We start from the raw sequence: 57,671 nt of genomic DNA, 5'->3' as shown, positions 1-57,671 counted from the left end.
TCGTGAATGGGAAAACTGCACCTTTAGCAATGTCTAAAAGTAAAACTGGAAGGCCTATCTTCCAGCCAAGCATACGAGTTACATTCGTTGCACCGATATTCCCGCTTCCTTTTTGCCTGATATCTATTCCTTTAAATTTAGCGGCCAAAAACCCAAAGGGAATAGCGCCTAAAAGAAAAGATGCAGGTAAGAAGAATGTATATAATTCGTTCATTTTCGATCAGATCTCAATTCTAAACGGATCGGGATCCCTTTCAAATTATACTTCTCTGTCAGTTTCTTCTTAATGAATGTTAATAAGTTGGATTTGAAATAATCTATATGGTTAACGAATAAGATGAGATGAAACGGAGAAACAGAAACTTGTGTACAATACAACATCTTAGGGGGTTTGTTTGCGGAGAAGGACCTACCCGCTTCCGCCATCCAAGCCCTGAGAGATTGATTCAATTCCGAAGTAGAGATCTTTTTCTTAGAACGGGCTGCTAAATCGATGGTCATCTCCATCATCTTATGAATACGCTGTTTTTCTTTTGCGCTTAAAGTAATGATCTGTATTTCTTTTAAGAGAGGAAATCTGGAATACAAACGTTCCTGGTAGTTTTTAAAGGATTCGTTATCCTTATCTTCTATTGCGTCCCATTTATTTACGGCGAGTAAGAATGGTTTCCCTTCTTCTTGGAGCATCCCTACGATCTTTTTGTCGAATTCCCCGAAACCTTTAAGCGCATCCAAAAGATGAATGACCACATCGGAATTTTGTATGGTCCTTTTGGTTCTTTGGTAAGAATAAAATTCCAAAGCTTCTGCTTTATCCGATTTTCTTCGGATACCAGCAGTGTCAGTGATACGTATTTTTTTGCCGTCAAAGGTGACGGTAGTATCTACCGAATCTCGAGTTGTTCCAGCTACCTCGCTCACAACAGCTCTATCATATCCGCAAAGTGCATTTAATAAACTGGATTTTCCTGCGTTTGGTTTTCCTACGATAGCAAGACTGAAATCTTCAGTCGAAGTAGTAGATATTTCCTCTTCTTCTGCGGTTTGGACTCTTCTTTTTGCGGTTGGAAGTAAGAATGCGATTTTTTCCAAAAGAAGAGGAAGGTTCCTTCTTCCTATGGCGGATATCGGTAGGATCTCCGACAGACCCATCTTATAAAAAGAATCCAGGTCTTCTTCGTCTTCTGGATGATCCACTTTGTTCACACAGTATAAAACAGGGATCTGAGTTAGTTCAGGATCTTTTCTGAATTTATCGATGAGTCTGGAATCATAAGAAGTGACCTCATGCAGATCTAAAAGAAAAACTACCAGATCCGATTCTGCGACTTGTCTAAAAGCATTTTCGAGAACGGCTTCTTCCAGACTTTCGGGTCTTTCTATATCCAGACCTGGAGTATCTGCCAGGATAAAGTCCAATCCCTTCTCCGGATTTAAAACACGCGCACGAAGAACGTCACGTGTCACACCAGGATAATCCTCTGTGATCGCTAATTTCTTTTTGAGAAGTGCGTTGAATAATGTGGACTTACCAACGTTCTGGCGTCCTACGATACTTATAATCGGAACTCTTTTTTTAGAGGACATTTAGGAGTAATTCTTGGTCTTCATCGCTCTCGCGATTTCCAGTTTTGCGTCGCTTTTTTTCATATCTTCCCGTTTATCGTAGAGTTTTTTAGGTTTTCCTAATGCTAACTCCACCTTAGCCCAACGGTTATCCTTAAAATATACTTTAGTAGCGACGAGCACCAATCCCTTTTCTTTGATCTGTTTATCTAATTTATCTATCTCTTTTCTATTCAGCAGAAGTTTACGTGGGCGAATATCAGGATGATTTGTATATCCCCCGTTCTTGTACGGAGTAATGGAAAAACTATCCAGGTAAACTTCTCCGTTTTTTATCTTAGCAAATGCATCAGTGAGGTTTGCTTTTTTTTCCCGAAGACTTTTGACTTCTGATCCGGACAAAACTATGCCTGCTTCGATGAATGAGATCAACTCGAAGTTAAACTTGGCTTTTTTATTTACCAGAGGTTGAGGGCTATTGTCTTTTTCCTTCTTCGTTGCCATAGTTCCCAGGCGCGAGGTTACCCGCGCTTGCCGTTATCGGGAAGAATGGTGAGTGAGGATCAATCTTCCCAGTTCTGCTCCGATTAAATTCGGCATATTATAAAAGTTTTCGGAAGTGATTTGGATAGAATCCGGAAATAAATGCTCCGCAATATATCTGCGGCCCAGTCCCACACCCAAAAACACGTAATTTTTATTCGAATGTTTTAGGATCTCCGCCTTTAGACGTTTATTGTCCCGGGATTGGATCTCCTGTTCGATCTCCGTTTTACCCCTTTGTCCCCTAAAGTCCGAAATCATAACCAGTATTTTCGTCTGGGCCTCCGGGGAAAAGTAGGATTCTATCTGTTCTAAGAGCTGGTATTCCTCGATCGAATCCCCTTGCCAGTCGGAGCGGAGAGAGTCGAACATCTCCTCTTCCTTCTTGGAGTCGAAGTATTCGTCCATTCGTTTCACTTGGACTAGATCGATCCTATCTTTTCGGTTCATTCTATCCGAATAAGCTGTTACGGAGAAGTTTACGTCATGTTCATCCAGGATATGAGCGCTGGAGAGCATTGCGGATAATGTAGCGACAGAATATTCGAAGTTGAAGATCCTACGGGACTTGGAAACCAGGAAGGCAACTTCCACACCTTTTAGTTTTTCTTCGTCCTTATCGATTGTGGTCTTATCGAATACCTTAGAGTCCCCTTTTCCGGAGAGAAATGAGATATATTTTCGAGTATCAATCCTAGAACCTTCACTTCTATACATCCGGTTGATGTCTATCTCCGGATCAAAAAGTCTTTCCAGATTCAGTTCCACTTCTTCCAAACTGCGTCCAAAAACTTCCTTAAATTCTTTGATGCTAGTTTGGATCGTGTATTCCCAAAGTATTCTACGTTTTGCTAAGAATGCTTTGTATAATTCTTCAGTGCGATAACCCCAGGCTCCACCTCCACCTGCAGGTTCTCCTTGGCCCATGTTTCCTCTGGTTTCTTGTCCGTACCACGCATCGGGACCTTCTTTTCTTTGGCCGCCTGTTTCCGGAGTATTGATCTCCAGGCCTTCTCTTAATTCTCTTCCTGAGTTTTTAAGTTCTGCTTTTCCGGTAAGAGGTTCTCTCTTATGTAGTTCCGGATCCCACCAACGTTTCTTTTCGATTTCGGTGGAAGGAGTCAGAGTTTTTTTTTTCTTATCCTCCAAAGTTTGGAAGAAGTCCGATACAATTTCGATCCCTGATAAGGAGAATTCTAAAATTCTCTCCAACTCTTTTCTTTCTCCAGGATCTGAAACCTGGTTAGAGTAAGCGATCTTTCCGCCTCTAAAAGCAATCTCACGCAAGCCATCTTTTCCAAGAGACTCATCTGCATAACGAAGAATATGATCCTTCCATTGTAGAAGATTAGAAAGTCCGAATATATAAGGCATCAAATTCGCAGAACCGATCGTTCTCTTTTTAGAAAGATCTTTGATCTTGATATGGAACTCCGCCATTTTGGAAACAAGGTCTCCTTCAGGCAGATAGAAGTTTAAGATCTCTTTTAGTGTTGCATTATCTTCTAGTTCCGGAAATAGAACTGAGGTAAATCTGTTACGGAACGCTCTAGAAATCGTAGGAGTAGACTTAGTCTTTCTGAATAATTTGAGTGCGAAGATACGAGAATCTTCTTTTAAAGAAAGTGGTTTATCTTCAGAACTTTCAGGAGGAAGAACAAGCGCTCTTGCGTCGTCCGTAAGCATATTCAGCTTTTCTACTAGTTCCGCGCCTGCTGCTTCCAGGTTTGTGATCAGGATATTTCCACCTTCTCTGATACCTTTAGTAAGAGGGCCATCTACCCAACCTACTTGGGAACCTGCGATCGGCTTTAAAGCACCAATAATATCAGCAGTATGAATCCCTTTACAAAGATGAACTGCTTCCAAAGGGACTCCGCTAATTTCAGTAAATAAAGGTAGAATGAGCTGAGGATCCTGTTCTTCAGAATATTCTATCAGTACGTTTTCTTTGAATTGAACAGCAGAGTAAACCTTCTCCGCAAACTCTCTTAATTTCAAAGGCATCGGAACGGAAGACAAGATTTCTTTTGCGGTATTTTCGTTGGTTACATGGATTTCCTTATCGTTACAAAACAAGGAACCCTTATGCACTTCGAATTTAGGCTCAGGAAGGTTCGGCTTGCTCTTAAGCCCAGTTTCTTTGAGTAGAAGTTCTATTTGGGAATTACGATCTTCTTCTTTACGGAATGGTTCTACGTAAAAATTCCAAAGTTCTCTGAATCTAAGCTCTGGCTGATCCGCTTTTAAAGCAAGGATACGATTGCAAAGTTTTTTAAGATTTCGGATATTGAAGTGATATTTTTCTAAATCACCTTTTCCTAAATTACCAGAAACCACTTTGGTCTCGGTCTCTAAGGAAATGCGGATACAGGATTTGAGAATATCCGTATTCATATTCGGATATAATTTTCCTAAGATGAACAGGATCTCATCAGGAGTATGAGGATCTATAAATACTGTAGAATAGTATCTGGTAATATCAAAAGGAAGTGGTTTACGTCCTTCAAATCCTTCCGAAGGGTTTTGTGTTCCTATAAAATTGAAACCTTCCGCACCATGGATACGTGTTCCATCACCTTCGATCAACTCCAGATAATTGGATTCGTAAACTGTGGAAAAACGTTTGATGATATGAGGCGGGCAAAGGTTCATCTCATCCGCCACAAAACTTGCGCCACTTCTGACCGCAGAAGTTAACGGGCCATCTCCCCAAGCGAAACCTTTTCCATCCAAAAGTAAACGATAAGAGCCGATCAGATCTTCGGGAAGAGTATCTTCGTTAAAACTAAATCTTGCAGTTGGATGATTTCTCTTGAAGTTGATATAATAGATAAGTGCGTTTTTACCGACCCCGGCATCTCCAACAAGAAGCACAGGGCGAGATTCCAGAAGCGGATACAGAATGTTTTGCAAATTCCGGATTGTGGAATCGGTCTCCACCAGATCGGAACCTAAAGAGCCGGAGTTATTTCCTAATTTAGACTTAGGTACTTTGATGCCGGCGATTGAAATTGTATCCATGTCCCCAAGATCCGGAAAGTGGAATTCCGAGGCAATCTCATTTCGTTATTTCTGAGAACGATTGGTTGGACACTCCAACTGATTCCACGAATCCAGTTTGACGAACAAACAGGTCCTGCATTAGCGTATTTATATGAGCCAGAGTACCCTTGATTATGTACTAGCGCAAAGAATCCAAGGTTTGGATTCCTCAGCCATCCGAAAAGCATTCGAACTTGCCGGGACATTAAAAGACCCGATCAATCTTTCCATTGGACAACCTCATTTTCCTTGTCCTCCTAATATTGTAGAAGCTGGAGTCAAAGCTCTTCGCGACGGAAAAACTGCTTATACCTTAACAGCAGGAATTCCGGAACTGAAAGAAGCTCTCTCCCAAAAATACAAACAAGAAAACGGGATCGATTATGCAAGTCCGGAGCGTCTTTTAGTTACTTCAGGTATCAGCTCCGCGTTTTTATTACTTTTCAATTCTCTTTTGAATGAAGGAGATGAGTGCCTTGTAGTAACTCCTCATTTCTTGATGTATCCAGCTTATATAAAAATTTACGGCGGGAAAATGCATACGGTTTCCGAAGATTTCCAGCCCGAAGATCTGAATACATTCAAAGATAAGAAGTTGAAGATCATTATCTTCTCTACTCCTTCCAATCCTACAGGAACTGTTTTAACTAAAAAACAACTCACTGCTCTTGCAGAGCTCGCGGAAAAAACGGGAGCTTATTTGATCTCCGACGAGATCTACGAGAAATTCGATTACGATAAATCTTTTCTCTCCGTGGGATCTTTTTATGAAAGAGCAATTACTCTTTCCGGGTTTTCAAAAACCTATAGTATGACCGGGCTTAGATTAGCATCCATAGTTGCACCCGCTCCTATTATAAAAACATTAACAACCTTGCAACAATACACTTTGGTTTGTGCGCCTTCTGTGACCCAATGGATGGGAATAGAAGCTCTTAAAACGGATATGCAACCTTATATTGATGACTATAAGGAAAAAAGGGATTTTGTTTACGAAAATCTAAAGGATCATTATCAGCTAAAAAAGAGCGGTGGCGCATTCTACTTCTTCTTAAAAATTAAGGAGAAGGACGATGACTTCATCGTAAAAGCTGTAAAAGAAAAAGGTCTGATCTTAGTGCCTGGTTATATATTCGTAGATTCCAAAGAATATATCCGTATCAGTTTCGCTTCCGAATGGGAGAATCTGAAACGAGGCATAACAGCACTAAAAGAACTGGCGTCTTAAGAGAAAATTTTGGCGGAGCTATATTCCGAATTTCCGAGTTTACTCTTCTTTATATGGATTGGAGGCGTTTTAGTCTCCTTTTCTATGGGAAGTTTTTATTCTACCCTAGCTTATAGGATCCTCAGATTCTATTATGGAAAAGAAAGAAAGATCGGTTCCAAACTTTTTAGACTTAAAAAAATCTTAATAGAACCTTCTGCCTGCGAATCTTGCGGAACACAAATTAAAGGTGCAGCGATCATTCCTGTATTCGGATATTGGATCTCTAAAAAGGAATGTAGTAACTGCAAGGCTCCAATCAATCCTCTATACTCTTTATGTGAGGCAGTATTCGGATTATTGTTTGTAGTCTCCTTTCTTCTTACCGGAAAATTATTAGGTAGTTTTGCATTCGTTGCCTTGTGCGGACATTTATTAGTAGCAGCAAGCACTGACTTCAAAAAGTTTTCCTTAGATTACGAAAATTTGCCATTCATTCTTCTGTTTGGAGCCTTGGCAAATTATCTATTATTCGATTCTGTTCCTGGCAAAGCGGAATTGATCGTGTACGTCTCCTTCTCCGCAGTATTTTTCTTAGTTTATTTTATATTTCCAACAAGTATGGGATTTGCAGATGCAATATTCGCTCCCGCATTTGCATTCTTGAGCTTACATCCTTGGTGGATCTTTTTCCTAAATTCTTCTTATGGGATCGCGATCATCATCACTATCCTGAAAAGAAAAAAGGGAGAAAGTCTCAGACAAGTCCCTATCCCGATGGGAGTGTATTTTTCGATCGGGCTGGCATTGACATTTATAGCTAGAATGCTCTCAAATTCAGGTTTACTTCCGAACTGGGCGGATCTCATTCTATAAGAAATATGGAAAATAAGATCTCCGATATCCGTAACGAATACAGCAAAACTTCTCTGGACGAAAAAGATATCGGAGATTCTCCCATTGATTTTTTCAAAATTTGGTTCGATCAAGCGGTTCATTCAGAAGTTAGAGAACCAACTGCGATGACTTTGGCAACTGTTCGGAAAGATGGAATGCCGGACGCAAGGATCGTCTTACTAAAAGGAATCGAAAAAGAAGGATTCCAATTTTATACAAATTATACGAGCGCTAAGGGAAAAGAATTAGAATCGAACCCGAATGCTTGCTTAGTATTTTTCTGGGCAGAATTAGAAAGACAGGTCCGTATCAGAGGAAAGATCTCCAAAGTCTCCAGAGAAAATTCGGAAGAATATTTTCATTCCAGACCGTTCGCAAGTCAAATAGGTGCGCTTGCTTCTTCTCAAAGTGATCCTGTCGCTGATCGATCTATTTTAGACAAACATTATGAAGAACTGAAATTAAAGTACGAAGGCAAAACTGTTCCTCTACCGGAAAACTGGGGAGGATACATACTAGAAGCTTTTGAAATAGAATTTTGGCAGGGACGAAGAAGCCGCTTACATGATCGGATCTTATTCCGAAAAGAAAGCGGCTCTTGGGCAAAAACCAGACTACAACCTTAGTTCAGTCCGAGTAAATGCCCCATTCTCATTTTTTTAGTGAATAGATAGTGGTGGTTATTCCCTGTAGGTTTGATCTCTATAGGAATTCGATCCGTAACTTCCAGACCGTAACCTTCCAAACCTACGATCTTACGAGGGTTATTCGTAAGTAGTTTCATCTTACCTACACCTATATCTTTTAGGATCTGAGCACCCACTCCGTATTCGCGAAGGTCAGGAGCAAATCCCAACTTCTCATTAGCTTCTACAGTATCCATACCTTGGTCCTGCATATTATAAGCCTTGAGTTTATTGATGAGGCCTATCCCTCTACCTTCTTGTCTCATATAGAGAAGAATTCCCTTCCCTTCTTGAGCGATCATAGAAAGTGCAGAATGGAGCTGAGGTCCACAATCGCAACGGCCGCTTCCGAAAATATCCCCGGTAAAACACTCGGAATGTACGCGGACCATTATAGGTTCATTCTTATCAATTTTACCTTTTACTAATGCGACATGGACTTTATCATCTATAATAGTAGAATAAGCTCTGACGGAAAAATCTCCATATTCAGTAGGAAGAGTTGTCTCTACTTCCAAATGGATAAGATTTTCTTTTTTCCTTCTATAACGGATCAGATCTTCGATGGTGTAAATATTAAGCCCGTGTTTCTCTGCAAATTTTTCCAGATCAGGAAGACGGGACATTGTTCCATCATCATTCATGATCTCACAGATTACGGAAGCTGGATAAAGCCCTGCTAGTTTAGAAAGATCTACAGATGCTTCCGTATGACCCGCTCTTCTGAGAACTCCGCCTGAAACCGCTTGTAGTGGAAATAAATGACCAGGTTTCATCAGATCGCCTGGAGTGGTTTTAGGATCTATCAGTACTTGGATTGTAGTCGCTCTGTCTTGAGCAGAAATCCCGGTAGTCGTTCCGTTTTTTGCGTCTACGGAAACCGTAAAAGCCGTCCCATGTTTGTCGCCCAAACTCAGGTCGTCCACCATTCTGTTCAGACCGAGTTGTCTGAGTCTGTCTCCCTCCATAGGAAAACAAATTAGGCCCCTTCCGTAGGTGGCCATAAAATTCACCTTTTCTTTATCGGTGAATTGGGCGGCACAAACAAGATCCCCCTCGTTTTCCCGGTCTTCGGAATCCACGAGAATGATCATCTTCCCCGCTTTTATATCTTCGATTGCCTGTTCAATGGAGCCGATCATGATTCCACCTCATTTCTTGGACTGTTTTTTTTCCATGATAAATCCTAGCCAACTCGGAAAAGTGAGACTGATAGTTGGTAATTCGAACCAAGGATACCGCTTGGGGAATAAAAAGAAATTTCGCACAGAGGTCACAGAGAACACTGAGGGGGATAAGTTCCGATATATTGGAGTTCCTATATACAATCTCTCCGTGAACTCCGTGTTCTCCGTGCGAAAACCCTTAGCTATTATATTTACCCAGTTGCTCTAAATATCTCGCGATTAGGTCCACTTCCAAGTTCACCTTGGCCCCGACCTTCCATGCTTCGGAGGCATTGGTGACAATAAGAGTTTCCGGGATCAAAACTAATTCAAATTCGCCAGGTTTGGAATCCACTATCGTTAGCGAAATTCCGTCCACAGTTACACTACCCCGGACCGCAAAATATTTGGTAAAAGAAGGATCATGTGAAATTACGAACCTTCTCACTTTCCCTGAATCTTTTTCTTCGGAAACTAGAATGGTACCTGTTAGATCCACATGGCCTGTCACAAAATGGCCGCCCATTCTAGTATGAGGTTGGACCGATCTTTCTAAATTGATCTTTGTTCCGACTTGGAAACTTCCGAAATTGGTAAGCTCTAAAGTTTTGTAAGAAGAATAAAATTCGAATTTGTTTCCGTTCTCTTGGAAAGAAGTCACTGTATGGCAAGCACCGTTGACCGAAATAGAATCCCCGTTTTTTAGATCGGGATCTTTCCAAACGGTGGTTACTTTGAAAATTTTACCGTCTCCCGTGTCTTGGACGGATTCAATTTTTCCTGTAGTCTCTATCAGTCCTGTAAACATCTTCCCAGCTCCCAAAGATCAGAACCAAGTTCTGCCTTCCATTCCATGGAAAATTTTCCCTTCCATTCAGGCAAGATCCCTTTTGAAAAAGAAACGGTATTCGATCTGACCTGTAAGATCGAATCATCTTCGGAAAGTATTGGAGAAAATAGTTTGTATAGTAGATTTCCACCTTCTACGAGTGCGGTGTTGATCTCCCAAGAATGTAAAACTCCTAAAATTCTGGAGATATCGGAGAAAGAAACCTTCTCCAGTGAGAATTTAGAAAGGTTTTCTAATATACTTAGGAAACTTGGATCGTAAGATTTTTTCTCATCTAAGAAGAAGGCAGCATTCTTCATTCCAATCCTATCATTGATCTGATTTTGTTTTTCCAGAAAGTTTTTGCTGATAGAATTTTGATCAGGTAAGAAAAAAACTCTAAGTGGCTGGTAATCCTTCTCTTTCTCTTTATGGATCCGAAACAATTCCTGATCGGAAGAATATTCCAAAACCGCAGATACAAGTCCAGAAAATCCTTTGTAGGAACTCCTACTAGGATTAACGTTTGTACCCTCAGATCCGAGTAAAATTCGCGGATTGATTTTTGGCAAAGAAGAAGGTACTCTAAAATCTAAGCCTGGATCATCAACTCGCACTGTATTCGGCCCAACTAAGATCGCATCCACTTTGGCTCGTAACATAGAAAGAAATACGTCAGACTCGGAAGAAGATATTTTCTCTCTGAGACCTTCTCCCGAGCTGAAATAACCTTCTTTACTGAGGGAAGTTTTGAGTAAAAAAGCAGGTCTTCTTTTTTCTATCCTGGACTTAAATCCAAACAGAAACCGAGAAGAGATTTCGGCTAACTCAGGATTTTCAAAAACTTGGACTCCTGTCTCAGCGAGCTTACTTAAACCGGAATGAGCAGAAACTAAAGGATTCGGGTCCTTCCACCCATATTCCAAACGAACCGGTCTTTCTTTTAAAAATAGATCAATACAAGGAGGAGTTTTGCCATAATGAGAACAAGGCTCTAAGGTTACATACGCGTTATGGTCGGGAAGTTTTCCGGTTGGGAACTTTTCTCGAAGCAAACGATATGCTTCTCTTTCTGCGTGATTTTTTCCGGACTTTTGTGTGGAAGCGGAGGTTAAAATTTCACCGGTGTTTGCGTCTTCTAAAACGCAGGCCACCGGAGGATTCGGACTAGAATATCCGGTGGAGACAAAGGAATAGCGAGTCAATTCCTCCCGAATAGTATCCGGGAGGGAGGAACTCAAGAGCGTTTCCACCTCTTACTCAGAGTATCGTAGATGTCTACGAGAGGTGCAGCAATGAATACTGAGGAGAATGTTCCAAGGATAATCCCGAAGGTAAGAACATAAGCGAAGTCGTACAACTCCACTGCTCCACCGATGATGATCGCAACCACGGAAATCAAAGTTGCTACTGAAGTATTGAACGTTCTGGCAAGAGTTTGATTGATGGAAATATTGATAATTTGGGAAAAAGCGTCTCTCAAATTACCCGCATTTTCACGGATCCTGTCGAATACCACGATCGTATCGTTGATGGAATATCCGAGTAATGTCAAAAGAGCCGCAATGATAGGAACACTCGGTTTAATTTGGAAAAATCCGATAAACGCGATTGTGATAACTAAGTCATGAATGAGCGCTAAGATCGCACCTAATGCGAACTTGAATTGGAATCGGAAGCTCAAATATATCATGATAAAGAAAAGAGTTAAACTTAAAAGAGAGATCCCTGTAGAAGTTAACTCAGCTCCCACTACTGAACCTACTTGGTTCGCAGAGAGAATTTTCTTTTTTTCTAATTTAAAGTCTTCTTGTAAAAGTCCGATCAGAGCATCAATCGCAGAAGCTTGTTTAGCTTCGATACTATCTTTTCCTTTTTTTTGCAGATATAATTCTTTGATCTGATCTACAGAACCGAGGCCTATATCGATTTGGTAATCGTTTTTATCCTTATCCATTAGGACCAAAACAGCTTCCAAATTTTTAGAGGAGAAATACTCCTCCAAATTTTTACGTTCTACATTCTTAGGGAATTCGACTACGGCTCTTAAACCTCCGTCAAAATCCAAAGAAGTAGCAAACCCACCGTATTTCCCGAATGTAACTCCAAAACCGATCGCGATCAGTATAAGAGAGAAAGAAATGGATACGTATTTATATTTTATAAAATCAAACATTTTTGGACTCCAGTTTTTTGAATCCGATACGAAGTTTACGAACTCCGAATTTGTTTACCAATAGATCCATGATCATTCTGCTCAAGAACAAGGAGGTAAACAGGGAAGTGATGATACCCCAACAAAGAGTAATCGCAAATCCTTTGATTGGTCCGTTTCCAAGTTTGATCATCAAGATACCCGAGATCAACGTGGTAACGTTACTATCCATAATCGTCCAGAAAGCATTCTCAAAACCTTGGGCAACAGCAGCAGAAACATGTTTTCCTGCTGCGAGTTCTTCCTTGATCCTTTCGTAAATAATTACGTTAGCATCCACCGCCATACCGACTGTTAGGATGATCCCGGCAAAACCGGGTAAGGTCAAAGTAAATCCCATCAAGGAAAGAAGTGCCATAAGCACGATCACATTCACAAGAAGTGCGATATCCGCAACCAAGCCAGACAATCTATAGATGACCAACATGAATACGATCACGAGTGCAAATCCTAAAAGGACCGCTTTTAATCCCACTTCGATGGATTCGATCCCTAAAGTAGGACCGATAAATCTCATTTCTAAAACGTTCAATGGAATAGGAAGTGCACCCTCACTGATCACATTTGCGAGATCTGTAGCTTCTTTTTGCCCGAACTCTCCGTCTATCTGAGCGTTACCGCCAGCAATAGGGCTACGAATGACCGGATCGGAAATAACTTTGTCTCCCCAAACGATTGCAAGTTGTCTTCCCACGTTTTTGGAAGTGATATCAAAAAATTTCTCCGCACCTTGAGAAGTTAAGGAGAAGGAAACGTAATAGGTAAGTCTATTTTGGTCGTAACTCTCACGAGCGTTTCTCATGTCCTTTCCGTCTAGAGAAATAGCTCTTTCCAGAACCACGAATTCTCTAGGAAGTAGAGATGCCTTAGGGTTATTTGCTCTGGACCATTTTACGTACAATTTATATTTTTCAGGGATATTGTACTTCTTCTCCATCGCTTCCAGGAATTTATCCTGTTCGTCTTTTCCCAGTTTCTGTTTTACGATATTCTGGAATCGTACGATCTCCGTTTCTTCCCTCTTACCTTGGTTCATGAGTTTCATTTCTTCCAACTCAATTGCGTCGTGGTAAATTCCTCTGGAGTTCGCATTGGAATCAGAAGGTTCTCTTAATCTGTATTCCACAGTTTCAGTGTTACGGATAATATCTAAGATCTGAGAAGAGTTGCTAACACCCGGTAAAGAAACCTCAATAGAATCTTGGTCCTTCTGGATACGCACCTGAGGCTCCGTCAGGTTTTGATTGGTCAAACGGTTATCAATAATGAGCTTCGCTTTTTCCAACTCTGCCAGTTTTCTGCCAGGAGTTAATTCGAAATAACTTTCGATCTCTTTGAGTTTGTCCTGAGCTTCCTTTCTTTCTTTTTCGGAAAGAGCGACATCTGCTTTTTTCTTAGTAAGTTCTTCGATCTCTTTCGTATAAGAATCTTTTAATTTAGAAGTATAATCGTCGAAATCACCTTTCAGAACGACTCTCATTCCACCTTGTAAGTCCAACCCTAAACGGATCGCAAGAGGTCTTCCTCCGAAGATATATTCTTCTACCAAAGTAGGTCTAAGTTTGTTCTTAGGTTCTAAGATCAGTTCCTGGTTTTCTTGAGAAAGTTGGTTGATCTTTGCGGAAGTGATAAATCTTCCTTTGACTAGATAATAATCCTGCTCAGGAAAAACACTAGGATCAGGTTCAATCTGCCAGTCGCCTTTCGGATTATAATCGGTTTTCCATCTTTCCGCAAAATTGGAAAGTAAGTCTTTGCGGGTCTCTTCCGGTAATTGGTTAAATTCTTTTCTTACTGCAAGTTCCAATTCCCTTTCGGCGAAGTTTGGGTAAAGAAGCGTCAGTGAAGACGCTACAACCAATATTGGAACAAAAATCCATTGGACAGATTTCAAATTCGGACTCCTAGTCTCTTCTCACTTTGTTGATGGTCACAGGGGAACGCCGAGTGACGCGTGCGCCTTTGGCTCTGAATTGGTATAAAGCAAAAGCAAGTATGATTGCGATGATGATGATCGCCTTTTTATGTTCAGAGAAAAATCCGGCAATGGCTCCCTGCTCTTTTTGTTCCGCAGCCTTTCTTTTCTCTTCTTCTTTTTTCTTATCGTCCCCGAGTTTTAGGATCTCTCCTAACTTCTCACGAATAGAAATATCTTCTTTAGGTAAAGAAGAAGCGCTAGCATCATAACCCGGTAGATTTCTCGGACTTAAATTCGTTTCTTCGTTTAACCAGTAAGGCTTTTGGATCTCTGCCGATACTTCCGGATTAGAAACTTCTTTGTTTAGATTTCTCTCAGTAGTTTCATTCGGCCCGTTAGGATCGCCTGAATTTTTCCCTTGAGTAGGATCCTCCGGTGCGATTTCAGGATCTACTTTTTTCTTAGGCTCGGATTCTTTTTGCTCGGTCTCTTTGGACTCGACTAACTTCTTCTTTTTGCCTGCATTTTTCTTTACTTTTTTCTTTCTAGAAGCTTTTGCAAGAGGTGTCTTTTTGGAAGAAGTGGTTGTCTTCTTTGGTTCTGAAACCTTATCCAAAAAATCGATTTCTTCTCCGTCCTGTCCGAAAATCGGAAGGGCCAAAGAGATGGAAAGAAGGAGGCATAGGATCTTATTCATGAGTCGCACCGGTTATACTGATACTATCGGAAAGACGGAATTACGCCTCTTTCTCTTTTTCCTTCTTTCTTAAAATCGTGCTAGAATTGAAGGTAACGTTGGTGTCCTTAGCGATGGCCAAAACCACAGATTCGTTATTGTCCTTAAATTCTACTACCTTGCCATGGATCCCGGAAGAAGTGATGACCACGTCGCCTTTTTGAAGGCTTTCTATCATTGTCTTTCTTTTCTTTTCCTCATTTCTCTGAGGACGGATCACGATAAAATACAGAATGATAAATAGGATCGGGATGAATAATAGAGTATTAAATCCACCTTGCTGCCCTGCCGGTTCCGCTTGGGCTAATATTAATAAATTCTGAAAATTGCTAAACATGATGAAACCTGTGTTTCCCTTTTTGGTCCTTTTTGAGACCAGTATTTTCCTTTATTATCCCTTGGTAATTAAATTTTGAAAGAAGGCGCCTGTTTTTCCGGAAGCCAACTGTTCTAATGCGGTTTTGTACCCATCTAGGATAGAAGGAGCTTTTCCCAAGGTAAAAAGCCCGGCTCCCGCATTTAAGGCAACTGCGTGAGTGCCCGCGATCTTCTCCCCTGCAAGGATCTTTCTAGCCAAGGACTCTGCTTGGTCCGGCCCACTGGTGAATACTTCTGCAGGATTCAGATCTTTTACACCCAGATCTTTAGGATCGAAGTCTCTTCTGGAGATGACACCATCTTCCAATAGAGTATAATCCGTTTTTTCAAAAATGGAGAATTCGTCCAAGCCGTCTCTAGAATGACATACTAGGGCCCTTCTCAAACCCAAACCTTGTAAAACCCGTATAAAAGTTTCAGTCAATTCAGGTTCGTACACTCCGATGATCTGATACTGAGGAGAGAATGGATTACTCAAAGGTCCGATCATATTGAATAAGGTCCTAAATCCTAATTCTTTACGAACCGGTCCCGCAAACTTCATAGATGGATGCCACATAGGAGCGAATAAGAAAGCAAACCCATTATCAAGCAGATGGGATTCCACTTCTTCTTGGGTCTTTTCCGTATTATATCCTAATCTTCCGAGGATATCGCTGGAACCGGTATGGGAAGAAACGGAACGGTTTCCATGTTTCGCAACCTTGATACCAAGAGAAGAAAGTACGATCGCAGAAAGTGTGGAGATGTTTACTGTACCTTTTCCGTCTCCGCCGGTCCCGCAGGTATCCAACATATCGAAAGGAAAAGCTGTTTTAGGTTTGAGCGCGTTACGTCGAAGAGCCAAGCAGAAACCCAATAGTTCGTCTACTGTTTCTCCCTTTGCTCTCATTGCGGTCAAAAAAGAAGAAAGTAGGATCTCAGATACTTCTCCTCTCATTACGGAGTTGATAGAGGCTTCCGCTTCCGAAACTGTAAGATTCTTTTTTTCTAAAACTTTAATGATAGCTTGTCTAATTTCCATTTTTACCGAATGCCCTCCGTATAGAGCTGTAACGGATCACTTCCCTGTTCGAGATCAAATAGCGTATTCCGGAAAGTACAGTGATCAGAGTGGTCAATAACATTCCGAAGTAAGGAACAAATCCACCTAATCCAAATACCAATTCGTTCCAGCCGGGGGCACCGTTTTCCTGCCAAACCTTAACGAATGCAACTGCGTTTTCAGAAGCGATCCCAAAAACGGTCATACCTGCAAGTTTTCCACTTTGGTAGACCTCGTTAATCAGAATTCTTTTATTCGAAGAAACTAATATAAAGAAGATCAAGATTAGAATAATAGCTCCCATCTGGAAGGCTGTCTTTACCTTTCCAAGCATGGTGGTTCGGATAGATTTTCCCAAACGGATTGCGAGATAACGCAAAGTTGTGATGAGCATATCTCTTCCGATGATAAGTATTACCATCCAAAGTTCGATTTGCTCATGCAAGAAAATGAATGTAGTAAAACAGCCTACTACAATGATCTTATCTGCGAGTGGATCTAAAAATTTTCCGAACTCGGTCTCTTGTTTCCATTTTCTTGCCAGATAACCATCTATAAAATCAGTGATAGATGCAAGAGAGAATAAGACCAAAGCGGCAATATGATACGCTTGTTCCTTCTGGTATAAAAACCAGATAAAAAAAGGAAGTGAGGCAACTCTTAGTACGGTAAGAGCGTTGGGTAAGTTAATATTCGGATTCAAGATTCCAACCAAGTTCCCATCATGTCGTATTCGTAAAAAGATTCAATTTTCACTTTTCCGATTGTTCCTGGTTTCAAAGAAGGATCTTCTACATAAACCACTTCGTCTATTTCCGGAGCATCTTGCAAACGTCTGACGATTGCAGTATTACCTTCTAATCCGTCTACGATCGCAGTATAAGTTTTACCTATTCTGGATTCGTGGATCTCTTGCAGGATTTTCAAATGAGTATCTCTAATCAGGTTAATCCTTTTCGCCTTCTCCTTATCTGAAACTGTTTGGGACAAATCTGCACCTTTAGTTCCTTCTTGAGGAGAGTAAGAGAATAAATTCAGTTTTTCAGGACGAGTCTCTTCTACAAAACGTAAGATCTCATCCACATCTTCTCCTGTTTCGCCAGGGAAACCCAGAATGAATGAAGTTCTGATTTCAAGATCCGGCCTTACTTCTCTTGCGAGTGAATATAGATCCTTGAATTGGGAATATCCCCCGCTTCTATTCATGTTCTTCAATACTCTTTCTGAAACATGTTGAAGAGGAGATTCTAGATAAGGAGCGATCTTAGGAATTTCTCCCATGAGTCTGAGGATCTTTTCAGTCTTCTTATCCGGATATAAATATAAAAGTCTTAATATTTCAAGATTCTCAATATCCGAGACAGCCTTGATCATATCCAAAAGTTTGTCAGAGTCTTTTCCATAATACACTGTATCTTGGGAAACCAAACAGATCTCTTTTGCACCTGCAGAAATTGCTCTTTTAGTATCTCGAATGATCTCTTCCAAAGGAGAATCCACGAACTTTCCGCGTAGGGAAGGAATGATACAGAATGCACAACCTCTATTACAACCATCTGAAACTTTTACGTAAGCATAAGGTTTGGAATAGTTTTCGATCTCAGGAGAAAGTTTCATTCTTTCTACTATGTCTGAGTTGAATTCGGTTTTTGCGGGAGAAGAGATGTCTCTACGGAAAGCTTCTTTAATGATCTTTCCTGCTTGGGAATATTTTCCCGTTCCGAAAACAAGATCCACTTCAGGGATCTCTGCAGAGATATCTTTTGGATATCTTTCTGCGAAACAACCGACAACAACCAACTTCTGGCCTTCTTGCTTTTTAGCGTGAGCCGCACCGAGTATAGTTTGGATGGTTTCTTCTGTAGCTGAACGAATAAAAGTACAGGTATTGATCAGATGGAAATCGGACTCTTCCGGTTTTGTAGCCGGAAGAAAACCTTCTTCCAAAAGAGAATGGTGCATGCTCATGGAGTCCACGGTATTTTTGGGACATCCAAGAGTGGTAATGTAGAACTTTTTATCCAAACGAAGCCTTACTCGCCCAACTCCTTAATGATAAACTGTGTGCTATCGTAAGGGTTTGGTGTTTTTATATAAACTTTCTTCACTAATTTTCCGGGGCGTCCTAAGACCACTTTAGGTTTTCCGTTTTGGATCATCTCCACCGCGGAACCGTCACCTACTTTGATCTCTAAACGATCTTTCGCTTCCAGAGCTTTATTCTCTCCACCTTGTACAAGACCTCTAAATCCCATTTGACCATCTATGATAAACTCGGCATAGCTTGGTTTAGAGAAAAATAATGTTACTTGGATCGGAACATCACCCAAAGTTTTGGTGGAATCCTCTCCTTGAGGATTAGGCTGTACAGTAGTGCCTTGTTTTTCCTCTTCACTTAAAGAAACTAAAACTTTTGCGGAACTTCCGGTAACACTTTGAGCCGCAATCCTGATACTTCTGCGTAAGGAGGAAATTTCAGGAATAGAATAGCTAAGGACCTTTTCTTGTCCTTCGGATAATCTGAATTTGTAAACAGTCAGTTCAGGATACACATTGAATGCAAGAACAGCAGTATTCGTATCGGATCCTTGCTCAACTGTAGAAATGAAAAGTTTACATTGTTGGTTGGAAGCGCTAAAACTAACACCTTGGTTTGCAGTTAAGATGAAACTTTCAGGTCTTGTTTCCGGGACGGAACGATTAATGAAGTCTATATTTTCAGGGATCTCCAACCTTCTTCCACTTTCTTCCGAAACATCACCATCAGAAGAAGTTCCGTCAATGAAGGTATAGAGCAGAACAGCAGCGATCGCTACCATCAGAACGGAGATAGCAGTAATCAGTTTGTTCTTATCGAAGTTTAGATCATAATAAAAATTAGAAGTAGGCTTGGTGAGTTCTTCCAAAGGAGCCTGGGACTCTTCTATCTTCTCACCTCTGTATAAATTGATCAGCATTCCCGTGTCTAACTTTAAGTAACTACCGTAGTTTTTTAAAAATCCTATGGTAAATGTTTCTCCAGGAAACTGAGCATAGTCCTCAGTCTCCAATGCGAGAATGTATTTAACGGAAATATTCGTATCCTTAGATACGTCCTTTACAGTGAGCTTTTTTTCTTCCCTAGCCTCTCTAAGGATTTGCCCTACTCGTTTCTGATTCAATTTCGCTCTCCTTTTTCTAGGAAGATTTATTCTTCCGACACCAAGGGGTTATTTACGATTTTAGAATTACCGTCCGGACGGAAATTAAATACTCCATCCTCGATATCCGCATTTGGATCTAATCCGAAAAATTCCACAGTTGTAGTTTTACCTCTTCCATCACTTGCAACTGCCTTTTTGATGAAGGAGGTTTGTGCATCGACATAGAGGGTCATAGTTTCGTAACCGCCGATCTTCTCTCTTTGTTCCAAAGCCAATACGAAATATTGACGATTGTCCTTAGGAGAGATCTGAGGTTGTTCTATGGATTCGAATTTATAATGATACTTTCTGAAAATCCTTGAAAGACCTTCCTCCGTCAGTGGAGAAAAAATAGGACCGGATTTATTAGATTTATTTAATGTAAGATCCTGCTTTCCTGCGGCATTCAATCTTTTGATGAAGATCCAAAGAGTTTTGCCGTCGGAAACGATCTCGTCTCCGGAAGGATCTGAAAATTCATATTTGATCTTTCCACCCTTCTTATAATAGCAGACACCTTTTTTAGTGACCACTTTTTTGTTGGCTTCCGTTTGGATCACAAAATCAGCCTTATAAGCTTTTAGGTCCGAAAAAGTTTTTCTGACTTTTTTAACCACCTCAGAAGGTGAATTCCAATGGTGTTTTGCGGATGACTGAGCGCCTAGGGAGAAGCTGCCGAATAGAACGGCCAGACATAAGGCGATAAATATAGAACGATTGCTTCTGGTATCTTTCATTCTCAGGTAATGCAGGGATTTTTTTCCAGGATGGCGAGTATCCGCCCCCCTGTCACTTGGTTTCTTTTCCCGGCCTGGAAATTCCTAGACCGGGTCGAATTTTTATGCGGACCTTAAAATTTCCCGTCCCTTAGATCCCAGGATAGGAGAAACGTATCCCCTTTCTTCCATTAATTCCATGATCCGAGCCGCCCTGTTATAGCCGATTTTCAAACGTCTTTGCAAGTAGCTCGCACTTGCCTTTCGATCCGTTCTTACGATTTCCCAGGCCTTATCGAATAGCTCCTCATCCATCTCTTCCGCAGATTCGGATTCGGTTTCTTCTTCCAGATCGAATTCTACGTAGGTAGGAGCTCCGTATTTTTTGGCCTCATCCACGATCTTCTCAATTTCTTCCTCAGAGATAAATGGAGCCTGGATCCTTGCCAGGTCCGCAGAAGTAGGAGACTTGTACAACATATCTCCTTTTCCGAGAAGAGATTCAGCGCCATTCATATCCAGGATGATCTTGGAGTCAGTTTTTTGTGCCACATGGAATGCAATCCTTGCAGGACAGTTCGCTTTGATAAGACCAGTGATCACATCCACAGAAGGTCTTTGGGTCGCCATCACCAAGTGGATCCCAACCGCTCTGGACTTCTGGCTGATACGAGTGATCGCATCTTCCAAATCTTTTCCAGAAACCATCATAAGGTCGGCAAGCTCGTCGATGAACACCACAAGATAAGGCATTTTATTATAACCTTCTTTGTGATAATGTTCTTCAACCTTCTCATTATAAGAACGGAAGTCCCTACATTTCAATTGGGATACGGCTTCATAACGTGCTTCCATCTCTTGGATCACCCAAGAAAGGGATTTGGTTGCCTTACGAGCATCCTTGATCACAGGCATAAGAAGATGAGGAATATCTTCGAACAGAGTAAGTTCCACCATCTTAGGGTCTATCATGATAAAACGAACTTCTTCCGGAGAAAGATTCAGAACAAGAGAAGCGATCATCGCATTCAAACAAACAGATTTACCGGAACCTGTAGTTCCTGCCACAAGCAAGTGAGGAAGTTTATTCAGATCGATAGATACAAGCTTACCGGAAATATCCTTACCGATCACAATATTCAGATCTTTCTTAGGTTTAGGCGCTAAAGAAGAACGTAATATATCTCCTAAGAAAACATCCTCTCTATGTTTATTAGGCACCTCGATGCCGATCGTGGATTTACCCGGAATAGGAGCGACAATACGAATATTCTTAACTGCAAGATACATCCTAAGCTCGTCGGTCAAAGAAGTGATCCTTCCCAGTTTCACTCCAGGAGGAGGAGTGAGTTCATAACGAGTGATGATAGGACCTCTTTCCCAGCCTACTACCTTAGCTTCGTAACCGTAAACTTTCAGAGCGTTCTCGATCTCGAACGCAACCTTTTCAGATTCTACTTTAAAAAGTGCATCTTGAACTTTCGTAGGATTACTTTTCAAACGATTCAGAGGAATATGATACACGGAACGTTTTGAACGGAATACCGGCACCATGGAAACCGGCGCAAAAGGAAGTTCGGATTGTTTCGGTTTTTTCTCAACAACCGGAGTAGGATTTACAACAGGAGAAGGTAACGTACTTGGAATCGCCACCTCAGGCGTAATAACCGCCTTAGGTTCCTCGACTTCTTCCATTTCTTCCAACTCATCTGAATCTTCCGCTTCTTCCTCGTATTCTTCTTCCGAATCTTCCAGCTCTTCTAAAGAATCTTCCTCTTCGGTCCATTCTTCCAGCTCATCGCCTTCTTCTTGTAAGTTTTCCTCTTCCGAAGAAACTTCTTCTATAATTTCTTTATTAGAAAGAATCGGTTGGATCTCTTCTTTTAACTCTTCCACTTCAGGAGTTGTATCCAAAACTTCTTCTTTTGCAAAAGAAGTAAACGTAGAAGTTTCGCTTCTAAGATCCAAGATCTCCCATGCTTTTTTGGAAGAAACAGCAGGGACTTCTTCTTTTCTTTCCTGAATTCCGTATACCTTCTCCACAAGACGAGAAGAAGCAGTCTGGAATTGGAAAATCTTCCTATCGTCTTCAAAAAATCCCTGAAGAAGACCGGAGTTTCTATATTGTACGTTAGATTCTTTTAGGTCAGAAACCTTGGAGTTTCCTTTTGCTTTTTGGATATAAGATTCTAAATTCGTAGGAGTTTTCACTGGATTTTGTCTTTCTGAAGAAGGCACCGAAACTTCTCTGCGAAACCAAGGAGGCACATTCTCTTCCGAAACTTCAGTGTTTGTTTCTTTCCAAGAAGGAATTGAATTCATCATACCTGTAAGACCCTTGGACCAGTCAGATGATTTGGTTTTAGGAAATGCAGGTTCGTAATTTGGGATCTCTTCTTCTTTTTTGGTTCTTCCATTCATATATCCGGAAAGCCATTGCTCCTTCCAGTCCCGACCGCTTTGTGCAAGAAGCCTTCCTAAAAAATGGACCGGAGATTCATTCAAATAAACAAGTATGCCGTAAAAATAGACCACAAAATGGATGAGAAGTCTTCCGGTAGAACCAAGAAGATATTCCAAAGCCACAGCTAACGCTTGGCCGAGGACTCCACCGTTAGATGCAAATGGAACTGTAGAAACATTTCCGAAAACATTCAGACTCACTGCGACCGCAAGTAGGAATAATGGAATGGTAAGAAGTTTGTTAGTAACATCCTGAGCGGGTTTCGCAAGAAGTATCCCGCCGGTAAGAATGAGCATGATGCCGGGAACAAAAGAAGCGTTCCCAAATAAGTACAAAAATCCCCAGGAAAGATAATGGCCTAACCTACCAAAAAGGTTCGCCTCCACTCCATTTTCCGCAATTGTAAAGGAACCCAGAGAAAGGGTCAGAAAAATCCCGGTGAAAAGAAGAAGATACGGCAATGCCGCACGCCCCTTTTCCCAAATCGCTATATTTTGTCCGACTATTTGGTCCCTTCTATCCATACTCCGTAAGCATCGGCAGAAATCTGGAATCCGAAAAGAGACAAAATACTGAAAAAAAGCCCTATCCGTCGTGGAATCAGTTTTCCGGCCTTCTTTCGGTTTTTTGATTGAAAACTTAAATCAACCAGTTAATAGACTAGTATTTACTATGAACGTAAACATGGAATCGGTTTCCGCCTTCCAGGCGAAGACCCATTTATCGGAATTACTCAAAAAAGTCCAAGCAGGAGAGGTTTTTGTGATCACTCATAGAGGCAAACCAGTCGCAAAATTAATCCCCTTTTCGGAAGAGATCGAATTCGATCCCAAAGAAGGACTTAACATTTTAAAAAAGATCAGAACCAGCATTTCTTCGAAGGTAAATATTAAGGAATTTATCAACGAAGGCCGCAAATGGTAAAACTCTGGGTCTTAGATTGTTCCTTAGCAGCTGCAAGTTTTCTACCGGACGAAAAGTCTCCCAAAGCCGATCAATTCTTACAATCGATCGGCAAGACTGTTCGTGCAGTGGTTCCCAGTCTTTGGTGGTATGAGTTCAATAACGTATTATTAGTTTCCAAAAGAAGAAAAAGAATCAACGATTCTCAAGGTAAACAGATTGTTTCTATTTTTGAGTCGCTTGCGATTGAATTCGATATCAATCTATCATTCGAAGTATTTCGACATATCCAAGAATTAGCATTAAACTACGAACTTTCTTCTTATGATGCTTCTTATCTGGAGCTTTGTATCCGAAAAGGAGCAGGTATAGCGACTCTAGACGAAAAGGTTTCTGCAATAGCTAAAAAACTAAAGATAGAAGTTTTTAAATGAGAGACACAGAAGTTTTTCGCGCAGAGCCTCTAAGGCCCGGAGTTTTTGAAAAATAAATTCGGGATCTTCTTTTCTTTGCGGCTTCGCGTGAAATAAAATTAAAATAGATTCGGACTCACGCTAAGGCGCTAAGAGATGAAGGGCCTTAATTAACAGATCCAAAAACCCTTCCCCTGCCAACTCCGTGATCTCTGTGCGAAAAATTAGCTCGAAATCAGAAACCGGTGCTACCAAAGCCCCCTGCGCCCCTTTCGGATTCAGGAAGTTCAGTCACAAGTTCCCAGTCGGTATGCCAGGTACGGCGGATCAATAATTGTGCGATCCTAGTTTTGTCTTCAAGAAGATATGGCTCTTTTCCCAGATTGAGCAGAGGAACCATCAATTCCCCTCTATAATCGGAGTCGATTGTGCCTGGAGTATTTGGAATTAAGATCTTAAACTTAGTAGAAAATCCGGAACGAGGTCTGATCTCGAAATGAAATCCTTCCGGAATTGCAAATGAAAGTCCTGTAGGAACTAAAACCACTTCTCCAACAGGCAATGTGAGAGTGGAATCCAAACAAGCAGCAATATCATAACCTGCAGAACCGGAAGTTTTGATCTCCGGAAGAATAGCTTTTTCTTTTAACTTTTTAACTGGGATTTTCATATTAGTACGAATAGGATCCGAAAATAGATTTTATTTTTTGTTCTTCTTTCGGTTTTAATTTTGCCAAAACGGAAAGATGTAACTCTGGAAGTGCGAATATTTTTCGGACTGTCTCGTTGATCTCTTCTTCAGTTACTGAATGGATCTCTTTGATCCTGTTTTCTAAAGAATTGTATCTTCCATAATATAATTCTTGGAAAGCGATATTATTCATTCTACTTTCAGTATGCTCGTAACCTATGGAAAGACTTCCTTCATGGTTTGTCTTAGCGTCTTTCAATTCTTGGGAAGTTACTCCCTTATCTACAAAAAGTTTAACTTCTTCTAAAATTAGTTCCAGACTTTCGGCAAACCTTTCTTTAGAAGTGGAACATACAATCGAATTGATCCCTACATCACGATAAGAAGAAGGATAACTTGTAATATGATAACAAAGCCCTTTTTCTTCCCGCACTTTCTGGAATAACCGAGAAGACATTCCCCCGCCTAAAACATGTGTGAGAAGTGAAAGCCTTGTAGCATCGTGGAAATTTCGAGGAAAACCTTCTCCACCTAAAATAAAATAGGCCTGTTCCGTTTCCTTATTCCCTTTGCGGAAATATCCGAATTCTTTTTTAGGAGTTTCGAATGTTCCTTCTTTTCCTTTTTTAACTGAATGAGAGAAGTATTTGGAGACCAGATCGAATACGAACTCCGGTTCGTAATTTCCGGAAAGAGAAAGTATCATATTCTCCGGATGATAATAGGTCTCGTAAAAATTTCGAAGGCTGGATGGAGTCACCCCACGGATAGAGGTTTCCGTTCCGATGATATCTCTTCCTAATGAATTTTCGCGAAATAGATTATTATAATAAAAATCGTGGATAGCATCTTCTGGAGAATCTTCGTAACCCTTCATCTCTTCCAAGACTACTTCCGCTTCCGTACGGATATCTTGGTCCCTAAACAAAGGCTGGAACATCATCTCTGAAAGTAATTCCAATCCGAGCTCTAGATCTCTGGAAGCTAGAGTTGCATGAAAGTAAGTGTATTCTCTGGAAGTGGCTGCGTTGGAATAAGCTCCTACTCTTTCCCAGTCTTCCGCTTGTTGTTTTGCAGTACGCTTTTCTGTGTCTTTGAAAAGCATATGCTCTAGAAAATGACAGTAACCTGCGGTTTCCAAAGTTTCGGATCTGGATCCCACTTTTACATACACTCCCATAGACACGCTTACTGAATAAGGAGCTCTTTGGAACAAGACTACAAGTCCGTTCCCTAATGTGATTTTATGATTTTTTTCTTCTAGAAAAACCAATGTACTACCCGGCGAAAGAATTTCGCCGGTCTGTCAATTTGTTAAACTTCGAGAGCGTCTCTTCTGGAAAGATCGATCTTTCCTGTTTTATCCACGTTCAATACGCGGACACGGATGATCTCACCTTCTTTCACTACGTCTTTCACTGAATTCACACGTTTGGAATCCAATTTGGAAATATGGCAAAGCCCTTCTTTACCTGGCAGGATCTCCACAAAGGCACCGAAATCGGTAATACGTTTCACTTTGCCTTCGTAAATTTTTCCTACTTCAACTTCCGCGAAGAAACCTTCTACCATGCCTGCAGCTTTTTCTGCCTGCTCTTGGTTGGCTCCAGCGATAGTCACTTTTCCATCGTCGTCTATATTGATATCCGCTCCGGAAGCTTCAATGATCCCGCGGATGTTTTTACCACCTGGACCGATCAGTTCCCCGATACGATCTTTAGGTATATATTTTACGATAATTTTAGGCGCTGTGCGAGAAACTGAATCCGCAGCTTTGGAGATGGATTTTTCCATCACATCCAAGATATGGAAACGAGCTTTTTCAGCCTGGGCAAATACCGCTTCTAGAACGTTAAACGCAACACCTGTTACTTTTAAGTCCATTTGGAATGCAGTGATCCCTTTTCTGGTTCCTGCTATCTTGCAGTCCATATCACCAAAATGATCTTCTAATCCTGCGATATCGGATAATACTGCAAATCTTCCACTCTCATCGGAGAATAATCCCATTGCAATTCCGGAAACTGCGGACTTGATCGGAACTCCCGCTGCCATTAGAGCCAATGATCCGGAGCATACGGAAGCCATGGAAGAAGATCCATTAGATTCTAAAATTTCGGATACAACTCTGATCACATAAGGAAAATCATCAGGTTTAGGAAGAACTAATTTAAGAGCTCTTTCTGCCAAGTTTCCGTGACCGATCTCTCTACGACCCGGTCCGGAAGATCTTCTTACTTCCCCTACTGAGAATGCAGGGAAGTTATAATGAAGCATGAAGTTCTTTTCTTTCTGACCTTCCAATGTTTCATAACGTTGGTTGTCGGATGCAGTTCCAAGAGTCACTGTTCCCAAAGATTGGGTTTGTCCTCTAGTAAATACTGCAGAACCGTGAACTCCAGGAAGAGGACTCATCTCTACGCTGATATTACGGATCTCGTCCAACTTTCTTCCGTCGAAACGAACTCCTTCTTTTAATACCTGCTCTCTTACGATCTCATACTCGAGTTCATGTAAGAAGTTTTTAATGTCCTTGATCTTTTCGGATTCAGTTACGGTTTCTTTGAAGTGTTCTACCACTTCTTTATTTGCATTAGAGATTTCTTTATTACGAGAAGCCTTATCAGCAGTTTTATTTGCAGAAGAGATCTTATCGAATGCATATTTGCGAACTTCGCCTAAAAGAGTTTCGTCTTTTACTTTGAGTTTAACTTCTTTTTTAACTACAGCGAGTTCTTTCGCCCAGCTCTCTTGAAGTTCTACAAATTTAGCGATATGAGCGTGAGCAAACTTTAATGCTTCCAACATTTCTGCGTTGGATAATTCTTTTGCCTCTCCCTCAATCATTACGATATGGGTTTTAGTTCCTGCAACTACCAGATCCAGATCAGAATTCTGGAGTTCCTTGTTGCCAGGATTGATTACAAGTTCCCCGTTAATTCTTCCTACTCTTGCTCCGGCAATCGGACCATTGAAAGGAATATTAGAGATTGTTAATGCAGCAGAAGCAGCATTCAACGCGTGACCAGCTGTAGAAATTTCGTTATCCGCAGAAAGAACAGTTACCTGCAATTGAACTTCGCAGAAATATCCTTCCGGGAAAAGTGGACGGATCGGTCTGTCGATGATCCTGGAGTTTAGAACCTCATGCTCATAAGGTTTTGCTTCTCTTTTGAAATATCCACCTGGGAATCTACCTACTGAATAAACTTTTTCAGAATATTCGCAAGTAAGCGGGAAGAAGTCTTGGCCTTCTTTAGGTTCGTCTGCGGCACAAACAGTTGCTAATAAAACTAGATTTCCGGTTTTATATACTACGGACCCGTGGGCTTGCTTCGCCCAATCTCCCGTTTCGAGAGTGATTGAATCACGGCCAAATTGGCCATTAATAGTTTTAGCCATGAGAGAACTCCTTACTTGCGGAGTCCGAGAGCTTCGATTAGTTTTTTATAACGTTCTAGATCAGTACGTTTTAGGTATTCTTGTAATCTTTTACGCTTGCTGATAAGTTTAAGAAGACCTGTTTTAGAATGAAAATCTTTCTTATGAGTTTTAAAATGTTCGTTAAGATCTTTAATTTGAGCGTCTAGAAGAGCGATTTGAACTTCTGTTGAACCAGTGTCCCCTTGCCCTTTTGCAAATGTGGATATAATTTGCTTCTTTTGTTCCGTAGTTACCATAGTTTGATTGTACCTGTTGCCAATTTTCGGGGGCCTAGCCCCCTGTCCAAGCTAAATTTTAGAAAAGACCTTCAAATATTTATAAGAAAGGCTGCCAGGAAGTCCCTCCCTCCTGCAATATGCCAAAATCTCTCCTTCCGGAGAGGTAAGTAGGAACTCCTGAGCCGGGATCCAGTCCAGCTTGATCTTTTTCCCATGAAAAACGTCTTTTACCTCAGTACTTGGGATCTCCACCGAAGGAATATCCAGAATCTCTTCCGGAGGATGGATGATCGCTTTCCCAAGTAGCAATGCCTCGTAGGTATCGGCTTGTTCCAGTTTGAGTTTACCCACCTTGGTCCTATTCAAAGACTTAAGGCACATCGGGATCCCAGCTTCTTCCGCTATATCCATGACTAGCTTACGAATATAAGTTCCGCCAGAAACCCTGGTCTTCAATTTGAAACCTCCTGGGCAGAATTCTCCAGCCGCGAATTCGAATATTTTGATCTTACGAATGCTTGGTGGAACGGAGATCCCTTCTCTAAATAATTTCGCTCTTCTCTGCCCTTGCACCTTGAGCGCGGAAACTTCCGGCGCAATCTGTTCTTCCCAACCGGAAACCTTGGAAAGAATTTCTTCCAATTTGGGCATGGATTCTTGGTACCATTTTTGGATCTTAGAAGTTTCCCAATCTTCTACCACTAAACCTTCTCTGTCTCCAGAGTCAGTAGAGAAGCCGAACTGAACCTCAGCCTCGTATTCTTTGTCTTTTCCTAAAAATACTTGGGAGAAACTTGTCGAAGTGCCTACAGGAAGCACCATCAAACCCGAGGCAGCCTTATCTAAGGTACCTGTGTGACCTACTTTTTTAAGTCCGAGAGTCTTTTTGGCTTTTAAAACCAGATCAGAAGAAGTCATTCCAATCGGTTTATCCAAGAGCAAAAATCCGAATTCAGTCCGGATTTGTTGGTTTTCTCGTAAGTCGGAGGGATTCATCTAAACCTTGGATATATTCTTCGTCCCAAACAAAACTCATTCTAGGTGTGATCCTTAGATTGAGTTTTGTGGAAAGAGTCGCGGCAAATTTACCCGAGGCGCTATTTAATCCAGCGAGTAATTTTTCCTTTTTTTTGTCCGTTACGATCGCCGTTACGTACACCTTTAGATTTTTGGAATCGTCCGAGAGCTCCGATCTGTGAACGGAAACCATATGAACCCTTGGGTCCTTGACTTTTCCGGCCAGGATCATCATGGCGACGGTCCGAACCGTCTCCGCTTCGATTTTCCTTTTACGGATCGGATTCACTCTAACACTACTCCAGCTTCCGTTTTACTACTGTGACAGTATAAGCTTCGATCGTATCGCCAGCCTTGAAGTCGTTGTAATTATCCAACTGGATACCGCATTCGAAATTGTTCACCACTTCGTTGACTTCGTCTTTGAATCTTCGAAGAGATTTGAGTTTTCCGTCGAATACTTGGACTCCATCGCTGATCACGCGGATACCGGAAGCTTTTGTGATCTTTCCGGAAGTAACCATACAACCCGCGATATTTCCGATCTTGGAAACTTTGAAAACTTCTCTGATCTCTGCAGTTCCGATAACTTCTTCGATCCTTTCCGGCTCGAGAAGTCCTTCCATCGCCATCTTGATCTCATCCACAACCTGATAAATGATGTTGTAGTATTTGATCTGAACGCCTTCTTTCTCGGCGAGTGCAATGGTTTTAGGATTCGCACGAACATGGAAACCGATCACGATCGCGTTAGAAGCGGATGCAAGCATCACGTCCATATCCACGATAGCTCCCGCTCCGGATTGAATAACGTTCAGTTTTACATCCGAAGTGGAAAGTTTTTCCAGGGCTTCCTTGATCGCTTCCGCAGAACCACGAACGTCTGCTTTGATAATTACTTTCAGTTCTTTTAATGCACCCTGTTTGATGAACTCGTTCATGTTTTCCAGAGTGACTTTGGAACCTGCAGCTCCTGCGTTTCCAATTCTTTCGAATTCGATACGGTGTTGAGAGATGTTTCTTGCTTCCTTCTCGTCTTCTACAGAGTCGAAAGGTGCTCCCGCATCAGGAACTCCGTCTAGTCCAGTTACCTGAACAGGGAAAGCAGGTCCTGCTTCTTTGATCAGATGACCGTAGTCATCATACATCGCACGAACTCTACCGGAGAATACACCGGCTACGAACGGATCTCCCACTCTTAGGGTTCCGTTTTGGATAAGAACTGTCGCAACTGCTCCGCGACCCGGATCCAGTTTCGCCTCTACGATTGTACCTTTTGCTCTACGTTTAGGGTTCGCTTTCAGATCCAGAACTTCCGCTTGTAGAAGTACTGATTCTAAAAGTTTATCGATCCCTATATTTTCTTTCGCAGAGATCTTGCAATACATTGTGTCCCCGCCCCATTCTTCCGATTGGAGTCCATGGTTAGCGAGTTCCTGCATGATCTTATCAGGATTTGCAGCAGGTAGATCCACTTTGTTGATTGCAACTATGATAGGGACTTTTGCGTCTTTCGCGTGAGACAATGCTTCTAAAGTCTGAGGCATTACTCCGTCGTCAGCAGCAACCACTAAGATCACGATATCCGTAACCTTAGCTCCCCTTGCTCTCATAGAGGTAAACGCTTCGTGACCAGGAGTATCCAAGAAGGTGATTTCCCCTCTGGAAGTCGCTACCTGGTAAGCACCGATATGTTGTGTAATTCCACCGGACTCGGTATCGATGACAGAAGACTTACGGATAGTATCCAATAGTTTTGTCTTACCATGGTCAACGTGACCCATGATTGTAACGACAGGAGGTCTATGGATATAATCTTCCGGACTGTCTTTTTCTTCGTCGATTAGAGTTTCTTCATATAGAGAAACTACTTTTACCTTACAACCGTATTCATCAGCGAGAATGGATGCTGTTTCTGCATCGATGATATTATTGATGGTCACCATCATTCCCATTTTCATGAGTTTTCCGATAACATCACCCGGCTTAAGATTCATTTTCTTAGCCAGTTCTCCTACTTGTACATTCTCCAAAAGAGTGATCTCTTTCGGAACGGAAACTCCAGTAGGCCCGCTTACTTTCTGTTTTTTGTAAGATTGACGGAAGAATTTAGAATTCTCAGAACCTTCCTGACCTTCTGGTCTTCCGCCTCTATCTTTATCATTACGTTTTTTGCCGGAAGGAACTCCTCTTCCGCCTTCTACAGGTCCTAAACCTGGAGGTGGAGCTCCTGCTCCAGGGCCGCCTCTAAATCCGCCACCCTGACCACCTGGGCCTCCTCGGAAACCACCACCTTGGCCGCCACCTGGACCACCACGGAATCCTCCGCCCTGGCCACCTTGACCGCCGCGATATCCGCCACCGCCTTGACCACCCTGGCCTCCACGATAACCACCACCGCCTTGGCCTCCTTGACCGCCACGATAACCGCCACCGCCTTGACCACCCTGGCCTCCGCGATATCCACCGCCGCCACCTTGACCGCCCTGGTAACCACCGCCCTGACCACCTTGACCTCCGCGATATCCACCGCCGCCACCTTGACCGCCTTGGTAACCACCGCCCTGACCACCTTGGCCTCCGCGATATCCACCGCCGCCGCCTTCACGGTTTTGGTATCCGCCGCCTTGACCACCCTGGCCTCCGCGATATCCACCGCCGCCGCCTTCACGGTTTTGGTAACCACCGCCTTGACCACCTTGGTAACCACCACCTTCACGATTTTGGTAACCTTGGTTTCCGTCAGGACGATTTCCTCGGTAATTGCCACCGCCTTCGCGGTTTTGATTTGGGAACGTCGGTCTCTGATTTGGACGAGATACTATAATATTATTGTCTTCTCTCTGGAATGGAGGTCTACCTTCCCCCAAAATATGTTCAGGAGGAGCAGATCTTGGAACTGGAGGCTCTTGGCGAGTGCTTGGTTCCGGAAAGAGAGGTTCTTTTTTAGGAGGAGTAGAACTTTTAGGAGTGCTTGGAGAGGAGGAAGCTGCAGCCGCCGGTTTACTTGGAGCTGGATCTGTAGGGGCCTCTTTCTTTGCAGAAGTAGAAGGCGTTTTTTCGTCCGGCTTCTTTTTGATAACCAGCTTCTTCTTCTTACTTGCATCAGCAGAAGCAGAGCCCTGGAGCTTTTCCTTGATTGATTTATTCTTTTCTTCCATATAATGTCCTGGTCAAGTACGCGATGTACTGAAAACGGGTCCTAAGCCCAAACTCTCAAATTGAGAGATTAGCTCTCCTCCACCCACTCTACAGATTCCGCCAATATCCTTAGGATTTGTGCGGCTGTAGTCTGTCCTATGCCGGGGAGTTTTGCCAAGTCATCCTGGCTAATCTCGATCAACGTCTCGACGTTATTGATCCCTGCGCTCCTTAATAGGCCAATCAATCGGGTAGAAAGTCCAGGTAAATCTTCTAGAGCAGTTGCTCCATCGTCGTCTTCTTCTTCCGTAACAGCAGCGGGAGGACTGAATAATTTATCCAATCTCTCTCTCGCTTCCGGAGAAGAGAACTCTTCGTTATACTGGGCTATTGTTTTGATATCGATCCTAAATCCGGTTAACTGTGAAGCCAACTTTACATTGGAACCGTTAATCCCGATTGCAAGAGATAATTGTTCTTCAGGAACGATTACCATTGCTTCTCTACCCACGGAATCCGCCTTTACATCGTAAGGTTTTGCCGGAGAGATCGCGTTTGCGATAAACTCTGTCGGGTCCGAAGAGTATTGAACGATATCTATTCTTTCGTTTCCTAATTCCCTAACGATGGACTGAATACGAACCCCTTTCATACCAACGCAGGCTCCCACAGGATCAATATCTCCTCTGGTAGCATAAACCACTACTTTGGTACGAATGGAAGGTTGACGAGCCACGTTTACGATCTCTACGAGTCCATCGTAGATCTCTGGGATTTCCATTTCGAAAAGTTTACGAACAAAGTCCGCAGATGCTCTGGAAAGAGTGATCACTGGGATCGGTTCTCTTGGACGAAGTTCAACTTTTTGTATGATTGCTTTTAGACGATCCCCGCTATGATATTTTTCTCCGGGGTTTTGCTCACGCTTAGGCATAACTCCCTCGACCTTACCAAGATCGATGGACATAGCGTCTTTTTTCCAACGTTGGAAATATCCGTGAGTCAGTTCGCCTTCTTTTGCTTTGTATTCCTGATATAGAAGTTCTTTTTCCATATCTCTCAAGCGCTGGAATACCATTTGTTTTGCTTGAGATGAAATGATCCTGGAAAGCTCCATCGGCTTTTCTCTAAAATCCAGGACTTCTCCCTCAGTTGCGTTAGGATAAACAGCCTTAGCGTCTTCTAAGGAGATTTCCAAACCGTTTGCAGGAGAAGACTCCACAACTTTGCGGGACACTATTATAACGACATTTTCTCCGTCTCCGGAGGAAGCAAATTCTACCTTGATCGGACTTTCCTCTTCTTCAAGAGTTTCGATGCCCGACTTCTTTTTGTACGCGGTAATCAAAGAATCACGAATGACTCCCATCACGGCTTCCCTGTCTAAGGATTTGTCGGCACAAAATTGTTGGATCGCTTCCAACAGATTGACTTCGACTTCTTTCTTCTTAACTGCCATAATCAAATACTTACGTACAAATTTCCTTTCAGTATATCCTTCAATTCCAGAATGACTTCCTTTTTTTTAGAACCTTTTGTCTTCCTCTTGGAAAACGGTTCTAAAAAGATCCTGTCTTCTTTCCTATCCAGAATCTTAAAGATTCCTTCTTTATCGCCCGACCCTTCTGATTTATAGACGAGTCGGACCGGTATTCCACGGAATCTATCCAGATCCTCGGGAATCACCAGCTTTCTTTCCGCACCAGCGGAAGAAACCTTGAGAGTATAGTTCAGATCTGGTGAGATCTGCTCCAACTCTTCATTCAGTTTTCTGGAAACTTGCTCACATTCCAGAAGGCTGACGGAACCGTACGGGTGTTCGAGGTGATCCAACTCTACCTCGATCAGCGTATGGTTTGGCCTTTGGCTAACCATGAGTGCATACAGCTTGACGGGAGTGAGAAGGATTCGATCTAAGATCGTTTCGATAACTTCTTTACTGACTGTCAATGCCGGCCTTACAGAGAGTCTCTGAACCGCTTCGTTTTGCCTCAAAAAAGAGGAAAAAACAACCTACAAAAACGGATTATCTCCGAATTTTTTAGGTTTTTCCCATACATTCAATGGGTGGTTCCCGATATTCATTCAAAATATTTTTGGCTAACCCTAGTGTAAAGTAAAAAATAAGCCCAGTTCCAAGCCTTCCTATTGATACGAGCGAAATTGCTTGTTTTCATATACTAAAAAGAAGGATGGTAACGAAATGTCCCGGGCAAACCAAAAATAGGCTCGGGTTTTTATCAGAACCATGCAAAATTCTTTTACTTTCAAAATTTGGACCTCATCTGTCCGCAAATACCTTCCTTTTTTCTTAACTTCTATCTTAGTGATAGGAGCTTGTTCCAAATTCCGAGTGGATGATTATAATCCTTATCTATACGGAAGAGTTAAATTAGGAAAAGATTTAAAAGAATTACAAGTAAGCATAGTCAATCGGGTTCCGACAAATGTTCCGAACCAAGTTGCAGTTGCTTCCGGAGTGATTTACGTTCCAGACTTCGAACAATCTCTGATCAAAGCGTTTAACTCGGACGGAGATCTGAAGTTTGTGATCGGAAACTCCAAAGAAAAACAAGACAAAGTCAAAACTTATAATATTAAATTAGGTAGAATTGGATTAGTTACCGTTTCCGATGGAGACGATATCTATGTTCAATCTAGAATTTCTAGAGAAGATGCAAAGTCAGATAAAGTAGCTGAAAACATTTATACAAAAAAATCCGGAGAATTTCGCACGGAAGCGGAAGAAGCAGTTCCTTCTGTAATCTTAAAAATAAATGATTCCGGAAAACTTTCCCAAACAATCTACGCTGACGGTGTAGGAGGTTCTATTCCATTCGGTTATGTGGAAAGAATGGAAGCAGGAAACAACGACCTATTATTTGTTTTCCATAGGCAGAATGGAGTTATGAGACTCAGCATTTTTGACGAGTCCGGAAAATTAAAACAAAAGGTAGAAGGTTCCGATTTCAAAGATTCTCTGAATCAAGGTGAAGCTTACACTTGGTATGTGGATTCTTTCATCTCTCATCCGGATGGAGAATATGTGCTTGGATCTTTTAGTTTTTACGAAACCAAATCCGGAAGATTTAAGAATAGAAAGATCTTAAAATACGAACTCAAAGACAAAAGGATCACTCCGATCAAAGAGATACAAGATCCTTCCGAAACATTATATTGGGTCCTGAACAATGATAACTTCTTCATCTGGGAAACAGAAGTAGAAGAAGGAAATTCGATCCGACTACAAGTCCACGACGAAGATGGAAATCATGTAAATAATATCCGACTCAACTACCCTCCTCCTCGCGGACTCTGGAGAGAAACTTGGATGGATACAAACGATGAAATCTATTCCATGAAGATCAGATCCGGTTATTTAGAGATCCATAAATGGAAATAAAATGAACGGGTCTCCTCCTAATTTCCAGGTTTTATTTAGCGAAGAAGAAGCAAAACTCCTAGACGAGCAAACCATCCGAGACAGAAAAATTTCGGGAACCTTGCTCATGGGATTTGCAGCAGTTTCCATCTTTCAAACCTGGGAAGAAGTTTTTAGAGCCGCAAAAAAGGTCATCATACTATGCGGTTCCGGGAATAACGGAGGAGACGGATATGCTTTAGCCCAATTTTTAAGGGCAGAAGGTATACTCGTGGAGATTTACTCCAAAGAAGGAAACCTCTCCGAAGAAACAAAATATTATAAAAATCTAACGGAAGAACTTAAGCTCCCAAATTTTCCTTTGGAAAAATTTAAGTCTGATCTTGTAAATCCGCGAGAAGTAATAGTAGATTCCCTTTTAGGGACAGGGTTCAAGAGCCCATTATCAGGAGAAATTTCAAAAGCCATTGCAGAAATACGTTCTGCGAAAGAAAGATTAAAGGATTCTTTGCTCATTTTAAGCGTAGATGCGGTTTCCGGATATTCTCCTGACGAAAAAATCCCATTTACAGCAGATATTCTAGCGGATATCGGATCTCCTAAGATCAAAAATGTATTCTATCCTTTATCTAAGGACAGAAAATCATTTCATCCAATCGGATTCCTCCGACAAGAATTCAAAACTTCCAAATATCTATTACCCAGAGCAAACAAAGAAGAACTAGTTTCTAAACTTGCCAGAGAAAAAGATTCCCATAAATACAAGAACGGCTCTGCAGTATTCATAGGTGGATCAGAAGGAATGTCGGGGGCAATCCTATCTTCTGCACTTGCATTCCAAGAATTAGGTGGAGGAATTTCCCAAATACTCACTCCTTCCGCAAATACTCTCATAAAGGTTTTGAAAAAAGATCCTTCTTTCATGATTTCCGAATTGGAAACTTCTAAAAAATCCACTGATTTTCCTTTTCTGAAGAAGGCAAGAGTTGTCTGTGTCGGGCCTGGGCTTACTCCTTCCGATCTTCCTCACTTTTCCTTTTCTAAAGAAACAACTCTGATTTTTGATGCGGGCGCATTAAAATATTTGGATGATAAACATCTAGGTCCGCGTACGATACTCACTCCCCATTTAGGGGAATGGTCTTCCATCACTGGTAAAAAGGTCCAAAGTCAATATTCTGCATTAGAAGATGCAAATATTTGGGCAAAAGAAAAGGGAACATACTTACTCTTAAAAGGGCCCGTTTCAATTCTATTTACACCCGAAGGAAATTCATACTTCTGGGAATTCCAAGAACCTAAACTTGCCGTCATGGGTACAGGTGATCTACTTGTTGGAATTCTAACATTTTTCTTATCCAAAGGAGAAGATATGATAGAATCAGTCAGACTTTCCCAAAGTGTTCTTTTATACTGCGCGGAAGAATGTAAAGGGTATCCTACAGCGGGCAGAATACGCAAGAAGATCCGGACTCTGACCGAGTGGCAAAACTTTTAAGTTTCGCACGGAGTTCACGGAGAACACAAAGTTTTAAATTGGTAAAAAGAAAAACGATAGATTCGCAGAGTAAATTACTCGGACTTAAATTTGATCTTACGATGAGTCCCATCACAATAAGGTTTATTGGAAGAACCACCGCAACGACATAGGTAAGTTTCGGTGGTCCTATTTGTTACTTTTCCAGTCCCGGAACAAATTTCCAGATTTCCACTCACCTTCAAAGGACCGTTTTTAGTAGGATCAATTTTTAGAATTCCATTTCGAACAGGCAAGGTTTCAGATTCTTGGATCGGAGGTTCTCCAGTTGCGGTAAATCCAATACTTACATGAGTCGCATCACAAAAAGGTTTTTGAGTAGAAGCTCCACATCTACAAAGCGTAAGCCTATATTGTTTTTCTACTCCTTCCAACTCAAGATCTGCATGGATGGCAAGAGGCCCATTCTCTCTTACTCGCAAAACATTGATTGGAGGAGCAGTTTCTTTAAAAGAAGGATCATTCGATTCAAAACGGATCGCACCCGATGGACAATTCAAAGCTAAAGATCTGATCTCTTCTACACTTGCTTTATCAGGATAGATCCATTCTCCTTCTACATTCGGGACAAATACATCAGGTCTACTTAACACACAATTGCGAGAATGAATACATTTCTTGCCATCAAAAAGAATGGTGGCTTGTTTTCCTTTTACGATTTCCATGATCTGGCTACTGGCCCAAAGTATGGGCCGGTCTTAAAACAATATCAAGCAATTAGTGACTTGGGTATTTCTTAATTTGTTGCGGTTCATGTTTAAACTTAGTTTTAGGGTCAGTAGCCATCTTGTTCCTAAAATAATCCGAATGAATTGCATAGCCGGTAACGTTTCCACTGTCATCGCGCATTGGTTGATAAAAGGCTCTATCGATATTAGGTCGACCAGAACCTTGAAAAATCACGGTTGTATGCAAATGGTTTCCCTTTGAAAAGCCTGTACTACCTGCTACCCCAATCTTATCTCCCGCTTTGACAGGATCATCTTTTTTTAAGGGTGTTCCGTCTGCCTTCATTGGAGCTTTATCTAAATGCAAATATCTGACTTCATATGACCCTATAAAGTCTCCTTCTGTTATTTGACTTAGAATAGAAACACTATTACCACCCTGCTTAGTAAACTTCTCAGGATTAGAGCGTACACTATCTGGGAGTTCCAGCAATTGATCAGAGGTCAAAAAGCCACCACCCGCTAGTTTAAATCGATATACATTATCCTTTCCTTTAACAGCAAGAACGCCTACCGCCTTTGGTGCTGGGGAAAATTTCTCAGGCTCTTTTGATTTAGGGTCTTTACTTCTTTCATCTTGATACATTTTTTCCAATTTGTCCGAGGAATAAGATTCTCCAGTGTCCTTATTATAGTACCCTGGGTTTTGAATCCTGTTTCCAGTCTTATCATACTCCACATCTTTATAAACTACCCCTTGATCAGCGAGCAGCTTAGGAACCTGTTTATTAAGTGTGATGGAATGACCGGTATCGACTATACCAAGAACTTGTCCAGGATAGGACGAATTGGTTTGTTGTCCTTTTGACGCAAGGTAGTCATTTCCAACATGTGATGCCGCACTAAAAATTAAGTAATCGAAGAAGTTCTTAGCCTCCGGAACTAGCTCAAATGAACGACCTTCATCACCGAAACGTGAACTATTCGAGGTTGAGTTACTATTAATATTGTCCCCCAGATGATTTTTCGAATTTTCTGTAATTTTAAATTCTTTCTTACCAAAAGGTGTAAAATACTCTTTGTAAAGCTTAAGGGCATCCTGATATTTTTGCCCTCCTTTTTCTTCTCCTGGTCGGAGATCTTCGATCAATTGACTTTTAATAGTATACTCCTCTGAAGTTTGCGATCGATTTTTACATTGCCTAAGTAGTTCATCAACTTCTGCTTCTTTTGCCTTATTCCCCGATTTGTTATATTTACGTTTGTCTTTCTCCAGGTCCTCTTTCATCTGTTTTAACAAAGGTGGTTCAGATTCATAACTGTCATTGACCTTTACCGCACGCTCCGCCAATGATTTTAAATCTTCTTCCGTGGGTGGTTTTTCGCTTTCTAAACTTGGCTTATGAGTGAAAAAATCCTGATAATCTGCATATATTTCTTCACGTAATTGATCCGCCTGATCCTGAAGCTGAGAGTATTTTTCTCCTTCATTAACCGGATTTACCTTGGACAATTCTTCCTCGAGTGAGTCCAACTTTTTCCGTTTATCTTTTATCTGTTTTGCTACTTCTTTCCGAGGTGTATTCCTGTAATTATTGTCAGCTCTCTTCATCGTCCGAACGTCTTTATATCCGGGTGCAATTTCATTTGCAGTATTTGCAATAGAAGCCACTATTTCTCTAAGCTCTTTGACTTCTGCCGGATTCCGGTCTGCCTTTAAAAGCAAGTAAAAGTATCTTTTAATAACTCCCTCAGGAATTCCTTTTCTTCTCAAATTTACATAATCATGCAGGAGTTTACTTTTAGAATATATCTCTTTTATTTTCTTCTTGAACCATTCAGGAAGTGCGTGACTCGCTTGAGGATTTTCTTGTAAATGTTTCTTTCTCTCTTCATCTAATTTGCGAATTTCACTTTCCTTTTCTGCATTCAAAGATTCATTAGATTTAAGAATTTGTTTCCTTTCTTCTGGAGCAAGGTTATTTCCCTCATATTCGACTTTCTCAGCCAGTTGTTTGCCAATTGGATAATTTCCGTAAAGGCCGAATATTTGGTCATCTTGTTGTTTAAACTCCCCAATACGCTTTTGATAATGCTCTTTATTCGAAGTTTCTTGTTTTCCAAGTTGTTTTAGATAATCAAATACCTGAGAAAAACCTGTAGGCTCTGCATCGCCCGAGCTTGGTTTAGCCTGTCCAACTTCCTCCCCTTTAAGGAAGTTTTCAATCTTCTCTCTAATTCCTTCATCTTGCTTTGCCGACTGAGCTCCTCTTTCATCTTTTTTTATGAGCTGCTCATGCTTTGCAATCTCTTGCGCCCGTTGCGCATAACCGACAGGATCCTTTCCAGTTTTAAAAGCGAAATCCAAAGCAGATGTAGTGGGATCAAATCCATCCGGATTAGGTTTTCCCTGATCCGGATTGCTCTTTCTTTGGTTATCGTCATTTGACTTCTTCATATTCCCAAGGGCAGAAATCTTTTTATTTGTATTTTCTTCTAAAAGTTTATTTATTTTCTCAATTTCATCACCGAAAGTTTTTTCAATCCTAGAGGTAACATCCCGCTGCTCTGGGGTCATATTCTTTGGTTTATCTTTCCCAAAATTATCCTTAGCTGCCTGCAATGCATCCCTTCGTCGACGAAGCTGGTCTCCCTCTTTTACTGCATCATCCATGTCTTTCTTCGCCCTCGCATAATTCGGAGGTGTGAATGTCGGAGTAGGAAGAGAAGTATCCCCAATCACTTTATCAATGCTAAATTCCTTCAGAGAATTGGTGTTTGGGTTTCCGGAATTTTTCGAGATACTATCTAGAAGAAAATGACTTTTTGTTATAGGGCCGTAGATACCCATGCCTGGTTTATTCGGAAAACATCCTTCGTGGTTATGCACCCAAATCCCGGAATCGCCCACGAAGTATGAATGAAAATCTTCTACTTCGAAATTGTAAACGGTAGTGATTTGTTTTTCTATTTGTAAATCAGAGACCTCTAGGGTGTTACCATCAGCGGTGAATACAATATCGCCTATATTTAGGTCTTTCGCATCCACCCATTCAGAATTCGTAATATTAAAATTTTGTCCTTTGTATTCAGTTTTTTGCCTTCTAAAAGGATGTTCTTTAGTCGTTCCCAGATTTGAATCATCCGAAAAAGAGATCCAATGGACCGAATCGGTTTCTTTTATAATACTTTGTAAAACCCGCTTATAGCCAAGCTCACCTGTCTCATCATTTTTTGCTAATACAACATCGCCAGCATGAATTTGCTCTATAGGAACTGTCTCTTCCCATTCAGGATGTCTTTCGAGAGAGTTTACGAATCCCTTATATTCTTTTCGCAACTTGGTAATTTCGGTTCCGGCAACAAAACAAGTCGAAAATCTAAAATTGCCTTTGGAATCTATCGACGCAATTCCATCGTCTGAGATCCCGAAAGATTGTTTAATTCCACCTGCAAGCCTTTTCAGGAATCCTTCAACTCCTTCTGGAGAATCTTTAGTAGTTTCAAAACTTGCGAGCTTCTTTTCCTTAATCATCTCATCTGCGACCTGCTTCATAGCAGCCGTAAGTTCTTTCTGTTGTGCCTCGTTTGAACTATGAAAATACTCATCAAATTTTGCTCTCAATGCATTTGGATCTTTCTCCAACAAATTCTGAAGCTCTGCTTCGGACAATTTACCTTTAGCGACCAATGCCCTTCCTTCAAGTTCGGCTATTTTTCGACCGGTCTCATTCGCATTATCTTGTGCGTTTTGCGAAGCTATACTTTGGTTAAACTGATTTTGGAAATTATGATTTCCTGCAAATTTACCAAAGGAGCCAGTATTCGAATCATAATTGACCGAACCGATCGTCCCTCCTAAAACACTGGCACTCAAACTAAAAATGCCATCATTAGAAAAAGATAAATTAGCCCCGGGTCCCTTAAGGATGGAGGGCAGTTTGTCTCCACCATAACTATAGCCGACACCTAGGCTTGCTTGGCCAGTTTTACTAGCGGAAATACTGTAACTTAGATTATTTCCACCCGGTAATTTATGGCTATAACTTCCGCTGGCAGTATAATTGCCGGTTGATAGATTATAATCCAATCCCAGTCCGAGATCACCTTCAAAACCGAGATTAAAATTGACCCCAAGACCGCTTCCGGGGGCAAAAGAAAGACCACCGGATGCACTAGATAAATTTTTCAGTACCGAAATATCAAGGTCCGCGGCATTGTATGAGATTCCTCCTCCCCAACCACCTTTTACTTCTCTCTGTCCGGTAAGAATATTAGCATTTTTATGTTCTGTCCAGCTTACATAACCCGTCACTGGTGTATTAAATCCTACGGTGGCTAAAGATATAAGCCCGTTCACAAAACCAGATATCGCTCCGTTTGTTCCATCTAATTTTCCGCCTATATAAGCTTGTGCAACCGCAGAAGTTATCCCCGCTATTAATTGTCCCCCAGTAATCCCTTGAGCAACACCTGCTGCAGTTGTCCCTGTTTGAATAAGAACACTGGAGAGCCAGCTACTTGCTTGCGCACCTGCAGCTCCAGCGCTAAAATATGTCATTGCTGCGGCAGCAGCGACTTGAACGACTAACTGTGCATCCTTTAGTTTCTGCTCTTTAGCCGCCTTCTTTGCCTCACGCTCATCTACATAATGTTTTAATAATAAACCAATTGTTTCCCCATCTAAACCTGGGAAATTAGGGGCAAGAAAATCTCCAATATTTGCGAATATTTGTTTCCGGACATCCTCCATCACCATGGCTTCATTAACTTCGCCGTAATGCATGGATGCTTTTAAATCCGCTCCAGTGAACTTATTCATAGCGAATTTGGACTGCTTATAAATATCGTCCCTCAAATCTTCGCCAATGATTCCCAAAGAGCTATATATATCAGTAAATGTGGTGACCATTCCGCGGAGGAATTTGGCTGATAAAGTAGTTAATCCGCCTCCGAAAGCCTGATCATCTACCCAGGCAGCGGGTCCTAACGTTGCATATCTTAAAAGATTTCTCTTTTCTAGATCGTTCTCTGCTTGTTTTCTGATAATATAATTTGCAGCTTGTTCGGACCAGGTATTGATGGTTGCTTCGTCCCAACCCTGTTGTCTTCCGATCTCTCGCACCATTTCACTGGCGATAAGTGGCTGATCAGTTTTCCATTGCCGAAGAGCTTCTTTTTCGTCTTTATACTTGAATTGATTAATTGTGTATCTTAGATCTTTATTGAATTCTTTTTCTTCTCTCTCACTTATCAATCCTAAGTCACCTGCAGCATGCGCGTATCCTTTATAGATAGCGCCCATCACTTCTGCCATAGGGCTTGTTATAGCGACCGTTAATGCTTTCAATTGTCCTGCAATCGATTTTAAAGAAAACGCGGAGCCATTCATTCCGAATGCATCTTTTGCGTCTTTCATTTTCATGTAATCGGTCACAAGTTGAGTTGCTAAACCAATATGCTCATCCGACCAACCATGTTCTTGCCCGTACTTCATTATGGCAAAACTGGCTATATTATACTTGAAATTCTCCCAAGCATCGATCGCTCTCAGATTATCCGCATTTTTTATCTGATCGTACATAATTGGAGGATAGAACGAAGTCAATCCACCGAAGCCCATATCATCAAGAATCCCTTCTGCCTGATGGATTCCCCATCCGAGACCTCCGTATTGGCGATTCATTTCCTTTTCCGCTTGATGAGCCGAGTATTGGGTATATTGCATTCCGGAAATAAAGGCCGCTGTCTGGGGATCCAAGTCCAAAGTTTTTACTAGTATAGACGCATAAATATCCTGCACACCTTGTTGGAGCTGAGAATGGAACCACTCAACGTTAGTTGCGCCGCCTAGGAAAACAACCTTGATATAGTCCAAGACGAAGTTCAGAGTTTTGATCTGGTGAGAAATTTCTCGTGACGCGATATTCGAATAATAGCTGTTATTAGCACCCAGAGCGGTTACTTCCGAAAATAGAAAGGCGCTTGATTTAGAGTCGGAGAAGTAATTGTTTAGATTTGCGAAACTTTGGCTTACGTATTCTCCGATCCCGTTATTGCCTGCATCGAATATATTTCCAAGACTGGACAAACCTCGGCCAAGTAATGTTTTCTTAGGAGCATGGATGGTAATAGATTTGTTTACAGAATCATAAACATAATCGTCATAATTAGTACCATCTCCACCTTCTCTGAGATAGGCTCCCCCGGTATAAGCCTTCATCTTTGCGGAAATAGTGCCGTCCGAATTCAGAACAACATCACTATATTTCTTCTCTACATAACTTGAGCAAGCAGCATTACTTAAATCATCTCCGCAGGTATCTTTCAACCAATCGGAAAGGGTTTTGTAGATTGTTTTTCCGTCTTCGTCTTTCTTTTGAGTACCATCCTCGTTTAATACTGCAATCTTTTGCCCGTTCTGAAGGACGTAGCTTTCGTTTCCTTCTTCTACGATATCTATATTCTTATCTTGTAATAATTTACCGAATGCGTTTTGCCTGAAGGTAAGCTCCTTCTTCATCGAATCCGCTATTCCCTGCATGAAACTCATGCTACTGTTTACTACACTATTATTCGTAGCGGATAAAAGAGTTAGGTTAGAAGATCCTGTAATGAGATTATTGAAATTTTCAGCAAAATTGCTAAGTAAACTAGTATCAGGGATACGAGTATTCGCTTGAGAGATATTACCTTTTAAGCCAGATAAAATATCGGTATAGGAGCTTAAATCTGCCGAGGCAGTCGCATTAGCATTCGGGATACCTTTATTAAAATCCAGTTTTCCTAATATTTCTTGGTATAAAGAATCGTAATTACTCTGGCCTTTGGCATCTCTTAAAGAATTTGCTGCGGCATCAAAGGCCTTCTCCGCTTGCTCTTGGAGAGAGAGCATAGCTGCCATCCAATCACTTTCCTGGTCCTGTAAATCGGTTACCCCTTGGTTATATGTTTCTTGAGCCTCCGCAATCGCTTCTGCTCTTTCGATTTGCCAAGCATCATACTGACCTTCGTACGTAGCCACTTGTGCAGTCCAGTTGATGATAGAAGGTAGCACATTTTGAGCCCAATTATACTGAAACCCTTGTAGTTGGGTAACAAGATCTTCGTAAGTTGTTACGTTTGCGACGGAATTATTGTCCTGGGTTGTTACACTCAAATTCACCCAAATGGAGTCATGCAGCTGGGAAGCAGGAAGGATTCCCGCAGGGAATAGTCCCCACCAAAGTACCGTATCCATTTGGAAGTCTACGAAAGCACCTCCAGTTTGTGAGTAACTTTCATTTGTCCCCCATAAAGCAGCACATCCACCCCAGTATTTGCAATATGGATGTGAGTAATCCGCTTCCCATAAATCAAAAGTATAATTCTCGTCATTATAGGCCATTAGATCCGCATTAACGATACCGGTAATCGTTGTTCCAGGACTAAGGCCTAATAACGAAAAGAATCCTCCATCATCAGTTCCGTTCAGCAGATTATCCGAGTAAGCAGCCATGATCCAGTTGATCAAATCGGTTTGGGTAATTTGATGATCAATATAATCTGCAATCATTTTAGCGAGACCAGCGAGGCCGGACACATCAGTAGGGTTTAAATACTCCCCCATACTTAAGCTGAGAGAAGAGGAACTTGTAGGAACAGGTAAATAGCCGCAAAACCCACTGGATAAACACTTAAAGGAATATTCACTTTCCCCTACATGAATAGTTTCAGGCCCTGTTACTCCGTTGATCATATTAGAGAGGGCAGCTTGAGTGCTCGAAAGTTCGTTATTTAAAAAATTCATCATCTGTCCGGATGCATAAAGTAAAGTAGCATCCATAGACTGAACCTTGCAAGAATGGCCGCTGGTACAAACCACACAGGAGGTATCTCCCGCGGGACAGGTCGTTGCTAAATAAGTTCCCGTCAGAGAATTCCCGCTGGTATTCACCACTGCACTATGACAAGTAGAAGTAGTACAGGTCCCGGTGGTAAAACTACCTGTACTGCTATCAAAATATCCTTTGACGCACGTATCTCCGTTCAAACAAGCAAGGTTGTAATGAAGCATAGTCCCGCTCGTGGAATCGAAGATCGCAGGCATATCGTAACCTGCCTGCAATGCATTCATAACGTTATTGATAGCGGATTGAAAAGCTTTTCCATCGGCATTTAAACCGGTGCGAATAGAGATATTTTCCTTCTCCTCTCCGTCACAGGTATGTCCACTCGGGCAACTCACTTCCAAATATTTTTTGTCCGTAGTATCGTACAGAATGCTTACGCAAGATTGCCCTAAAGGGCAGCTACCTTGATTAAAAAACTGACCACTAGACTTATCGTATTCGTAAGTATTACAAACATGTCCCGAAGCACAGCTTGCTATTAAATAAGAATTCGTATTATTATCGTATAAAACATTGATAGAATTCCAAAAAAGATCATTTCCATTAAGATATGCCTGATAACCGTCCAAGCCCGCTTGGATCTGATCCTTTACATTTGCCTCAGTCTGCTCTAACATAGCCAAATATGCTTGGTACTGCCTTTCGGTTTCGTTGATTTGGTTTAGAACATTCTGATAGCTTTGAGTTAGATTCTGAAGGGCTTGCTGATAAGTCCAAAGACCATTTTGGATATTATAATTGAATTGGTTCCACCATTGCGCTTCCATGTTTTCCAAATTCTGCTGAGCGCCGTTTAATATTGCCTGTTGATTCGGATCGTTCAAATTTAAGTTTAAATTTTGTCCGTTAATAAATTGATCCCATTGGTTAGAAAACGAATCCATAGCAGCTTGAGTAGATGCGCTGTTTGCACCGAATACATCGCTAAGATATTGACTTCTCTCTTGAGTAATCTCTAATTCAGCATCTTGTTGCCATTGCAAAAGAAGTTCGTTCGCTTGGCTTTGTAAAGTGTCATACACATAACTTTGGTAATCCGCAACACTTGCATAATGATCGCTCGTATCAATAGAATTTACAATTTGAGAGATCTGCATTTGTAACTGGATCTCCCATTGAGATTGTAAAACTCCTAAACTTTGAAAAACAAAAGCATCCCAATTACCAACGGATTGCATCCTGTCGGCCAAAACGAAGGTTTGGTCCATAGAACTCGAACTAAAATTTGGAGCATTTAAAGTCGGAACGGAAACGGGATCAGGAAATGTACGATCAAACCCTAACGGTAAGAACAGTATAATGAGGATATATTTATAGCTTTGTATTGATTTACGCATAGCACCACTCAGAACAGGAAAAGATCAAGGTGCATAGCAATAAGAGCAATAGAATTTTAAAGTAAGAACAAAAAAAATCTGAATGTAAGATTGAATAGTAAATGGAAATATCTTATACCCTAAATTGGATATATAAAGTCTCGTAAGAAAACAATTATTGATAAAGTTGTTTCTTGTTCTTCATCAGTTGCATTTTCCACAGTCAAGCTTGTGTGGATTCATACTATAAGTCGTGGATTTAGAATCGCTTTCCGCTGTTAAATTAAAGTGTTAAACGAAATTGATATTGCAAGTCCTCAAAGAATCCACTCATTCATCCCGGTGAGTCGTTTAATGTTAGTTTAGGCGACTCCTGACTTTGTCAGGACCGCGCTCTACGCTTCAATCAGCGAAGCACCATTACGGTTTTCTTATTTACAACCTTCATTCTTTACGACGGTGCATCGCCGGATTTCCGCTGCGATCCCTGTCGCGTTGTTAATCAATGTCCTCAGATTTTTCTTAGCTTCTCACTGTTCTTTTCTCACACAGAGCCGCTAAGACACGGAGGGTTTTGTTTCTTCTCTAAGCCCAATCCCTCTCACTTAGAAAATTGTTTTCGAAGAACTCTTTTTACTCCTCTTCGCACCGCCGGTGCACAGAACCCTTTTACGAGAAAACCCAGCCGAGGCTGGGTTTCTACTTTCGTCATAACTTGCCTTCTGCTTCTAACTCTTTCGTTCGCTGTTTGATCTGTTCGATCTCATGCTCTGTTTCCGGGTCTACCTCACGAATCGGGCATTTGTGAACCCCATGGTCCTCAAAAGAACTTATGGAAAAACGACTCCAATCCCCATCCTTATATAATTCGCCTGTAAATACTAATGTATAAGCGGTCTCTGAAGTAAGTTTTCCCATTTCTCCTTGTTTTCTGAGATATACATTATATTTCAGAACCTTATCGAATGAACCATCTGGGAAAACATTATCTTTATACGCCTGAATAGGCTCGATCTCAAACGATACGATTTTATCTTTAAAAAGTAAGTGATAATCACACCACGTCTTGGCTGTTTTGAAACTCGCTACCCAAGCATGCAAAGCATCATATTTATCTGAAAATTTATACTGCGCTTGCATGGCTTTACCAAGATCTATACTACTGAGATAAACAAGGATGCTCCCATCTTTCTCATTTATTCCTTCGTTTTTCAATTCCAGAATACTCTTGAGAAGTTGCTCGCTCGCTACTTTCTTAGGGTCTACACCAATTGCTTTAAATTGCTTTTCTACTTTTTCATTACCTGGCAGATACACGATTCCTTCTGAAAACGTAATTTCTTTTTTGCAAGAAATTGCGCCGAGTAAAAGCAGAGGAAAAATTAAAAAAAAATGTTTCAAAGCGAATTTCATAAAAACAAATCTCTCACCTTGCTCCGGAAGGAGCCATCACTTTTTGGAAATACAATGGATTTATCAAGTAATGAATGATTATATTATTCTTATCTTTAACAGGAGTATAAAAGACTTTATTAACACCCTTGGGCGGTTCAGAGCCATACGAAATTACGGTTATGTGATCGTGGATTCCTGTTGCTCTTCCGGTACTCCCCATCACTCCAATTTTACCTCCCGGCTTAATCGGATCCCCATTTTTTATAGGGTTTCCATTTGCGTCCATAGGGGCTCTATCCATATGCTTGTAGTCAATCCGATACGTTCCAGCAAACTCTCCAACTAACGTCGATTCTGTTACCAAGCTATTTCCGGAACCTGCCTTAGTAATATCCACAAGCTCTGGCTTTTCTTGGATCTCTTTAGGAACTATAGCCATCTCTTCTGTTGATAACGGCACATAACTCGTCGCACTAGCAAGTTTCAATAGCTTTCCGTTTTTAGAAACTACTCCGATTGTCTTAGCGTGTGCAAACGGTTTAATATTCTTTAATTCAGTTTTACTTAGCCCAGTTCTGTACTCCGAGTCCATTTTATACAGATCTTCTTTTGAATATGAATTCCCATTCCTGTCATGGTAACCCGCTTTTTGTGTTCGTGCACCTTTAGAATCGTATTGAGCTTCTTGGTAACTGATCCCTTTTTCTACCATGTATTTGGGAAGTTCTTTGTTTACAGTGATAGAGAGACCTTTACCTGGTTCTTGAATGACCGTTCCCTCAATCACAGCATTCAACCGATCTCCTTGTTCTCCTGCATAGTCAGCTCCAATATGATCATGGCTTTCCTTTGCAGCATGAGCTACTTCAGTATATCCATAGCCTCCGCGTCCAAAGTTGGAAGTCATAAACACACTTTCCGCATCCGGGTTATCCCCTACTGGATTTTTCACAGTTTCAGTAATAGTTAACTTTCTCGTTGCTCCCTCATGAGTCAGAAATTCTTTCATCTGAGCAATTGCTTCTTCTCTCTCTTTACCGCCTTTGCGAAGCATTGCAGTCAGGACATCATCTTTAGCGAACTTTTTGGCTTCTTCAGAGCGATCTTTAAAATCTTGGATTTTTTGTTTTAATGCTTCCGCTTTCGCCGTATTACCTTCGGCCTTATATCTTACCTTCTGTTTCTCCAAAGAGTCGACGATCTTCTCTATCGCTTGTGGTAGCTTTCGATAATCATCCTTTTCTCGGACAAGGTAGACTTCCAATGTATCGGTTGGCTTCTGAACAGGTGCACCTGTAAGTATATCTTTATCTATTTTATCCAGTTCTTTACTCAACTTCGCGATCTCTTTCTTTAAGTCCTGGGATTGCTTGAGATCCTTATCATCATCCATCTGAGCAAGCTTTCTCTCCAAATCTTCTAGCTTTTGAGCCTTGCTATTTCTCGAATCCGCTAACTCTCCTCTATCCCTATTCAACATATTGTTGAGCGTTGTTTGGATATTTTCTTCGTCTTTCAAGCGAGAGGCGGCTTGGCTTTGATGAGTTTCATATTCTTTTTTAAGCCCGTCTAATTCGTTCTTTTCCGCTGTAGTCAGCTTACCCTTTTGTGATAGCTCGAACGCTTTATCGTATTTCTCTTTCGGGAATGGTAAGACTTTTTCATTAACCAAACCATTAATAGCTTCTTCCAAGTAAGCTACTTTAGCCTGCGCCGTTTTTAAACTCTTCTTTCTCTCATCAGATGGTTCGTAGATCTTTTCTGGATCTTTCTTTAAATGGTTATTTCTTTCTTCATTTAGTTTTGAGATCTCTTCTTTCTTGATATCTTCGATAGACTTCTTCCATTCATCGATAAGATTTTTGTTCTTTTGAGATAGTTTCTCCTGAGTTAATTCCAATTTGCGATTTAATTCTTCTCCACCTGGCCTTCCTTCCTTCGTCGGAAATGCTTCTTTTACAATCTTCTGATATGATTCGTTCTGTTTTTCAGAAATATCTCTCTTGGTAGCCTTTCTTACTTCTTCATTTACCTCAGCTTGCTTCCTTTCTAACGTTTTAGATGGACTACCAAATAAATCTGGGGAGCTTACACGTCTGAGATCCGCACCTGCCAACTTTTCTACAGGATCCACAATTGGTGTCTTTTTCTGTTCCCGATCAATTAGTTCCTTGGTCTTTTCGGCAAGTTTACGATTCGCATCATCAGCTTGTTTTCTCGCTGATAAAATTTTCCTATCTACGTCCTGAAGCTCTTTCTCTGCAAACTTCTTGAGAACTATTAACCCGTTGGCCTCATCCAGAGACAATGGTCTTCTCGAACCTACTTCCACAAGTTTCAAGATTCCTTTCATCTCTTCTTTCCAGCGAAGTAGATTTCCATGACCTACGATCGCATTGTTTCTATTGGTCTCCGCTTGCCTATATTCAAGAGAAGACAAGATCTTCATGGATTGAGTATTTTTTGGATCACTAAGCACTTTGTCAGCCCACCCGTCTAACTCAGGTTTGGCTTGCTCACGACTTGCTCTAACTGTAATGCCTTCTCCTGTAAAAGATGCACCCGCTCCCTTATTAGAGCCTTCTAAGAACACTCCGCCATTTCTCAGGAACTCGGCCTGACTTTTAGTTAAAGTAATAAAGCTTTGTCCTCCGATTGACTCAAAGCACTGATTATGTACTAAAACAGCATCCTTACTTACAAAATAAGTATGATTCTCTTCCACCTCAAGGTTATATACTTTCTCTTTCTTCTCGATAACCTCTACTTTCTGGATTCCTAATGTTCCTTTCTCTTCGCCATCCCAAGCTACTTGAGCACGATTCATCACCGCTGCAAGTGAGATGCTTGCCTTAGCAAACTGTCTATCTATGATCTTACGGATCTCTGCATTCTGGATACTTGCGAGTGTTATACTTCTGTCTTTTGTAGTTAAGCTTCCCGCTTTCACCCAAGAGCTGTTCCTTCCTGTATCTGCGTTGTTATTCTCGAAAGAAACTCTTCTATCTTTTCCGTTTGTTACTCTAAACGGATGTTCTCCTGTAGCTGTTACACTTGTCCCGTTCTCATATGTGACTTTGTAGACTTGTGATACTTCTCTCTGGTAAGTGCGTAATACTTTCTTATAAGTAACTTCCCCAGTCTCTTCATTTAGAGACTTTACATAATCTCCGATTTTAATCTCTGAGATGCGTTTCATCCCATCTTTTGTGGAGATTAATGTATCTCCCTCAAAGCAGACCGAGTATTTGAAATTCCCATCCTTGTCTATTGCTGCAATTCCATCGTCTGCTATCCCAAACGACTGTTTAACTGATCCTGCGAGCTTTTTAAAGAATCCTTCTGCTCCTTCCGAGGAGTCGTTTAATGTTAGTTTGGGCGACTCCTGACTTTGTCAGGACCGCGCTCTACGCTTCAATCAGCGAAGCACCATTACGGTTTTCTTATTTACAACCTTCATTCTTTACGACGGTGCATCGCAGGATTTACGCTGCGATCACTGTCGCGTTGTAAATCTGAACCTTGCCTAAAACGAAAAAACCCAGCCAAAGCTGGGTTTCTGATCAAATTTCCTGTTGCAAGCTCTTTACTTACCCTGTCCCCAGTTGTTCTCTGGGCCTGGGTCCGAAGGACGCTGGAGTTCTTCTCTCATAGAATCGGCACAGGAGTCTAATGTTGGATGATTAAAAAGTTTTGTCATTGTTGTATAGTTTTCAGTATCTTTTCTGTCTGGCTTATTTACTTTATAACTTAACATCAATGTAAGCTCAGGTGCATGTTTTCTTATGATGTAATCATAGAAATAAGCATTTTGCCCCTTAGTGTTAATTTTATATTTACCCTCCTCGACCTTACTCCATTGCAAAGATACATCGGTTATCTTTGTTAAATCGAGAAACCGAACGATCAATGTATCTGGCTTTTGAATTTCGATACAGACTGCATCATAAGAAGCGGGAGATTCTGCCGTGAACACTTGCCCAGCCATATTCGCATTGTAAACTCCATATACTCCTTCAATATCAAAGGATACTTCGGGCTCCTTTTCCTTTCCACATTCTTTACATGATGCTAAAAGTGTTAATAGTAGAACACAATAAATGATCTTTCTCATTTTTTCCCTTTACTTTGATTTGGTTTTATATACGTGATTCGACGAATTAATTTAAATTTGTCTGGATCTAAGATCTTATTGTGATAAGTATCGTTGCTATTGTGATCCATCATGATAAAATCATTATCTTTATCACTCCAGGCAACCACAAAATAATGTTGGCCAGTTCTGTCTGTATTTAGGTCAGTACCGTAGCCCTGATAATCAGTCTTATCAATCCAAACCTTAAACGATTTAACTCCTTCGGCTTTCAAACGATCTATCACCTTATCATAATCCATAGATCGTTTCAGCTCTCCGGTAAGATCAGCATCTTTACCTTCGTCCGGAATCCGCACTGATTCATATCCACCAAACAATCCATCATCACCATCTTCCTGGGCTCCCACGAATACCCCATAACCCCCAGCCTGAGTTCCACCTTTTTTCAGGTTTCCTTTTCTTACCTGATCTCTATACCATTCACCGAATGATTCTTTTACCAACCCGTTTGACTGTAAAAGCTTGTAATCCGCGAGACCATAGCAAATTCCGCTGGTGACTCCTGCTGTCACTTGCTGGACATTCTTATCGTCAGACATCAACCAATCTTTCGATTCTTCAAATATCGCCTTTTTGCCTTCGAAGTAATTCACTAACTTCTTAGTCTTGTCTAGTTCTTTTTGTGCATTAGAGACGGAATCTTGATTCTGTTTCAAGATACCCTCTTTAATTTTTAAAGTAGATTGCTTTTGTGAAAGCTCATTCGGATCTGATTTCTTATCTCTCTTCAGTGACGATATCTGTTCCTTAAGCTTGGATATATCCGTTTTCAAACCCTTATTAGCAGTTTCTACTGCATTAATCGACTTTGTAAGAGTATCTTTATTCTGAGTGGCAGCATCTAACTCTTCTTGATAATAATACTTCGTTTCCTTATTGAATCTGAATAGATCTACATCATCATGGAGTTGCTCCGCTACTCCTCCCTTACCACTACTCATATCCGTATATTTTGTATGGCTCTGGTTCGACTTGTTATAATCCAGTATCTCAGATACGGAATCAAATCCGATGTATTCTGGCTCTTGCTTCGGTGTTACTATCCGGAAATTGCCTTTCTCATCAAATTCGAATTTGGTATTCTCCTTCTGTTCGCGAACTCTTCTTTCATCCAAAGCAGTTCTGATCTGATTCTTTGTCTTTTTCCAAGTTCGGCTTATCTCTTTGCTGAGATTTCCTCTGTTCGGGAAGCTATCATCGGTCGGACCACCTGCTGCTGCCTGCAATAGGTTTGAGGCCTTCTCACCAGCTTCATTAGAATCTTTTGCACCACTTGCAATTTTACGTAAATTATCTGTCAGATCCTTTTGGTTTACCTCGGAAAGATCTTCTGCAAGCTTGTTGTCTCTTACATAAGCCCGAATACGCTTCTCACGAATCTCTTCCGTTATCTTCTGTCTATCTTTACCTGCAACAACTTGGAGCTTTCTTTTTAGATCAGCTACTTCATTATTTTCGTTTTCATTCAGGTGTTTATCTGAATTCAATTCCTCATTAAGTCTTGCAAGTTCCTCTTTAGTAGGTCGTTTCTCTTCTGCTTTCTTGACAGCCGCTACTTTCTCGGTTTTATCCTTTCCTGAAGTATCTACTACTTTTCCACTTGGCTCAAATACAGTTATCTTACTCTCTTCAGGACCATACCCAAGTAAAGAGTTCCAACTTAACTTCTGCTCTACTTGGTTCTTATTATTTATTCGAATCTCTTCTTTAACACCCTTATCGTATTCTCTCTCGTATACTGCTTCGCCGGTCTTATCGTCTATTCTTCGCTTATAACGATTATTATTTAAAACGATTTCCCGTGTAGATTCATCCTCACCCTTGCGAATCTTATCTGCTTCCTTAGAAGCGACTTGTTTGCCTTTCGCAGTAACTTGTAATGCCTTATCTTCAACGGCTCCGTCTGGCTTAAGTTTTACATTCGTATTCGGGACTTGTTTATTTGGATCATCGAATATATTGGCAACTCCGATATCCTTAAACTTAATATCTTTCCCTGCAAGTTTATCAATCGGATTAGCAGAAGCTATTCTTCTATCTTCTCTATCTGATAGTTCTTTCGCTTTTTCTGCTACTTTACGATTCGCCTCATCAAATTGTTTGCGAGCATCTATTAACTTCTTATCTGTTTCTCGGATCTCTTTCTCTGCGAATTTCTTTAGAGTGATATAATCATTGGCTTCATCTAACGATTGAGGGCGTCTGGAACCCAATTCTACGAGCTTCAAGATCCCTTTCATTTCTTCTTTCCAACGAAGTAGGTTTCCGTGTCTGGTTACTGTATTATTTCTTTGGTTTTCTGCCTCTTTATATTCTGGCGACGAAACGATCTTCATATATTTAGAGTTGTTCGCATTCTTTAAGGTATCATTTGCCCAACCATCCAGTTCAGGTGTTGGTTTATTACGGTTTGCAGCTACACGTATCTCAGGCAGTGTTGAACCGGAAGATAAACCTTTTCCGTTCGTCCCATTTTCCCAAATTCCGGTATTTACAAAGAGTCTTTCCTTATCCCCTAAGTTCCATTGGCCGGTAAGAGCATCCTTAAAGCACTGGTTATGTACTAAAACAGCATCCTTACTTACAAAATAAGTATGATTCTCTTCTACTTCCAGGTTATATACTTTCTCTTTTTTCTCGATAACTTCTACTTTCCGGATTCCTAATGTTCCTTTCTCTACGTCATCCCATGCAGCTTGAGAGCGATTTACAACCGCTGCCAGTGAAATCCCAGCTTGCATAAATTGTCTATTAGATGAGTTTTTACGTTCCGCATTCTGGATGCTTGCAAGCGTTACACTTCTATCTTTTGTAGTTAAGCTTCCCGCTTTCACCCAAGAGCTGTTCCTTCCTGTATCTATGTCGCTATTCTCGAAAGAAACTCTTCTATCTTCACCGTTTATTACTCTAAACGGATGTTCTCCTGTAGCTGTTACACTCGTTCCGTTTTCGTATGTAACTTTGTAAACCTGAGATACTTCTCTCTGGTAAGTGCGTAATACTTTCTTATAAGTAACTTCCCCAGTCTCTTCGTTTAAAGATTTTACGTAGTCTCCGATCTTGATCTCGGAGATGCGTTTCATCCCATCTCTTGTGGAGATTAATGTATCTCCTTCAAAGCAGACTGAGTATTTGAAATTCCCATCCTTGTCTATTGCTGCAATTCCATCGTCTGCTATTCCAAACGATTGTTTCACCGAGCCTGCGAGCTTTTTAAAGAATCCTTCTGCTCCGTCGGAGGAATCGTTCGTTGCTTTGAATTTATAGCCCATCTCCGTCGCAACTCCATCCATCGTCTGGACAAGTTTTGCAAGGTCATCTTTACCGATTGTATGGCTATAATCTGCGAACTTCTCTCTGAGTGCTCCCGGATCTTTGGCTATTAAATCATCATATTGTTGTTGGGAAAGTTTTCCATCTTTGACAAGTGTCCTACCTTCTACTTCTGCTATCTTGCGGCTTGACTCTTGTTCATTGTTCGCCGCGTTATCCGCTGCCCAACCCTGGTTGAATTCATATTGGAAGTTTTGGTTGAGTGCTAATTTGCCCCATTGGCGAGTTTCTGTGTTATATGCAATTGAGCCTATAGTTGCTCCTATAATTTGTCCTGAAACTCCGACGCTTCCGTCGTTAGAGAAGGTGATACTTCCGCCTGTTCCCTTTAAGAGTGGCGATACGTTTTCATGCCCACCGTAGTTATATCCTACTCCGGCACTTGCTTGACCTGTCTTACTCGCTGACATGCTGAGGGTCAGACTTTGTTTATCCGCAACTTTTATATTATATTGTCCGCTAGCAGTGTAATTTCCATCTGAAGTATTATAACTTAAGCCTACGCCCAAATTATTGCTAAATCCGACATTTGCATCGATTGATAAGCCACTTCCTGGATTAAAAGATAAGCCGATCCCTCCACTGTTCGCTCCGATCACTCCTGCTAAATCTTTTACAACGCCTCCATTATACGTTACGCCGCCTCCCCAGCCTCCTTTTACTTCTTGTTGGCCGGTTAATAGATTTGCATTCTGATGTTTGGTCCAACTCACATAGCCTGTAAGTGGAGTTTTAGTTCCTACAGTAAGGGCAGAAATCGCTGCATTTAATATACCCGCTACAGCTCCATTATCTCCACCGGTTTGGAAACCTAATATACCTTGAGCAACTGCACTCGTTGCTGCTACCATTATCTGAGCTCCCGTTATAGAGACATTCATTCCGGCTACTGCTGTAGTATACGTCCCAGCAGCGTATGTTGCGACTGCTGTACCCTCAAGTCCTATAGCGGCAAATAACTCTCCTGCTGCTTTTGCTCCTGCTGGCCCGGCAAAATAAGCAAGAGCCGCTGCTGCTGCAACTTGTCCGATTAGCTGTGCATCCTGTAATCTTTGTTCTCTTGCTGCCTTATGTGCTTCTCTTGTATCTATTTGATGTTTTAGTAATAGTCCAATAGAGTGTCCGTCTAGTCCAGCGAACTGAGGAGACAATTGATCACCGATCCAATCGAATAATTTATCTCTCAGATCCGTTTGGACAGAAGCCTTATTGATTGCTCCCGTTTGCATCCGAGCCTTGATGTCCGCACCGGATATATCATTCGACCAGTCTTTCGATTGTTTGTATACGCTGTCCGTAAACTCTTCGCTACTCAGTCCCCAATCTCTACCTACGTCTGCTACTGCTGTTGTGAGTCCTCTGATTCCTTTGCCGATTAGAGAGGTTATCCCTCCGCTGAACAATCTATCGTCCACCCAAGTGACAACAAATCCATTCCTTGCATGTAGATCGTTCTCTGCTTGCTCTCTGGCTACATAGTTACCATACAGATCTGCCCACATGTTCTTCTCTGCATCGCTCCAACCTTGGGAGTCTCCGTAGAGTTTGATCATCTCTCTCGCGATTTGTGGT

General features: G+C 41.3%; 39 protein-coding genes (2 of these 39 only partly in view). 7 read left to right on the top strand and 32 right to left on the bottom strand.

Annotation, left to right across the window (positions count from 1 at the left end):
* The 4 genes in view from plsY to EHO65_RS02735 are tightly spaced (at most 33 nt apart) and all read right to left on the bottom strand, a layout consistent with a single transcriptional unit that may run on beyond the window.
* A protein-coding gene (gene plsY, locus EHO65_RS02750) for a glycerol-3-phosphate 1-O-acyltransferase PlsY (protein ID WP_135772673.1) crosses the window boundary here: on the bottom strand, positions 1-214 show its beginning. 419 nt of this gene lie to the left of the window's left edge; 214 of the gene's 633 nt are visible here — the first part of the coding sequence; the start codon lies at positions 212-214; the stop codon falls past the left edge of the window.
* Positions 211-1,587 carry a ribosome biogenesis GTPase Der gene (gene der, locus EHO65_RS02745; RefSeq protein WP_135772672.1) on the bottom strand — a complete coding sequence of 459 codons (1,377 nt, stop codon included), beginning with the start codon at positions 1,585-1,587 and terminating at the stop codon, positions 211-213. The genes plsY and der overlap by 4 nt, the downstream gene beginning before the upstream one ends.
* Entirely contained in the window at positions 1,588-2,070 is a 483-nt protein-coding gene (gene smpB / locus EHO65_RS02740) for an SsrA-binding protein (RefSeq protein WP_100709449.1), read from the bottom strand. It abuts the gene before it with no gap.
* A 33-nt stretch (positions 2,071-2,103) separates the two neighbouring features.
* Positions 2,104-5,133 carry an AAA family ATPase gene (locus tag EHO65_RS02735; RefSeq protein ID WP_135772671.1) on the bottom strand — a complete coding sequence of 1,010 codons (3,030 nt, stop codon included), beginning with the start codon at positions 5,131-5,133 and terminating at the stop codon, positions 2,104-2,106.
* A gap of 133 nt (positions 5,134-5,266) precedes the next feature.
* On the opposite strand from EHO65_RS02735, the gene EHO65_RS02730 reads away from it, so the two are divergent.
* From EHO65_RS02730 to pdxH, 3 genes are read left to right on the top strand one after another with little or no spacing between them, the layout of a single operon-like run.
* Positions 5,267-6,382, top strand: a complete 1,116-nt coding sequence (locus EHO65_RS02730; RefSeq protein WP_135772670.1) for a pyridoxal phosphate-dependent aminotransferase — start codon at positions 5,267-5,269, stop codon at positions 6,380-6,382.
* Positions 6,383-6,391: 9 nt separating this feature from the next.
* Positions 6,392-7,237, top strand: coding sequence for a prepilin peptidase (locus tag EHO65_RS02725; RefSeq protein WP_135772669.1), 846 nt, complete (start codon positions 6,392-6,394; stop codon positions 7,235-7,237).
* Positions 7,238-7,242: 5 nt separating this feature from the next.
* A complete protein-coding gene (gene pdxH, locus EHO65_RS02720) occupies positions 7,243-7,884 on the top strand; it encodes a pyridoxamine 5'-phosphate oxidase (RefSeq protein WP_135772668.1) in 642 nt (213 codons plus the stop codon).
* Here the strand turns inward: pdxH and EHO65_RS02715 are convergent.
* The 13 genes from EHO65_RS02715 to EHO65_RS02655 form a co-directional block, all read right to left on the bottom strand.
* The gene (locus tag EHO65_RS02715; protein ID WP_135772667.1) at positions 7,881-9,086 is read right to left on the bottom strand and encodes a bifunctional 3,4-dihydroxy-2-butanone-4-phosphate synthase/GTP cyclohydrolase II; all 1,206 of its coding nucleotides are present in this window, start codon (positions 9,084-9,086) and stop codon (positions 7,881-7,883) included. The two genes, pdxH and EHO65_RS02715, sit on opposite strands and share 4 nt — an antisense overlap.
* Before the next feature lie 223 nt (positions 9,087-9,309).
* Positions 9,310-9,918, bottom strand: coding sequence for a riboflavin synthase (locus EHO65_RS02710; RefSeq protein WP_135772666.1), 609 nt, complete (start codon positions 9,916-9,918; stop codon positions 9,310-9,312).
* On the bottom strand, positions 9,903-11,180 hold the full coding sequence (locus EHO65_RS02705) for a bifunctional diaminohydroxyphosphoribosylaminopyrimidine deaminase/5-amino-6-(5-phosphoribosylamino)uracil reductase RibD (protein ID WP_135772665.1): 1,278 nt from the start codon (positions 11,178-11,180) through the stop codon (positions 9,903-9,905). The genes EHO65_RS02710 and EHO65_RS02705 overlap by 16 nt, the downstream gene beginning before the upstream one ends.
* Positions 11,177-12,115 carry a protein translocase subunit SecF gene (secF, locus tag EHO65_RS02700; protein ID WP_135772664.1) on the bottom strand — a complete coding sequence of 313 codons (939 nt, stop codon included), beginning with the start codon at positions 12,113-12,115 and terminating at the stop codon, positions 11,177-11,179. Before secF ends, EHO65_RS02705 begins: the two co-directional genes overlap by 4 nt.
* Positions 12,108-14,048, bottom strand: a complete 1,941-nt coding sequence (gene secD / locus EHO65_RS02695; protein WP_135772663.1) for a protein translocase subunit SecD — start codon at positions 14,046-14,048, stop codon at positions 12,108-12,110. The genes secF and secD overlap by 8 nt, the downstream gene beginning before the upstream one ends.
* 10 nt (positions 14,049-14,058) lie before the next feature.
* Entirely contained in the window at positions 14,059-14,769 is a 711-nt protein-coding gene (locus tag EHO65_RS02690) for an SRP-less Sec system protein (RefSeq protein WP_135772662.1), read from the bottom strand.
* Between the two features lie 40 nt (positions 14,770-14,809).
* A complete protein-coding gene (gene yajC / locus EHO65_RS02685; RefSeq protein WP_135772661.1) occupies positions 14,810-15,145 on the bottom strand; it encodes a preprotein translocase subunit YajC in 336 nt (111 codons plus the stop codon).
* Positions 15,146-15,199: 54 nt separating this feature from the next.
* The gene (gene trpD / locus EHO65_RS02680) at positions 15,200-16,210 is read right to left on the bottom strand and encodes an anthranilate phosphoribosyltransferase (RefSeq protein WP_135772660.1); all 1,011 of its coding nucleotides are present in this window, start codon (positions 16,208-16,210) and stop codon (positions 15,200-15,202) included.
* Complete coding sequence (pgsA, locus tag EHO65_RS02675) at positions 16,200-16,934, bottom strand: CDP-diacylglycerol--glycerol-3-phosphate 3-phosphatidyltransferase (RefSeq protein WP_135772659.1); 735 nt, start codon at positions 16,932-16,934, stop codon at positions 16,200-16,202. The genes trpD and pgsA overlap by 11 nt, the downstream gene beginning before the upstream one ends.
* The gene (gene rimO / locus EHO65_RS02670) at positions 16,931-18,256 is read right to left on the bottom strand and encodes a 30S ribosomal protein S12 methylthiotransferase RimO (RefSeq protein ID WP_135772658.1); all 1,326 of its coding nucleotides are present in this window, start codon (positions 18,254-18,256) and stop codon (positions 16,931-16,933) included. Before rimO ends, pgsA begins: the two co-directional genes overlap by 4 nt.
* A gap of 8 nt (positions 18,257-18,264) precedes the next feature.
* Positions 18,265-19,392: a helix-turn-helix domain-containing protein gene (locus EHO65_RS02665; RefSeq protein ID WP_135772657.1), complete on the bottom strand. Its 1,128-nt coding sequence runs from the start codon at positions 19,390-19,392 to the stop codon at positions 18,265-18,267.
* Between the two features lie 26 nt (positions 19,393-19,418).
* The gene (locus EHO65_RS02660) at positions 19,419-20,150 is read right to left on the bottom strand and encodes a LolA family protein (RefSeq protein WP_135772656.1); all 732 of its coding nucleotides are present in this window, start codon (positions 20,148-20,150) and stop codon (positions 19,419-19,421) included.
* A gap of 102 nt (positions 20,151-20,252) precedes the next feature.
* Entirely contained in the window at positions 20,253-23,117 is a 2,865-nt protein-coding gene (locus EHO65_RS02655) for a DNA translocase FtsK (protein WP_135772655.1), read from the bottom strand.
* 148 nt (positions 23,118-23,265) lie between these two features.
* On the opposite strand from EHO65_RS02655, the gene EHO65_RS02650 reads away from it, so the two are divergent.
* Both EHO65_RS02650 and EHO65_RS02645 read left to right on the top strand, forming a co-directional pair.
* Entirely contained in the window at positions 23,266-23,517 is a 252-nt protein-coding gene (locus tag EHO65_RS02650) for a type II toxin-antitoxin system Phd/YefM family antitoxin (protein WP_244243417.1), read from the top strand.
* A complete protein-coding gene (locus EHO65_RS02645) occupies positions 23,511-23,930 on the top strand; it encodes a type II toxin-antitoxin system VapC family toxin (RefSeq protein WP_135772654.1) in 420 nt (139 codons plus the stop codon). Before EHO65_RS02650 ends, EHO65_RS02645 begins: the two co-directional genes overlap by 7 nt.
* Positions 23,931-24,144: 214 nt before the next feature.
* Here EHO65_RS02645 and dut read toward each other — a convergent pair whose 3' ends face one another.
* The 9 genes from dut to rimP form a co-directional block, all read right to left on the bottom strand.
* The gene (gene dut / locus EHO65_RS02640; protein WP_135772653.1) at positions 24,145-24,579 is read right to left on the bottom strand and encodes a dUTP diphosphatase; all 435 of its coding nucleotides are present in this window, start codon (positions 24,577-24,579) and stop codon (positions 24,145-24,147) included.
* Between the two features lies 1 nt (position 24,580).
* Positions 24,581-25,873 (bottom strand): M16 family metallopeptidase, encoded by a 1,293-nt coding sequence (locus tag EHO65_RS02635; protein WP_135772652.1) that lies wholly within the window; start codon positions 25,871-25,873, stop codon positions 24,581-24,583.
* Positions 25,874-25,914: 41 nt separating this feature from the next.
* Complete coding sequence (pnp, locus tag EHO65_RS02630) at positions 25,915-28,002, bottom strand: polyribonucleotide nucleotidyltransferase (RefSeq protein WP_135772651.1); 2,088 nt, start codon at positions 28,000-28,002, stop codon at positions 25,915-25,917.
* Between the two features lie 11 nt (positions 28,003-28,013).
* The gene (gene rpsO / locus EHO65_RS02625) at positions 28,014-28,280 is read right to left on the bottom strand and encodes a 30S ribosomal protein S15 (protein ID WP_100723501.1); all 267 of its coding nucleotides are present in this window, start codon (positions 28,278-28,280) and stop codon (positions 28,014-28,016) included.
* A gap of 51 nt (positions 28,281-28,331) precedes the next feature.
* Entirely contained in the window at positions 28,332-29,258 is a 927-nt protein-coding gene (gene truB / locus EHO65_RS02620; RefSeq protein ID WP_135772650.1) for a tRNA pseudouridine(55) synthase TruB, read from the bottom strand.
* Positions 29,215-29,568: a 30S ribosome-binding factor RbfA gene (gene rbfA / locus EHO65_RS02615; RefSeq protein WP_086446695.1), complete on the bottom strand. Its 354-nt coding sequence runs from the start codon at positions 29,566-29,568 to the stop codon at positions 29,215-29,217. Before rbfA ends, truB begins: the two co-directional genes overlap by 44 nt.
* Before the next feature lie 7 nt (positions 29,569-29,575).
* Positions 29,576-32,440 (bottom strand): translation initiation factor IF-2, encoded by a 2,865-nt coding sequence (gene infB, locus EHO65_RS02610; RefSeq protein ID WP_135772649.1) that lies wholly within the window; start codon positions 32,438-32,440, stop codon positions 29,576-29,578.
* Between the two features lie 68 nt (positions 32,441-32,508).
* Entirely contained in the window at positions 32,509-33,879 is a 1,371-nt protein-coding gene (gene nusA, locus EHO65_RS02605) for a transcription termination factor NusA (protein ID WP_135772648.1), read from the bottom strand.
* A 2-nt stretch (positions 33,880-33,881) separates the two neighbouring features.
* Positions 33,882-34,307: a ribosome maturation factor RimP gene (rimP, locus tag EHO65_RS02600; protein ID WP_244243434.1), complete on the bottom strand. Its 426-nt coding sequence runs from the start codon at positions 34,305-34,307 to the stop codon at positions 33,882-33,884.
* A gap of 361 nt (positions 34,308-34,668) precedes the next feature.
* Between rimP and EHO65_RS02595 the strand changes: the two genes are divergently transcribed.
* Positions 34,669-35,823 carry an LIC_12708 family protein gene (locus EHO65_RS02595; protein WP_135772647.1) on the top strand — a complete coding sequence of 385 codons (1,155 nt, stop codon included), beginning with the start codon at positions 34,669-34,671 and terminating at the stop codon, positions 35,821-35,823.
* Between the two features lies 1 nt (position 35,824).
* Complete coding sequence (locus EHO65_RS02590; protein WP_135772646.1) at positions 35,825-37,300, top strand: bifunctional ADP-dependent NAD(P)H-hydrate dehydratase/NAD(P)H-hydrate epimerase; 1,476 nt, start codon at positions 35,825-35,827, stop codon at positions 37,298-37,300.
* Positions 37,301-37,374: 74 nt separating this feature from the next.
* Here the strand turns inward: EHO65_RS02590 and EHO65_RS02585 are convergent, their stop codons facing one another.
* The 6 genes from EHO65_RS02585 to EHO65_RS02560 form a co-directional block, all read right to left on the bottom strand.
* Positions 37,375-38,004: a CDGSH iron-sulfur domain-containing protein gene (locus tag EHO65_RS02585; RefSeq protein WP_135772645.1), complete on the bottom strand. Its 630-nt coding sequence runs from the start codon at positions 38,002-38,004 to the stop codon at positions 37,375-37,377.
* A gap of 52 nt (positions 38,005-38,056) precedes the next feature.
* On the bottom strand, positions 38,057-47,236 hold the full coding sequence (locus tag EHO65_RS02580) for a TIGR04388 family protein (protein ID WP_135772644.1): 9,180 nt from the start codon (positions 47,234-47,236) through the stop codon (positions 38,057-38,059).
* 687 nt (positions 47,237-47,923) lie between these two features.
* Positions 47,924-48,628 (bottom strand): hypothetical protein, encoded by a 705-nt coding sequence (locus EHO65_RS02575; protein WP_135772643.1) that lies wholly within the window; start codon positions 48,626-48,628, stop codon positions 47,924-47,926.
* Between the two features lie 13 nt (positions 48,629-48,641).
* Positions 48,642-51,881, bottom strand: coding sequence for a polymorphic toxin-type HINT domain-containing protein (locus tag EHO65_RS02570; protein WP_279632279.1), 3,240 nt, complete (start codon positions 51,879-51,881; stop codon positions 48,642-48,644).
* 315 nt (positions 51,882-52,196) lie between these two features.
* A complete protein-coding gene (locus tag EHO65_RS02565) occupies positions 52,197-52,724 on the bottom strand; it encodes a hypothetical protein (protein ID WP_135772641.1) in 528 nt (175 codons plus the stop codon).
* Positions 52,721-57,671 carry the 3' portion of a TIGR04388 family protein gene (locus EHO65_RS02560; protein WP_135772640.1) on the bottom strand. Its footprint extends 4,130 nt past the window's final position, so the window shows 4,951 of its 9,081 coding nt (coding positions 4,131-9,081); its start codon lies off the right edge, out of view; it ends in the stop codon at positions 52,721-52,723. Before EHO65_RS02560 ends, EHO65_RS02565 begins: the two co-directional genes overlap by 4 nt.

It is taken from the genome of Leptospira andrefontaineae (assembly GCF_004770105.1).
Taxonomy (GTDB): Bacteria; Spirochaetota; Leptospiria; order Leptospirales; family Leptospiraceae; genus Leptospira_B; species Leptospira_B andrefontaineae.
This window is presented reverse-complemented; position numbering and strand designations above follow the sequence as displayed.

Coding starts and splice junctions, on each gene's coding strand:
- der (WP_135772672.1), bottom strand. CDS start 1,587: ATGTCCTCTAAAAAAAGAGTTCCGATTATAAGTATCGTAGGACGCCAG.
- smpB (WP_100709449.1), bottom strand. CDS start 2,070: ATGGCAACGAAGAAGGAAAAAGACAATAGCCCTCAACCTCTGGTAAAT.
- EHO65_RS02735 (WP_135772671.1), bottom strand. CDS start 5,133: ATGGATACAATTTCAATCGCCGGCATCAAAGTACCTAAGTCTAAATTA.
- EHO65_RS02730 (WP_135772670.1), top strand. CDS start 5,267: ATGAGCCAGAGTACCCTTGATTATGTACTAGCGCAAAGAATCCAAGGT.
- pdxH (WP_135772668.1), top strand. CDS start 7,243: ATGGAAAATAAGATCTCCGATATCCGTAACGAATACAGCAAAACTTCT.
- EHO65_RS02715 (WP_135772667.1), bottom strand. CDS start 9,086: ATGATCGGCTCCATTGAACAGGCAATCGAAGATATAAAAGCGGGGAAG.
- EHO65_RS02710 (WP_135772666.1), bottom strand. CDS start 9,918: ATGTTTACAGGACTGATAGAGACTACAGGAAAAATTGAATCCGTCCAA.
- secF (WP_135772664.1), bottom strand. CDS start 12,115: ATGTTTGATTTTATAAAATATAAATACGTATCCATTTCTTTCTCTCTT.
- EHO65_RS02690 (WP_135772662.1), bottom strand. CDS start 14,769: ATGAATAAGATCCTATGCCTCCTTCTTTCCATCTCTTTGGCCCTTCCG.
- yajC (WP_135772661.1), bottom strand. CDS start 15,145: ATGTTTAGCAATTTTCAGAATTTATTAATATTAGCCCAAGCGGAACCG.
- trpD (WP_135772660.1), bottom strand. CDS start 16,210: ATGGAAATTAGACAAGCTATCATTAAAGTTTTAGAAAAAAAGAATCTT.
- EHO65_RS02660 (WP_135772656.1), bottom strand. CDS start 20,150: ATGAAAGATACCAGAAGCAATCGTTCTATATTTATCGCCTTATGTCTG.
- EHO65_RS02655 (WP_135772655.1), bottom strand. CDS start 23,117: ATGGATAGAAGGGACCAAATAGTCGGACAAAATATAGCGATTTGGGAA.
- EHO65_RS02650 (WP_244243417.1), top strand. CDS start 23,266: ATGAACGTAAACATGGAATCGGTTTCCGCCTTCCAGGCGAAGACCCAT.
- EHO65_RS02645 (WP_135772654.1), top strand. CDS start 23,511: ATGGTAAAACTCTGGGTCTTAGATTGTTCCTTAGCAGCTGCAAGTTTT.
- dut (WP_135772653.1), bottom strand. CDS start 24,579: ATGAAAATCCCAGTTAAAAAGTTAAAAGAAAAAGCTATTCTTCCGGAG.
- pnp (WP_135772651.1), bottom strand. CDS start 28,002: ATGGCTAAAACTATTAATGGCCAATTTGGCCGTGATTCAATCACTCTC.
- rpsO (WP_100723501.1), bottom strand. CDS start 28,280: ATGGTAACTACGGAACAAAAGAAGCAAATTATATCCACATTTGCAAAA.
- truB (WP_135772650.1), bottom strand. CDS start 29,258: ATGAATCCCTCCGACTTACGAGAAAACCAACAAATCCGGACTGAATTC.
- infB (WP_135772649.1), bottom strand. CDS start 32,440: ATGGAAGAAAAGAATAAATCAATCAAGGAAAAGCTCCAGGGCTCTGCT.
- nusA (WP_135772648.1), bottom strand. CDS start 33,879: ATGGCAGTTAAGAAGAAAGAAGTCGAAGTCAATCTGTTGGAAGCGATC.
- EHO65_RS02595 (WP_135772647.1), top strand. CDS start 34,669: ATGCAAAATTCTTTTACTTTCAAAATTTGGACCTCATCTGTCCGCAAA.
- EHO65_RS02590 (WP_135772646.1), top strand. CDS start 35,825: ATGAACGGGTCTCCTCCTAATTTCCAGGTTTTATTTAGCGAAGAAGAA.
- EHO65_RS02585 (WP_135772645.1), bottom strand. CDS start 38,004: ATGGAAATCGTAAAAGGAAAACAAGCCACCATTCTTTTTGATGGCAAG.
- EHO65_RS02580 (WP_135772644.1), bottom strand. CDS start 47,236: ATGCGTAAATCAATACAAAGCTATAAATATATCCTCATTATACTGTTC.
- EHO65_RS02575 (WP_135772643.1), bottom strand. CDS start 48,628: ATGAAATTCGCTTTGAAACATTTTTTTTTAATTTTTCCTCTGCTTTTA.
- EHO65_RS02565 (WP_135772641.1), bottom strand. CDS start 52,724: ATGAGAAAGATCATTTATTGTGTTCTACTATTAACACTTTTAGCATCA.